The sequence below is a fragment of the Megasphaera stantonii genome (assembly GCF_025567065.1).
GTDB classification, from domain to species: Bacteria; Bacillota; Negativicutes; order Veillonellales; family Megasphaeraceae; genus Megasphaera; species Megasphaera stantonii.
The window spans coordinates 57,672-115,342 of the sequence record NZ_JAOQKD010000004.1 but is presented as its reverse complement, the minus strand read 5'-3'; the positions used below and the strand labels follow the sequence as shown (position 1 = coordinate 115,342).

The 57,671-nt window shown below is 52.4% G+C and carries 53 protein-coding genes and 2 riboswitches (1 of these 55 only partly in view); of the genes, 31 read left to right on the top strand and 22 right to left on the bottom strand.

Features of this window, described 5'->3' with window-relative positions; translation table 11 throughout:
* Positions 1-17 precede the first annotated feature (17 nt).
* The 11 genes from OCV58_RS04130 (at position 18) to thiC (ending at position 11,182) form a co-directional block, all read left to right on the top strand.
* Positions 18-1,706: a glutamine--tRNA ligase/YqeY domain fusion protein gene (locus tag OCV58_RS04130; protein WP_095628887.1), complete on the top strand. Its 1,689-nt coding sequence runs from the start codon at positions 18-20 to the stop codon at positions 1,704-1,706.
* Positions 1,707-1,880: 174 nt separating this feature from the next.
* Positions 1,881-2,153 carry a DUF4321 domain-containing protein gene (locus OCV58_RS04125; RefSeq protein ID WP_095628886.1) on the top strand — a complete coding sequence of 91 codons (273 nt, stop codon included), beginning with the start codon at positions 1,881-1,883 and terminating at the stop codon, positions 2,151-2,153.
* 14 nt (positions 2,154-2,167) lie between these two features.
* On the top strand, positions 2,168-2,728 hold the full coding sequence (locus OCV58_RS04120; RefSeq protein ID WP_087478829.1) for a Maf family protein: 561 nt from the start codon (positions 2,168-2,170) through the stop codon (positions 2,726-2,728).
* Entirely contained in the window at positions 2,728-3,414 is a 687-nt protein-coding gene (gene radC, locus OCV58_RS04115) for a RadC family protein (RefSeq protein ID WP_394802397.1), read from the top strand. Before OCV58_RS04120 ends, radC begins: the two co-directional genes overlap by 1 nt.
* A 108-nt stretch (positions 3,415-3,522) precedes the next feature.
* Entirely contained in the window at positions 3,523-4,536 is a 1,014-nt protein-coding gene (locus OCV58_RS04110; protein WP_267312783.1) for an alpha/beta hydrolase, read from the top strand.
* A 29-nt stretch (positions 4,537-4,565) separates the two neighbouring features.
* Positions 4,566-5,390: an oxidoreductase gene (locus OCV58_RS04105; protein WP_154877033.1), complete on the top strand. Its 825-nt coding sequence runs from the start codon at positions 4,566-4,568 to the stop codon at positions 5,388-5,390.
* Positions 5,391-5,416: 26 nt separating this feature from the next.
* Positions 5,417-6,415, top strand: coding sequence for an aldo/keto reductase (locus tag OCV58_RS04100; protein ID WP_154877032.1), 999 nt, complete (start codon positions 5,417-5,419; stop codon positions 6,413-6,415).
* Positions 6,416-6,527: 112 nt separating this feature from the next.
* The gene (locus OCV58_RS04095) at positions 6,528-7,250 is read left to right on the top strand and encodes a RibD family protein (protein ID WP_154877031.1); all 723 of its coding nucleotides are present in this window, start codon (positions 6,528-6,530) and stop codon (positions 7,248-7,250) included.
* Positions 7,251-7,579: 329 nt separating this feature from the next.
* Complete coding sequence (locus OCV58_RS04090) at positions 7,580-8,470, top strand: LysR family transcriptional regulator (RefSeq protein WP_107195485.1); 891 nt, start codon at positions 7,580-7,582, stop codon at positions 8,468-8,470.
* Between the two features lie 184 nt (positions 8,471-8,654).
* Positions 8,655-9,485 carry an SDR family oxidoreductase gene (locus tag OCV58_RS04085; RefSeq protein ID WP_107195486.1) on the top strand — a complete coding sequence of 277 codons (831 nt, stop codon included), beginning with the start codon at positions 8,655-8,657 and terminating at the stop codon, positions 9,483-9,485.
* A 202-nt stretch (positions 9,486-9,687) separates the two neighbouring features.
* A riboswitch (TPP riboswitch) is annotated at positions 9,688-9,795 on the top strand.
* An 85-nt stretch (positions 9,796-9,880) separates the two neighbouring features.
* Positions 9,881-11,182, top strand: coding sequence for a phosphomethylpyrimidine synthase ThiC (gene thiC, locus OCV58_RS04080; protein WP_154877030.1), 1,302 nt, complete (start codon positions 9,881-9,883; stop codon positions 11,180-11,182).
* 98 nt (positions 11,183-11,280) lie between these two features.
* On the opposite strand, the gene OCV58_RS04075 is transcribed toward thiC, so the two are convergent.
* Positions 11,281-12,813, bottom strand: a complete 1,533-nt coding sequence (locus OCV58_RS04075; protein ID WP_087477441.1) for a Ppx/GppA phosphatase family protein — start codon at positions 12,811-12,813, stop codon at positions 11,281-11,283.
* 301 nt (positions 12,814-13,114) lie between these two features.
* Between OCV58_RS04075 and OCV58_RS04070 the strand changes: the two genes are divergently transcribed.
* From OCV58_RS04070 to OCV58_RS03995, 16 genes are all read left to right on the top strand, one after another.
* Complete coding sequence (locus OCV58_RS04070) at positions 13,115-14,659, top strand: Ppx/GppA phosphatase family protein (RefSeq protein WP_087477440.1); 1,545 nt, start codon at positions 13,115-13,117, stop codon at positions 14,657-14,659.
* A gap of 9 nt (positions 14,660-14,668) precedes the next feature.
* Entirely contained in the window at positions 14,669-16,765 is a 2,097-nt protein-coding gene (gene ppk1 / locus OCV58_RS04065; protein WP_394802396.1) for a polyphosphate kinase 1, read from the top strand.
* A 372-nt stretch (positions 16,766-17,137) separates the two neighbouring features.
* Positions 17,138-18,115, top strand: a complete 978-nt coding sequence (locus tag OCV58_RS04060) for a resuscitation-promoting factor (protein WP_087477439.1) — start codon at positions 17,138-17,140, stop codon at positions 18,113-18,115.
* Positions 18,116-18,319: 204 nt separating this feature from the next.
* Positions 18,320-19,069: a 30S ribosomal protein S2 gene (gene rpsB, locus OCV58_RS04055; RefSeq protein WP_087477438.1), complete on the top strand. Its 750-nt coding sequence runs from the start codon at positions 18,320-18,322 to the stop codon at positions 19,067-19,069.
* Between the two features lie 106 nt (positions 19,070-19,175).
* Positions 19,176-19,823 (top strand): translation elongation factor Ts, encoded by a 648-nt coding sequence (tsf, locus tag OCV58_RS04050; RefSeq protein WP_087477437.1) that lies wholly within the window; start codon positions 19,176-19,178, stop codon positions 19,821-19,823.
* A 92-nt stretch (positions 19,824-19,915) separates the two neighbouring features.
* Positions 19,916-20,641: a UMP kinase gene (pyrH, locus tag OCV58_RS04045; RefSeq protein ID WP_087477436.1), complete on the top strand. Its 726-nt coding sequence runs from the start codon at positions 19,916-19,918 to the stop codon at positions 20,639-20,641.
* Between the two features lie 52 nt (positions 20,642-20,693).
* Positions 20,694-21,254 carry a ribosome recycling factor gene (gene frr / locus OCV58_RS04040; RefSeq protein WP_087477435.1) on the top strand — a complete coding sequence of 187 codons (561 nt, stop codon included), beginning with the start codon at positions 20,694-20,696 and terminating at the stop codon, positions 21,252-21,254.
* A gap of 65 nt (positions 21,255-21,319) precedes the next feature.
* Positions 21,320-21,499 (top strand): hypothetical protein, encoded by a 180-nt coding sequence (locus OCV58_RS04035; RefSeq protein WP_232818738.1) that lies wholly within the window; start codon positions 21,320-21,322, stop codon positions 21,497-21,499.
* Entirely contained in the window at positions 21,496-22,263 is a 768-nt protein-coding gene (locus OCV58_RS04030) for an undecaprenyl pyrophosphate synthase (protein WP_087477433.1), read from the top strand. The genes OCV58_RS04035 and OCV58_RS04030 overlap by 4 nt, the downstream gene beginning before the upstream one ends.
* A gap of 18 nt (positions 22,264-22,281) precedes the next feature.
* Positions 22,282-23,109, top strand: coding sequence for a phosphatidate cytidylyltransferase (locus OCV58_RS04025; protein ID WP_154877029.1), 828 nt, complete (start codon positions 22,282-22,284; stop codon positions 23,107-23,109).
* A gap of 14 nt (positions 23,110-23,123) precedes the next feature.
* A complete protein-coding gene (locus tag OCV58_RS04020) occupies positions 23,124-24,269 on the top strand; it encodes a 1-deoxy-D-xylulose-5-phosphate reductoisomerase (RefSeq protein ID WP_095628875.1) in 1,146 nt (381 codons plus the stop codon).
* Positions 24,270-24,284: 15 nt separating this feature from the next.
* Entirely contained in the window at positions 24,285-25,307 is a 1,023-nt protein-coding gene (rseP, locus tag OCV58_RS04015; protein ID WP_095628874.1) for an RIP metalloprotease RseP, read from the top strand.
* Between the two features lie 15 nt (positions 25,308-25,322).
* The gene (gene ispG, locus OCV58_RS04010; RefSeq protein ID WP_095628873.1) at positions 25,323-26,390 is read left to right on the top strand and encodes a flavodoxin-dependent (E)-4-hydroxy-3-methylbut-2-enyl-diphosphate synthase; all 1,068 of its coding nucleotides are present in this window, start codon (positions 25,323-25,325) and stop codon (positions 26,388-26,390) included.
* Positions 26,391-26,394: 4 nt separating this feature from the next.
* Positions 26,395-28,125, top strand: coding sequence for a proline--tRNA ligase (locus OCV58_RS04005; protein ID WP_087477428.1), 1,731 nt, complete (start codon positions 26,395-26,397; stop codon positions 28,123-28,125).
* Between the two features lie 192 nt (positions 28,126-28,317).
* A complete protein-coding gene (locus OCV58_RS04000) occupies positions 28,318-29,589 on the top strand; it encodes a hypothetical protein (RefSeq protein ID WP_087477427.1) in 1,272 nt (423 codons plus the stop codon).
* A 113-nt stretch (positions 29,590-29,702) separates the two neighbouring features.
* Positions 29,703-31,013 carry an MFS transporter gene (locus OCV58_RS03995; RefSeq protein WP_239386295.1) on the top strand — a complete coding sequence of 437 codons (1,311 nt, stop codon included), beginning with the start codon at positions 29,703-29,705 and terminating at the stop codon, positions 31,011-31,013.
* Between the two features lie 116 nt (positions 31,014-31,129).
* On the opposite strand, the gene lexA is transcribed toward OCV58_RS03995, so the two are convergent.
* Positions 31,130-31,750 (bottom strand): transcriptional repressor LexA, encoded by a 621-nt coding sequence (gene lexA, locus OCV58_RS03990; RefSeq protein ID WP_087477425.1) that lies wholly within the window; start codon positions 31,748-31,750, stop codon positions 31,130-31,132.
* A 198-nt stretch (positions 31,751-31,948) separates the two neighbouring features.
* On the opposite strand from lexA, the gene OCV58_RS03985 reads away from it, so the two are divergent.
* Positions 31,949-32,242 (top strand): LysM peptidoglycan-binding domain-containing protein, encoded by a 294-nt coding sequence (locus OCV58_RS03985; protein WP_095628872.1) that lies wholly within the window; start codon positions 31,949-31,951, stop codon positions 32,240-32,242.
* Between the two features lie 56 nt (positions 32,243-32,298).
* Here OCV58_RS03985 and OCV58_RS03980 read toward each other — a convergent pair whose 3' ends face one another.
* A complete protein-coding gene (locus tag OCV58_RS03980; protein ID WP_232818740.1) occupies positions 32,299-33,285 on the bottom strand; it encodes a site-specific integrase in 987 nt (328 codons plus the stop codon).
* A gap of 301 nt (positions 33,286-33,586) precedes the next feature.
* On the opposite strand from OCV58_RS03980, the gene OCV58_RS03975 reads away from it, so the two are divergent.
* Both OCV58_RS03975 and OCV58_RS03970 read left to right on the top strand, forming a co-directional pair.
* Positions 33,587-34,825 carry a [Fe-Fe] hydrogenase large subunit C-terminal domain-containing protein gene (locus OCV58_RS03975; RefSeq protein WP_095628870.1) on the top strand — a complete coding sequence of 413 codons (1,239 nt, stop codon included), beginning with the start codon at positions 33,587-33,589 and terminating at the stop codon, positions 34,823-34,825.
* A gap of 570 nt (positions 34,826-35,395) precedes the next feature.
* Complete coding sequence (locus OCV58_RS03970; RefSeq protein ID WP_095628947.1) at positions 35,396-36,730, top strand: S-layer homology domain-containing protein; 1,335 nt, start codon at positions 35,396-35,398, stop codon at positions 36,728-36,730.
* An 889-nt stretch (positions 36,731-37,619) separates the two neighbouring features.
* Here the strand turns inward: OCV58_RS03970 and OCV58_RS03965 are convergent.
* The 8 genes from OCV58_RS03965 to hslO form a co-directional block, all read right to left on the bottom strand.
* Positions 37,620-37,871 (bottom strand): hypothetical protein, encoded by a 252-nt coding sequence (locus OCV58_RS03965; protein ID WP_154877028.1) that lies wholly within the window; start codon positions 37,869-37,871, stop codon positions 37,620-37,622.
* 401 nt (positions 37,872-38,272) lie between these two features.
* Entirely contained in the window at positions 38,273-39,415 is a 1,143-nt protein-coding gene (locus tag OCV58_RS03960) for a YibE/F family protein (RefSeq protein ID WP_154877027.1), read from the bottom strand.
* Positions 39,416-39,421: 6 nt separating this feature from the next.
* A complete protein-coding gene (locus OCV58_RS03955) occupies positions 39,422-40,921 on the bottom strand; it encodes a purple acid phosphatase family protein (protein WP_267312782.1) in 1,500 nt (499 codons plus the stop codon).
* Positions 40,922-41,183: 262 nt separating this feature from the next.
* Positions 41,184-42,464, bottom strand: a complete 1,281-nt coding sequence (locus tag OCV58_RS03950; RefSeq protein WP_107195496.1) for an amidohydrolase — start codon at positions 42,462-42,464, stop codon at positions 41,184-41,186.
* Between the two features lie 20 nt (positions 42,465-42,484).
* Positions 42,485-43,726: an adenosylhomocysteinase gene (locus tag OCV58_RS03945; RefSeq protein WP_087477417.1), complete on the bottom strand. Its 1,242-nt coding sequence runs from the start codon at positions 43,724-43,726 to the stop codon at positions 42,485-42,487.
* A 17-nt stretch (positions 43,727-43,743) separates the two neighbouring features.
* Complete coding sequence (gene mtnA, locus OCV58_RS03940) at positions 43,744-44,799, bottom strand: S-methyl-5-thioribose-1-phosphate isomerase (RefSeq protein WP_154877025.1); 1,056 nt, start codon at positions 44,797-44,799, stop codon at positions 43,744-43,746.
* A gap of 1 nt (position 44,800) precedes the next feature.
* A complete protein-coding gene (gene mtnP, locus OCV58_RS03935; RefSeq protein WP_095628864.1) occupies positions 44,801-45,595 on the bottom strand; it encodes an S-methyl-5'-thioadenosine phosphorylase in 795 nt (264 codons plus the stop codon).
* Positions 45,596-45,599: 4 nt separating this feature from the next.
* On the bottom strand, positions 45,600-46,484 hold the full coding sequence (gene hslO / locus OCV58_RS03930; protein WP_154877024.1) for an Hsp33 family molecular chaperone HslO: 885 nt from the start codon (positions 46,482-46,484) through the stop codon (positions 45,600-45,602).
* A 189-nt stretch (positions 46,485-46,673) separates the two neighbouring features.
* On the opposite strand from hslO, the gene OCV58_RS03925 reads away from it, so the two are divergent.
* The gene (locus tag OCV58_RS03925) at positions 46,674-47,108 is read left to right on the top strand and encodes a DUF6173 family protein (protein ID WP_087477413.1); all 435 of its coding nucleotides are present in this window, start codon (positions 46,674-46,676) and stop codon (positions 47,106-47,108) included.
* Positions 47,109-47,175: 67 nt separating this feature from the next.
* Here the strand turns inward: OCV58_RS03925 and ribH are convergent, their stop codons facing one another.
* The 11 genes from ribH to fmt all read right to left on the bottom strand — a co-directional run.
* Positions 47,176-47,640 carry a 6,7-dimethyl-8-ribityllumazine synthase gene (gene ribH, locus OCV58_RS03920; RefSeq protein ID WP_087477412.1) on the bottom strand — a complete coding sequence of 155 codons (465 nt, stop codon included), beginning with the start codon at positions 47,638-47,640 and terminating at the stop codon, positions 47,176-47,178.
* Between the two features lie 32 nt (positions 47,641-47,672).
* On the bottom strand, positions 47,673-48,314 hold the full coding sequence (locus OCV58_RS03915) for a riboflavin synthase (RefSeq protein ID WP_154877023.1): 642 nt from the start codon (positions 48,312-48,314) through the stop codon (positions 47,673-47,675).
* The gene (gene ribD, locus OCV58_RS03910) at positions 48,295-49,431 is read right to left on the bottom strand and encodes a bifunctional diaminohydroxyphosphoribosylaminopyrimidine deaminase/5-amino-6-(5-phosphoribosylamino)uracil reductase RibD (protein WP_095628946.1); all 1,137 of its coding nucleotides are present in this window, start codon (positions 49,429-49,431) and stop codon (positions 48,295-48,297) included. The genes OCV58_RS03915 and ribD overlap by 20 nt, the downstream gene beginning before the upstream one ends.
* A 99-nt stretch (positions 49,432-49,530) precedes the next feature.
* A riboswitch (FMN riboswitch) is annotated at positions 49,531-49,667 on the bottom strand.
* A gap of 57 nt (positions 49,668-49,724) precedes the next feature.
* Complete coding sequence (gene rpe / locus OCV58_RS03905; protein WP_154877022.1) at positions 49,725-50,369, bottom strand: ribulose-phosphate 3-epimerase; 645 nt, start codon at positions 50,367-50,369, stop codon at positions 49,725-49,727.
* 2 nt (positions 50,370-50,371) lie between these two features.
* Complete coding sequence (gene rsgA, locus OCV58_RS03900; protein WP_154877021.1) at positions 50,372-51,229, bottom strand: ribosome small subunit-dependent GTPase A; 858 nt, start codon at positions 51,227-51,229, stop codon at positions 50,372-50,374.
* Positions 51,230-51,242: 13 nt separating this feature from the next.
* Positions 51,243-53,168 (bottom strand): Stk1 family PASTA domain-containing Ser/Thr kinase, encoded by a 1,926-nt coding sequence (gene pknB, locus OCV58_RS03895; RefSeq protein ID WP_095628860.1) that lies wholly within the window; start codon positions 53,166-53,168, stop codon positions 51,243-51,245.
* Positions 53,169-53,207: 39 nt separating this feature from the next.
* Positions 53,208-53,915, bottom strand: coding sequence for a Stp1/IreP family PP2C-type Ser/Thr phosphatase (locus OCV58_RS03890; RefSeq protein WP_087477407.1), 708 nt, complete (start codon positions 53,913-53,915; stop codon positions 53,208-53,210).
* Between the two features lie 69 nt (positions 53,916-53,984).
* Positions 53,985-55,013: a dual-specificity RNA methyltransferase RlmN gene (gene rlmN / locus OCV58_RS03885; RefSeq protein WP_154877020.1), complete on the bottom strand. Its 1,029-nt coding sequence runs from the start codon at positions 55,011-55,013 to the stop codon at positions 53,985-53,987.
* A gap of 1 nt (position 55,014) precedes the next feature.
* A complete protein-coding gene (rsmB, locus tag OCV58_RS03880; RefSeq protein ID WP_154877019.1) occupies positions 55,015-56,346 on the bottom strand; it encodes a 16S rRNA (cytosine(967)-C(5))-methyltransferase RsmB in 1,332 nt (443 codons plus the stop codon).
* Complete coding sequence (locus OCV58_RS03875) at positions 56,343-57,107, bottom strand: DUF116 domain-containing protein (RefSeq protein WP_154877018.1); 765 nt, start codon at positions 57,105-57,107, stop codon at positions 56,343-56,345. Before OCV58_RS03875 ends, rsmB begins: the two co-directional genes overlap by 4 nt.
* A gap of 4 nt (positions 57,108-57,111) precedes the next feature.
* Positions 57,112-57,671: the 3' portion of a methionyl-tRNA formyltransferase gene (fmt, locus tag OCV58_RS03870; protein ID WP_095628856.1), read on the bottom strand. 382 nt of this gene lie beyond the right edge of the window; 560 of the gene's 942 nt are visible here — the last part of the coding sequence; the start codon falls outside the window, past its right edge; the stop codon is at positions 57,112-57,114.

The following is a 57,671-nucleotide window of genomic DNA, read 5'->3' as shown; positions in this document are numbered from 1 at the left end:
AAAGGGGAGACTCGTTCATGGATAACGAAATCACAAAGAATTTTATTGAAAATATTATCGATGAAGATAACGAAAAAAATACATATGGAAAGCGCATCCATACTCGTTTTCCGCCGGAACCGAACGGCTATCTCCACATCGGTCACGCGAAATCGATTTGCTTGAACTTCGGCATCGCCAAAAAGTACGGCGGTATTACGAACCTGCGCTTCGACGATACAAACCCGTCCAAGGAAGACGTAGAATACGTCAATTCCATCAAGGAAGACGTCCAGTGGCTGGGCTTTACCTGGGACGACCGCATGTTCTACGCTTCCGATTATTTCGATACCCTGTACAACTACGCCGTCAAATTGATCAAATTGGGCAAGGCCTACGTCGACGATTTGTCAGGCGATGAAATCCGCGAATACCGCGGTACCTTCAGCACGCCGGGCAAGGAAAGCCCGTACCGCAGCCGCAGCGTCGAAGAAAACCTGAAGCTCTTTGCCGAAATGAAGGAAGGCAAATACGGCGACGGCGAAAAAGTACTGCGTGCTAAGATCGACATGGCCAGCCCGAACCTCAATATGCGCGATCCCGTCCTGTACCGCATCGTCCATGCCCATCATCACCGCACAGGTGACAAATGGTGCATTTATCCGATGTACGACTTCGCCCATCCCGTATCGGACGCCATCGAACGGATTACCCACTCGATCTGCACCCTTGAATTTGAAGACCACCGCCCCCTGTACAACTGGGTCCTCGAAGACTGGGACGACCCGGAAGGCCAGAAGCCGCGCCAGATTGAATTCGCCCGTCTGAACGTCACCAATATGATTACAAGCAAGCGCAAGCTGCGCACCCTCGTGGAAAAGGGCATCGTCAGCGGCTGGGATGACCCGCGCATGCCGACCATTTCCGGTATTCGCCGCCGCGGCTACACGCCCGAAGCCATCCGCGACTTCTGCGAACGTATCGGCGTAGCCAAAGCCGACAGCATGGTCGACATATCCCTTCTCGAATACTGCATCCGTGAAGACCTGAAGCTCAAAGCGCCGCGTCTCATGACGGTCATCGATCCCCTGAAGGTCGTCATTACCAACTATCCCGACGGCCAGACGGAAACGATAACGGCGGAAAACAATCAGGAAAACGAAGCCATGGGCACCCGTCAGATTACCTTCAGCAAGACCATCTACATCGAAAAGAACGACTTCATGGAAGAACCGGTCAAGAAGTTCTTCCGCCTGGCTCCGGGCAAGGAAGTCCGCCTGAAATACAGCTACATCATCAAGTGCGAAGACGTCGTTAAGGACGAAGCCGGCAACATCGTCGAGCTGCACTGCACGTACGACCCGGAAAGCAAGAGCGGCAGCGGCGCCAACGCAGGCCGCAAGGTGAAGGGCACCCTCCACTGGGTCAACGCCGAAGACGCTGTCGACGTTGAAACGCGGGTCTACGACTACCTGTTTAAGACCGATGAATCGGACGACGCCGAAGGCGACAAGAAGGATTTCCTGTCCCAGATCAACCCCAACAGCCTGGAAACCTTTGCCAGCAAGGGCGAAGCCGCTCTGGCTTCCTACCATGCCGGCGACAAATTCCAGTTCCTCCGTCAGGGCTACTTCGTCATCGACAAGGACTCGACGCCGGAACGCCTCGTCGTAAACCGCATCGTCGGGCTGCGCGATACGTGGGCCAAGATGCAGAAAAAGCAGTAAGATGAGAGAAATCTTAAAAGAAGATTAAAATAGCATGAGAAAACGAACCGGTCTTTCCATCGGTCTTAAATTTCGATGAGAATACCGGTTCGTTTTTGTATTTCAGTTGCAGTGCCGCAGGGAACACTGTATAATGAAATCACACCATTACCGGTAGAGGGGGAACTATAAGTTATGAAATCCTTTGGGTCTCATGGCGTGCTGCTTCTCATATTGTTTCTGTTGGCAGGCGGCCTGTTGGGCGGCATTCTTGGAGAAGTTTTATCGGGAATCCAGCTGGGCGACCTCATGCCCATGCTGTCGCAGCATTATGAAATCTTTAATATTCAGAACGTCGATTTGAACTTATATATCATGCAGATTAATTTTGGCATTCGCTTTGCTCCCAACTTGCTGAGCATCCTTGGGATCTTCGTAGCGTTGTTTATCTATCGTCACGTCAGTTAGAGGAGGTCATTCCCGTGTTGATTTTAGCTTCAGGGTCGCCGCGGCGGCGCGAATTACTTACTCAGGCCGGTATTACCTATATGGTGAATCCCAGTACGTATCAGGAAGATTCGCCGAAAAAGAAAGACCCGGAAAAATACGTACAGGCCCAGGCCGTCGGCAAAGCCTGCGACGTCGCTGAAAAATATCCTGGCCAATGGGTGTTGGGAGCCGATACGATCGTCGTCGCAGACGGCGAAATCTTAGGGAAGCCCCGCAATGCCAAGGAAGCGTCGGCCATGCTCCACCGCCTCTCCAACGGGAAGCACTCCGTACTGACCGGCGTGGCTCTGGTGCGCGATAAGGACGTATATACGAAGGTCGTCGAAACGAAGGTGTGGTTCCGCCGGCTGACCGATGAGGAAATTGAAACCTACGTATCCAGCGGCGATCCCTTGGATAAGGCCGGAGCCTACGGCATTCAGGGACGGGCCGCAGCTTTTGTAGACAAGATCAACGGCTCCTATACGAACGTCGTCGGCCTGCCTTTGTCCCAGGTCTGCCGGATGCTCCACAAGGCCAAGGTAAATGCCTGATGAGCCCGGTCCAGCCTATGGCCTGCTGCGAAAAGCCGCGGGAAAAATTTCTCCAGCAAGGCGCGCAAGCCGTGACGGATCAGGATTTACTGGCTATTTTGCTGCGCACGGGCGTGAAGGGCCATTCCGTCTTGGACGTGTCGCGGTCCCTGCTGCGTTCTCTGCCGGGAGAAAACCTCTATTACCTCAGCGAGGCCAGCGTAGCCGACTTGTGCGCCATCCGCGGCGTAGGAGCCGACAAGGCCGTGACGATCTGCGCGGCCGTCGAGCTGGGACGGCGCATTGCCCGCCAGCGGGTCAAGCAGAACGCTCCCGATTTCAGCACGCCTCAGGCCATTGCCGAATACGTCATGGAAGATATGCGCTTCCTGCCGCAGGAGCAACTCCGCGCCGTATACTTATCGACGAAAAATCAGCTCATCGCCGTGCGGACGCTGACCATCGGCACGATTAATTCCAGCCTGGCAAAGTCCCGCGAGGTCTTTCGCTTTGCTATTCAGTACAACGCTGCCGCCGTCGTACTGGTACATAACCATCCCAGCGGCGACCCGTCTCCCAGCAGCGACGACATCGCCGTGACGAGACAAATCGCCCAGGCCGGCCACGTCATGGAAATTCCCGTCCTGGATCACATCATCATCGGTGACGGCACCTTTTCGAGCCTTTGTGAGCTGGGATATATGTAAATTAAATATGGTGACTCCTAACTTATAGATTATATGTGTTAACGAATCGAGACTTCTGCCGAAGTCTCGATTTTTTTATAATCTGTAATGGAAAGAGAGGTGAAAGCTGTGTCAAAGACGATGTGGTTCGGGTTGTTCGGATGTCTGACGGCGTGTATTGCCTCTGGCTGCAGTGCCGAAACGAGTCAGACACAAGAGGTGACGCTGCCGTATCGGGGAGAAATGAAGACGGCGCCTCATTCTCAAACTGACGGTGCCTATACTGCATATACTCCGATTTCAGACGTTGCAGGCGATCCCGTTTTTGCTGACTATGGGCGGCTTCTGTTTCCGCAGCAGCCCTGGTATTACAACGGTCGTACCTTGGGCAGCTTGCAGCTGACGTGGTACAGCTGCATAGATCCGAAGAAAACTGTAGAAATAGCCAACTATTTAAAAAAGCGCGCCGAAGCGGGAGAAACCATTTTTTATGATATATATACAGAAGAAGAAAAGGCAGCGGATTCAGAAAAAAACAATACGGGATTGTTCTTTTTTAAAGGAAGAGCCGGTGCGCCTTTTGCCGTCTGCAGCGCCGGCGGCGGATTTGCCTATGTAGCAGCTATGCATGACAGCTTTCCGCAGGCGCTGGAATTATCCAAAAGAGGGTATAATGCTTTTGCGCTGATTTACCGTCCCGATGCGCAAAAGGCTTGTGAAGATTTGTCTCGGGCCATTGCCTTCATTTTTGCCCATGCTGATGAGCTGGGAGTTAGGACCTATGGATATTCTTTGTGGGGAGGATCTGCTGGTGCCCGCATGGCTGCCTGGGTCGGATCGTATGGAACGGCTGCTTTTAGCGGAGGAAATTTGCCAAAACCGGCTGCGGTCATCATGCAGTATACGGGGTACAGTGAGTACAGCGCTGCCGATCCGCCGACGTATGCCTGTGTGGGAGAAGAAGACGGCATTGCTGATTGGCTGACCATGAAAAGGCGTCTTCAAAAATTAAAAGCCTTGGGTATTGACACGGAATTTCACCATTATCCAGGACTGCGTCATGGCTTTGGTCTCGGTACGGGTACGCCGGCTGAGGGGTGGCTTGACGAGGCCGTCTGTTTTTGGGAAAGGCAGCTTCAATAGTATAAATGATTGTGAAAAGGAGAAAACATATGAAAACATGGCTTATTACAGGCTGTTCCAGCGGAATTGGCCGAGGCATTGCCAAGGCAGCTCTGCAGAAGGGATATCAGGTTGTGGCAACAGCCCGCAGACTGGAAACGGTGCAGGACCTTACAGCGGCTTATCCGCAAAGGGCTCTGGCAGCCGCATTGGATGTGACGAAACCTGACAGCATTAGGAAGGCTCTTCAAGCAGCCGAAGAGCGATTCGGACCTGTCGACGTTCTGGTCAATAATGCGGGACACGGTTATAGAGCTGCTCTGGAGGAGGGAGAAGATAATAATGTGTCTGAACTTTTTCAGACGAATCTCTTCGGCCCGGTAGCGCTCATGAAAGCGGTACTGCCTCAGATGAGACGGCAAAAGGCAGGGGCCATTATCAACGTGTCCTCTATAGCTGCCGTCTGCGCCGTCGTCGGTTCAGGCTATTACGCAGCGACAAAAGGTGCGCTGGAACTTCTTTCCGATGCCTTGCGGCAGGAAGTAGCACCCCTTGGCATCACCGTAATGACTGTAGAACCAGGAGCATTCCGCACGCGCTTTTTTGACGACTCCCTGAAAGGAACGGCCGTGAAAATCAAGGATTATGCAGAAACAGCCAGTAAAAACCGAAAGGAACACATTATAAACCATCATGACCAGCCAGGAGACCCGGAAAAAGCCGGACGCGTTATCGTAGATGCGGTTGAGCAGCCAAATCCTCCGCAGCGCCTTTTGTTGGGCAGCGACGCCTCAGCCATTGTCTGCGCTGAACTAGAACGACGGCTGGCTGAAGCGCAGGCTCAGAAAGATTTAAGTGTCAGTTCAGATTTTTGACATTGATAAAGGAGAGATCAGTACAGATGAAACAGCGATTGCTGGGACATACATTGTCCGTTTCTGCTATAGGGCTCGGCTGCATGGGATTTTCTCATGCCTACGGCGCGCCGACAGCGCCTTCTGAGGCAATAGGGCGTATTCGACGAGCTGTCGGAATGGGATATACGTTTTTTGATACGGCTGAAGTATATGGAACGCCGTCAGATCCCCATGACAATGAACGCATTGTCGGGAAAGCGCTGGCGACATGCAGGCACGAGGTGCAGATTGCTACCAAATTCGGCATTGTCTTTGATACGTCGTCTGGCACGACGCCGTATCCGCTTATAACCGATTCCCGTCCTGAACAAATACGCCGGTCTGTCGAAGGCTCACTGCGGCGGCTGCAGACGGACTACATCGACCTGTATTTTCAGCACCGCGTCGACCCCAGGATTCCGGCTGAAGACGTTGCCGGTGTTATGGCCGAGCTCATCAAGGAGGGAAAAATTCTTCATTGGGGCATTTCTGAAGTGAACGAAGCGTATTTGCGCCGTGCCCATGCTGTCTGCCCTGTTGCGGCTGTGCAGAATCGGTACTCCATGATGGCCCGCCATTACGAAGCGCTCTTTCCCGTATTAGAAGAACTGGGTATCGGACTGGTTGCTTTTTCGCCTTTGGCCAATGGATTTTTGACGGGATGCTACGGCAGAGATTCATCGTTTAATTCCAAAGACGATTACCGCAGCGCTATGCCGCAGTTCCAGCCAGAGAACCTTGCCGTCAATCAGGAATTGCTGCATCTCCTGCAGACATATGCAGAAGCCAAAGGAGCGACGTGCAGTCAAATTTCATTGGCCTGGATGTTGTGCAAGAAGCCGTGGATCGTTCCGATTCCCGGCACGCGTCAGGAAGGAAGAATGGCAGAAAATGCCGGAGCTGCAGATATCATGCTGACGGCAGATGAAGTATCAGCCCTGGATCAGGCCCTCCAGTCCGTTCCCATGTCTGCCGTCTTCGGCGGCACGGCGACGAAGGCGTAAGGACCGGCGCAGCAGGAAAGAGGAAACACTGCGGAATAGAATGTGCAGAACTGTATATTTAAATTTAGTTAAATGATAATGATATATATTTAATCGAAAGGAGAATAGTATAATGAAACGACCTTTTGTCGTATGCCATATGCTCACGTCTGTAGACGGCAAAATCGACGGTCCCTTTTTCGGAGCTGCTGAGACGGCTCCGGTACTGCAGCTGTACGGCGAGCTGAGAAATGTTTACCAGTGCCAGGCAACCATATATGGCATGGCCACTATTTTGGGCAGCTATTCTGACGGCTTGCTGCCGGAACTGCCGCCTGCAGAAGAGATCTTGCCGAAAGAAGATTATATTAGTCCATACGGAAGGAATGCAGAACAATTTATCGTCGCCGTTGATCCTCAGGGCACTGTGGCCTTTTCATCACCTGTGATGGAAAAGAAGGGCCGCCCGGCAGCTCATATTATCGAGGTACTGACTGAATCTGCATCGCCGGCCTATCTGTCCTATTTGCGAAGCATCGGCATTTCTTATGTATTTGCCGGCGAAAAGCAGATACATTGTGCTGTTTTGCTGGAAAAACTGGTTCAGTATTTTTCTGTTGATAAAGTTATGGTTGCCGGCGGCGGCATCATGAATGAATCCTTTTTGCAGGAAGGACTTATCGACGAGCTGAGCTGGGTTATTGCACCTGTAGTAGATGGAAATACGGAGTCTGCGTCGTTATTTGACAAGGCGGCTTTTCTTCCGGAAGGCCGGCCTGTGGCGTTTCATCTGAAAGAAGCAAACGTCAGGGAAGGCCATGTCTTATGGCTGCGGTATAGTCGGGTGTCTGCATGATTTTGCCATATATCCTGTCATTCGAGTATAATCGGGACTTCATAAGGAGTCTCGATTTTTTTTTGTTGGTCTGTCGCAATATATCCTTTATGTCTCCGTTTAGGGCAGATTTACGCCGGATATACAGGGATATCCTAAGGCTGCCTTGATGGGGAATACGGCGCACAGCAGGCGAGGGAGCGGAGCAGCATGTACCATTTTTTTGCTTGATGCATTTTCCGATGTCTTTTATAAAGTACAGAGATAGGTATGTTTTTTGCATTGCCGCAATCTAGGCATTAAAATATGTATATAATAAAAACAGTAACTAAGGAAAGAAGGCAATACGGATGTTGCTCAGGCAAATACAGTATTTTATGGCTGTCGTAGACTGCGGCAGCTTTACGGATGCGGCAGAGCGATGTTATATTTCACAATCTGCCGTATCTCAGCAGGTACAGGCCTTGGAAAAGGAATTAGGCGCTTCCCTTTTGATACGAGAGAAACGCCGGTTTTCCCTGACGCCGGCCGGTGAATATTTTTATATGCGCTGCAAGGGGCTGCTGAAAGAAGTCGATGACATATGTTATGAAACATCCCGCATCGGACGCGATGCGGAATCGGTGCTGCGCATCGGGTATCTGCGCTGCTACAGCGGCCAGGAATTATATCAGGCTGTAGCCGATTTTTCTCAAGTATATCCTGAAGTGTTCATTGATATTGCAACGGGTACGCATGAAGAATTATATAATTTGCTTCGTCATGGCGGCGTCGATATTATTCTAAGTGATCAGCGGAGAGCCTTTTCTGACGATTATGTGAATTATCAGCTTTTATCGTGCAGCTGCTATGCTGAATTGTCTGCCCGGCATCCTCTTAGCCGACAGGAGTCGGTACAGCTTCAGGATTTAAAATCTGTCCCATGCATCTTGATTTCTACGAAAGAGCAGCGCCGTGCAGAGCAGGAATATTATGAGAAGACGCTGAACTTCGGCGGAAGCTTCTTATTTGCCCCTACGCTGGAAGAAGGCCGGCTGATGGTTTTGGGAAACAGGGGATTTTTGCCTGTTGAACGTATGGGCACGCTGCCGCCGGCTCACGCGTCTATACGGCGGCTGCCCATCTGCCAGGGGAAGCGTCAGTTATGTCGCACGTACTGCCTGTTTTGGCGCAGGGAGCATACCCAGTATTATATAGAAGAATTTGCTGAAACGCTGCGAAAACTAGTTCGTCATGAATGAGTCATCATCTGTATCTCTTAATGAAGATGCAGTTTTTACATAAGCAGTACTTATGAATTGCTGCTGAAATCGAGATTGCTGTTTTTGGACCCTGTCTCTACAATAATAGGTGCATGAGGCTGCTGTGATGCTTACGGATTAAGACGGCTGCCTGTTATGAAAAACAGCAAAGGAGAGAATTTTTATGACAAAATGCGTAATGCTGTGGGTTGGTGCAGGAGACATCGGTATGGCTATTGCCCGCCGTACAGGAACGGGGATGAAGATTATCATAGGAGATAAAATACTGGAAAAAGCAAAGCGCACTGCCGGATTGATGCAAGGAGCCGGATTTGATGCCGTTCCTATGGAAATGGATTTGGCAAGCCGTGCGTCTATTCAGGAATATATAAGCGTTGGAAGAGCGTATGGTAATATTTCTGTATTAATAAATGCCGCCGGCGTATCGCCAAGCCAGGCTCCGATTAAAACGATTTTAAATGTTGACTTGTATGGTACGGCCGTTTTGCTGGAAGAAGTCGGCAAGGTCATCGCCGACGGAGGTGTCGGCGTAACTATTTCCAGTCAGTCAGGGCATCGTCTGTCGGCTCTTAGTCCGGAAGAAGACGAACTGCTGGCCTGTACGCCTGCCGAAGACCTGCTGACATTGGATATGCTGCATCCCTCGCGTATCCGTGATACCCTTCATGCCTATCAGCTGGCTAAACGCTGCAACGTCAAGAGAGTGATGGCTGAATCAGTTCGCTGGGGAATGCGTGGCGCCCGCATCAATTCTATTTCGCCGGGGATTATTGTAACGCCTCTGGCCCAGGACGAATTTAACGGTCCGCGCGGCGATTTTTACAAAAATATGTTTGCAAAATGTCCGGCAGGCAGGCCAGGAACGGCTGACGAAATAGCCCACGTGGCGGAGCTGCTGCTGAGCGAAAAAGGCGCGTTTATTACAGGTGCCGATTTCCTCATTGACGGCGGCGCGACGGCCTCGTACTTTTACGGTCCGCTGAAACCCAGATAAGAAACGGGGAGGAGGATTCCTGTAATTTGTAAAGGGCAACAAAAACTATCTAATCCGAGTTATTGTACCTCCAATCGGCCGCAGCCTTTTTCTGCATAAAAATATCTTCCGGAAACATAGGAGCGATGCTGCCGTCAATTTGCCGGACGATAATTTATATTTGCATTATCTACGCAAGTATATTATAATAAAGCGAGATAACTAAAAAAGCTAGGGGCGCCGCAAGGCTGAGAAAGCGTTTGGATTCGCGCTTGTCCCTTATGGACCTGATTCGGATAATGCCGACGTAGGGAAGCTTTACGGGATTATAAAGCTCACCTGCGGAGGTGAGCTTTTTTATTTACCTGTTTCTATTTTCTATATTTAGGTTAAACTCATTAGCAGGAGGTACGTTTATGACTTACACAACTCAGATGGACGCAGCCCGCAAAGGTATCGTCACGCCGCAGATGCAAATCGTTGCGGAAAAAGAAAAAATGCCCATGGAAAAACTCATGAAGCTCGTAGCCGAAGGCAAAGTTGCCATTCCGGCCAATAAACTTCATACCAGCCTTTCTCCGGAAGCTGTCGGTCAGGACTGCCGTACGAAGATCAACGTCAACCTCGGCGTATCGCCGGAACATAACGACCATGAATTGGAACTGCAGAAGGTGCAGAACGCCATCAACATGAAGGCTGAAGCCATCATGGACTTGAGCAACTTCGGCAAGACCCGCGAATTCCGCCGCAAGCTCGTCGATATGTCTACGGCTATGATCGGTACCGTTCCCATGTATGACGCCGTCGGCATGCTGGAAAAAGACTTGAAGGATATTACTGTAGATGAATTCTTCTCCGTCGTCGAACAGCACGCAGAAGACGGCGTAGACTTCATGACCATCCACTGCGGCATGAACCGCAAGACGGCTGAACGTATCAAGAAGAACCCCCGCCTGACCAATATCGTATCCCGCGGCGGCTCGCTGCTGTTTGCCTGGATGGAAATGAACAATCAGGAAAACCCCTTCTATGAATACTATGACCGTCTCCTCGACATCTGTGAAAAATACGACGTTACCCTGAGCTTGGGCGACGCCTGCCGTCCCGGCTGCACCCACGACGCGACGGACGCAGCTCAGATCGAAGAACTGATCACCCTCGGCGAATTGACGAAACGGGCTTGGGAACACAACGTCCAGGTCATGATCGAAGGCCCGGGCCATATGGTCCTGACGGAAATTGCTGCCAACATGAAAATTGAAAAACGCCTGTGCCACGGCGCGCCCTTCTACGTATTAGGTCCTATCGTCACCGATATCGCTCCGGGCTACGACCACATTACAAGCGCTATCGGCGGGGCCATTGCCGGCGCATCCGGAGCCGACTTCCTGTGCTATGTTACGCCGGCCGAACACCTTCGCCTGCCCGACGTAAACGACGTTAAGGAAGGCATCATCGCCGCCCGCATCGCTGCGCACGCCGCCGACCTGGCCAAGGGCATCCCCGGCGCGCAGGAATGGGACGACGCTATGAGCAAGGCCCGCGTGGAAGTAGATTTTGAAACGATGATTTCCTTGTCCATCGACCCGGAAAAGGCTCGCCGCTACTATGAATCGAGCAAGCCCGAATGCGAAGGCACCTGCACGATGTGCGGCAAAATGTGCCCGGCCCGGACGATGAAGAAAATCCTCGCCGGAGAAGACGTATCGATCCGCTAACCTGAAACTATCTGATATACAGACATAAAAAAAGACACTTTCTGACATGTCGTTGGAAAGTGTCTTTCTTTATACTATTACATGGCCTCCTTACAGGCTCACTTCCAGACGAGGAGCAGGGAGATGCCGAATTCCTTTTTGAATTGCTTGGTCAGCTGGTTCATTTCGTAGTCCGCCGCGTTGTAGGCTACGCCGGGAGCCGTCGTAATGACGGCGACGGCGACGTTTTCCGCAGTGGTGACGTGAATATCCTGGACGACTTGCTCGTACGTAATGTCCGATGCTTCGGCCAAGGCCAGGAAGGTGGAGAGCTTGCGGACCATCGCCCAGTCTTCTGCCGTGACCATGTTGGCGTAGCGGTAGGCCCGCAGGGTCTTGCGGCTGATGCCGTGGTGGAAGCCGGCGATGAAGCTGACGATGAGCTGCTCGCGCTGCGTCAGGCCGTACAGGGGCGCGTGGCCGATCATGAAGGCCGAATGGCGGGCGTGATCGTAGAAATTGATGATTTTGCCTACGTCGTGAAGCTGGGCCGCCGTCGTGAGGTACAGCCGTTCCCGCTCGCCGTAGCCGTGCAGGTCTTTCAGCTGGTCGAAGAGAAGGCCTGCCGTATGGGTGACCTGCTGGCAGTGGGATTCGTTGACGATGCCGCCCAGGGTGCCGACGAAGTTGCGGATGCTGAATTTCAGGATATCGTCGAAGCGAGGCGCAGGCAGGTGGAAGTAAGAGGTATAGTATTCAAAGAACAGCCCTTCACGCAGGCCGCAGCCACTGACGACCAGTTCCGGGCTGCCTGCCGTATCGAACAGGGTCTTAATGACGGCGGCGCCGGCGACGATGAGGTCGGCCCGTTCGCTCGACAGGCCGGGGATCTTCTTGCGGTTGGCGCTGGTCCGCGTCGTAATTTCCGTATACAGGGCGTCGAAGTGGTCTGCCGGTAAGATATAATTATGCACCTTCGTCAGCTCGTAATTCGTTGTCCGCTGATCCATCTTGGCAAAAGTACGGGCCGTGCCGCCGATGCCGACGAGGGGGAGACGCAGATTTTTAATCCAGTCGGCAGCAAGGAGCTTTTTCCGTACGAATTTCAGGCAGTCCTGCAGGGCGATTGCATCTACGTTGCCCTGGAGATTGAATTTTTCCGTAACCGTTACGGCGCCGATGGGGATGGAAACGGAATGAACTGGTTCGCCTTCTTGTACCAGAGTCAGCTCGACGCTGGCGCCGCCCAGGTCGAACAGGAGAAAGTCCTTCATGGCGATGGTGTTGATGACGCCCAAATAGCCGAGATAGGCTTCCCGTTCGCCTGTAATGACGGTCATGGCTACGCCCGTTTCCGCGTAAATCCGCTTCAGGAACTCGTCGCCGTTCGAGGCGTTGCGCACGGCGGCGGTGGCGACGGCGATGCAGTTTTGGATTTCCATAACCTCCATGATGTGCTTATATACCTTTAAGCATTTCATGGCCCGTTCCATGCCGGCGTCGCTCAGTTCGCCCGTCTGGGTAAGGCCTTGTCCGAGGCGTATGGATTCTTTTTCCTGATACAGGAAGGAATACGATTTGTTGTCGTTTATCTGGAGGACGACAAACCGGATGGAGTTGGAGCCCATATCGATGATGGCTAATTTTTCCATTGTATACCTCTTTTCTTTGTAATCCATAATCTTCTGTTATTATACTACATCTTGCCGAGACGATGAAACGATTTTGCAAAATTTGCCGTTAAAACGAAATGGAAATAATTCGTATGACTAAAGAAAATGGGGAGGATTCTTCCGTATTTTTTGCAGAGCCGCCTATTATACAAGCTTTTTTCATTTTTTACACAAATTATACAAAAAGATCGCCACCATCGCCGGTATTTCATGTATAATATATGAAGAGACGGCGGGGAGAGAGTCTCCGCGTCATCAGCAAGGAAGGCGAGGAAATACTATGGAATATCAGGCCAAGCGGCAATTTGGCATCATACATATCGGCACGGTCAATATGACCTTGAAAATCATCGCGTATTCGTCGCTGGACGATATGGAGGTCATTGAAAATGTATCGCGGGAAGTCCAGTACGGCGGGGAAGTCTTTACGCGCCATCACGTCAGCTTCCAGTCTCTCAACGAAATCTGCACGATTTTAAATAAATTCAAGCAGCTCCTGCGGGACTACGACGTCACGGACGTGCGCGTCTTGTCGACGACGGCTATCCGCGAAGCCGACAACCTGCTCAACGTCATCGATCAAATCTATTTCCGCACGGGCTTCCGCGTCACTGTCGTGCGCATGGCCAAGGAAATTTACTATAAATTCTTCGGCTTGTATTATCACGTGCTGAAGGGGAAATTCAACTTTGCCGACAAGGCCGTCCTCCTGCTGGATATTACGTCCGGCGGCGTAGGGCTGACCTGCTGGAAATCGGACGAGCTCCTGTTTCAGCAAAACGTCCACATCGGCTCGCTGCGCATTTTGGAAAACTTCACGCCTAAGCAGCGGGAAGAGCTGACCTTTCCGACGGCAGCCCGCGAATACATCTACGGCGCCTTGTCCCCCCTGTGGGCCAGCGTGCGCCATCACGATATCAAATACATCGTCCTGTCGGGCCGGGCGGCAACGCTCATCGGCAAGCTCATGCATAAGGAAGAAACAAACGGCGTCCGCCTCATCAAGGCCGACGAGCTGCGCCAGTTCGTCAATTCCTTCCACGGCATCACGCCCTTTAAGCTCATGCAGCGCTGCAAGCTTTCGGAAAATCTGGCCAACGTCATCATGCCGACGCTGCTCCTGTATTACGAGCTCCTGCGCATCATCGACGTCGACCTGCTGGTCATGATGAGCACGACCTTTACGGAGGGCTATTCCATGCATTACGTAGCCGAGCAGACCGATAATTCTTACGTAGCCCATCAGCGGGGGCTGCTGCTCAACTTGACGCGCCGCATTGCCGGCAAGTATTGGTACGCGCCGGAACATGCCGCCTGCGTAGGCGAGTTCTGCGGTATTTTGTTCAACGCCGTGTATAAGGAAATCGGCTTGAAATTCTCGTGCGGCTACTTGCTGCAGCTGGCGTCGATCCTTCATGAAACGGGCAAATACGTCAACATCCGCAAGCACAATCTCTGCACGTATCACCTTATCATGGAAACGGACTTATTCGGCATTACAGACGAAGAAAAGGAAGTGCTGGCCAACATTGCCTATTACGCCGACGGTGGCGTGATACAGGATTCGTCGGACATGTACGACGTCCTGTCGCCGGAGCAGAAGATTACGGCGGCCAAGCTCGCGGCGATTTTCAGCCTGGCCGACTCCCTCGACAAGAGCCATTTAGGAAAGATAAAGCGCATACAGGCCGAATTGGTCGGCAACGAACTCATCGTCCGCTACCATTCCGATTTGGATATTTCCCTGGAACGGTGGACGTTCATGAAGACGGCCGTCAATTTCGCCGAAGTCTTCGGCATTTCGCCTAAATTACTGAAAGGATAAGTGACTATTTTGAAGTATACAGAACCAGAAAATTATTTAAACCGGGAATGTACGTGGATCAAGTTTAACGAACGGGTTCTGCGGGAAGCCATCGTGCCGTCCAATCCCTTGCTGGAACAGCTGAATTTCGTAGCTATTGCTGCGTCAAATCTGGACGAATTCTTTATGATCCGCGTGGCCGGCGTCAAACACCTCATCGAAAGCGGCGTTAAGCATATCGACATTGCCGGCATGACGCCGCAAGAGCAGTTTGAAGCCATCCAGTCTATGGTACACACGCTGGTGGACCAGCAGTACGAATATTATTCGGTCATTCAGGACAAGCTGCAGCAGGAAGGCCTTCATTTTGTCAGCGTCGACGAGCTGAATGAAGAGCAGCGCATCTGGCTGGACAGCTATTTCGAGCGGGAAATTTACCCCGTCGTCACGCCTATGGCCGTCGACTCGAGCCATCCCTTTCCCTTCCTCGCCAGCCTGAATCTGAATCTGGCCGTCCTGCTGCGCAAGAAACAGGGCGATACGTCGGTAAAGACGGCCATTTTGCCCGTGCCGTCGCCGATCATTCCCCGCATCATCAAGGTGCCCGTAGCTGCCAGCGACGCGAAGCAGTTCCTCTTTCTGGAGGACATCCTCGGCGCCTATGCCAACCGTTTCTTCCTGGGCTGCGATATCCTCGAAGCCGTGCCGTTCCGCATAACCCGCGACGCCGACCTAGATATTGACGACGAAGCGGAAGATTTGCTCGTAGAAGTGGAAAAATCCCTGAAAAAACGCCGCAAGGGCGCAGCCGTCCGCTTGGAACTGGCCCAGTCGGCGAGCCGTATGGTCCGGGAATTCCTGCGCGGCGAGCTGCAGCTGGAAGACAAGGACTTGTATATGATACCCGGCCCCTTGGACTGCAAGGTATTTTTCTCCTTTACGGGAATCGAGGGGTATGATCATCTCCGTTATCCTGCCGCGTCGCCTCAGCCGTCGTATGAATTGGAAGAACTTGGCGCACCTGATATGTGGACGGCCATTGCTAAGCAGGATATTATGGTACATCATCCGTACGAAACCTTTGATACTGTAGAGAACTTTATCAAATTAGCTGCTACAGACCCGGATGTGCTGGCTATCAAGCAGACCCTGTACCGCGTCAGCAGCCGGTCTCCCATCATCGCCGCATTGGCGGAAGCTGCAGAAAACGGCAAACAGGTCACGGTCCTCATGGAAGTTAAGGCCCGGTTTGACGAAGAAAACAACATCTTCATGGCCCGCAAGCTGGAAAAGGCCGGCTGCCACGTTATTTACGGCATCATGGGATTAAAGACCCATTCGAAAATCACCCTGGTAGTCCGCCGAGAAGAAGAAGGCATCCGCCGTTACGTCCATTTGGCGACGGGCAACTACAACGGCAAGACGGCCCGCATTTACACGGACGTAGGCATCCTGACGGCCAATACGCTCATCGGCGTCGACGCCTCAGCCTTTTTCAATCTCCTGTCGGGATATTCTGACCCGCCGCAGTGGAACAAGCTGGCCGTCGCGCCGCTGAATCTGCGCGAACGGATTTATGAAAAGATAGAACAGGAAACGGCCTGGGCTAAAAAGGGCAAGAAAGCCTTCATCGTCGCCAAGATGAATTCCCTCCTTGACAAGGAGGTCATCGCTAAATTGTACGAAGCGTCGGCTGCCGGCGTTAAAATCCATCTCATCGTCCGCGGGATCTGCGTCCTGCGGCCGGGACTGCCGGGAATCAGCGAAAACATCGAAGTGCACAGCGTCGTCGGCCGGTTCCTCGAACACAGCCGTTTATTCTACTTCTACAATAACGGGGAAGAAGACGTATTCATCTCGTCGGCCGACTGGATGCCCCGCAACCTGAACGAACGGGTGGAACTGATGATTCCCGTCGAATACGGTCCCCATAAGGAACGCATCAAGGGAATCCTGTCGCTGTATTTCAACGACAATGTAAAAGCCTACGCCATGAATTCCGACGGCACGTATCGCTACATTGCCGACGAACGGCCGACCGATGCAGCGCCGATTCACGCCCAGATGATGCTCCAGCATGAAGCAGAAGAAAAACACAAAAAGCATAAGAAAAGCAAGCGCCGTTAAGCGCCGTGCCTTCGACGTCCCCTCCCTGCGGAGGGGACGTTTTTTGCGCTTTCATGGAGCAGAAAACCAATATAAAAGGGACGGCATATGAGGAAAGTGGGGGACAGGATATATTTTGCAAGAAAAACAGGATTTTTTCACCACAAAAATATACTTTTTTGAAAAAATTTTACTTTAATGTGGGAAACCATGTAAAGCTCTCTCAAAATCGCCCTTATCACGCAGTATAAACAGCCTTTTCGCAGGCCCTTTAATGTTGACAATCGTGCTGAAGATATGATATTTACCTCATTTTTGCTGTTATTGTTAACCGATAAAAATTGACAGGGTAACAGGCCTTTGATAGAATGATTTCCAGTTAGGAGGGATTTGATGAACAAACGATATCAAGGGCCCATTACTCGCATGTATGCAACCTTAGTCGCTTTATTAATCATAGTTTCCTTAGCTGGATTTATTGACAAAGGAAAATCCGTCACAATCCAGACCGACGGCGCGACTCGTTCTGTCTATACGCACGCCGTCAATGCTGACGCGCTGATGCGCGAAAATAATATTGCGCTCGGGTCATATGATGAAATTGAAATGTCCACATCCGAATTATTAGAAGGAACTGCCGTTACGGTTCGCCGGGCCGTTCCCGTCATATTGGAACATAAGGGTAAACAACAAACTGTTATGTCCGCCAAAAAGACCGTACAGGAAGTAGCCGAACAATATGGATACGACGCGGAGAATTATCGTCCCTACGGCGATACGTCCGCGCCGGTCGTTCCTGATATGACGATACGCATTGGGAATATTTCCCGCAAGGCCATCACGGAAGACGAAGTCGTTCCCTTTGCCATTGAAAGCATCCCTGATGAAAATCTGAGCCAGGGTCAGGAAGAAATCGTCCAGGAAGGGATGAACGGCCGCAAGAAGGTCACTGTTCATATCATCAGCCTCGACGGCCAGGTCGTCGGGAAGGAAGTCGTCTCTACGACGCTGGTGACGGAAATGCAGCCCCTGATCCGCCGCGTAGGCACGCAGGAGACCGTAACGCTCAATACGGGCGACGTGTCCAAGTATAAGGAAGTCTTTACGATGGAAGCGACAGCGTACCTGCCGTCGGACGGCAACGGCGCGGGCATTACCAAGATGGGTACCGTCGCCCGTTACGGCGTCGTCGCCGTAGACCCCAACGTCATTCCGCTGGGAACGCGGGTGTATATCCCGGGATACGGCGTAGCCATTGCCGAAGATACGGGCGGAGATATTTTAGGAAACCGCATCGACTTGTGCATGGAAGATTACAATTCCTGCATGGTCTTCGGACGGCGCACCGTGCCGGTATATATTTTGGAATAGAGGCGGAGCCGCTCCGGGCAGTACATGCAGGAGCGGCTTTTTTTGCGTAAAAACGGCTTGTGCAGTCGAAGACAATGTGATATAATAGCAAAGGTTTAAGTACTATGCTTAAAAATACGCACGCTTGGTGAGCCTGCAGCTGTGCTGCTCGGCAGTGACGGCAGGCGATGACCGGGCGGAGGAACAACAGGAGGAGTAACAATTATGGCAGTAGTATCTATGAAACAATTATTGGAAGCAGGCGTTCACTTCGGTCACCAGACTCGCCGCTGGAACCCTAAAATGGCTCGTTTCATCTTCACGGAACGCAACGGCATCTACATCATCGACTTGCAGAAAACCGTAAAGAAAATGGACGAAGCTTACAATTTCGTACGCGACCTGGCTGCTGAAGGCGGCAAGATCCTTTTCGTCGGCACGAAAAAACAGGCTCAGGAATCCATTAAAAACGAAGCCGAACGCTGCAATCAGTTCTATGTAAACGAACGCTGGCTCGGCGGCATGCTGACCAACTTCCAGACGATTGAAAAACGCGTAAAACGCTTGAAGACGCTGGAAAAACAGGCTGAAGACGGCACGTTCGACGTATTGCCGAAGAAGGAAGTTACCATTTTGAAACACGAAATGGAAAAACTCCAGAAATACCTCGGCGGCATCAAAGACATGAAGAAACTTCCGGACGCTCTCTTCGTTATCGACCCGAAAAAAGAAGAAATCGCCGTATCGGAAGCCCGCAAATTGAACATCCCCATCATCGCTACGGTTGACACGAACTGCGATCCCGACCTCATCGACTACCCGATTCCGGCAAACGACGACGCTATCCGCGCCGTAAAACTGCTGACCGGCAAAATCGCCGACGCCGTTTTGGAAGGCAACCAGGGCGAACAGGTTGAAGAAGGCGCCGCTGAAGAAGCAGCCGTTGAAACGGAAGCTGTCGCTGAAGAAAACTAAGACATCGGCCCTTTGAGAACTACATGGCTCATTATATAAAGGTAAGGAGTGCTTCATTCCTTACCTTTATTCAAACTGTATATTATGTTTAGGAGGAATATCTAAGATGGCTATTACAGCAAGCATGGTAAAAGATTTAAGAACAAAAACTGGCGCTGGCATGATGGACTGCAAAAAAGCGCTCGCAGCTACGGATGGAGATATGGAAAAAGCAATCGACTTCCTTCGCGAAAAAGGCTTGGCAGCCGCTGCTAAAAAAGCAGACCGCATCGCAGCTGAAGGCTTGGTTTACTCCTATATCCACGGCAACGGCCGCATCGGCGTTCTCGTAGAAATCAACTGCGAAACGGACTTCGTAGCCCAGACGGACAACTTCAAAGACCTCTGCAAAGACATTGCAATGCAGATTGCCGCAGCTAACCCGGCATACCTCAAGAGAGAAGACGTTCCGGAAGACGTTCTCGAACATGAAAAAGAAGTTCTCCGCCAGCAGGCTCTGAACGAAGGCAAACCGGAAAAAATCGTCGAAAAGATGATCGTCGGCCGTATCGAAAAATTCTACAAAGAAAACTGCTTGCTCGACCAGGAATTCATCAAAGATTCCGACAAGACGATTCAGCAGGTTATTACTGAAAATATCGCTAAAATCGGTGAAAAAATCGACATCCGCCGTTACACCCGCTACGAATTGGGCGAAGGCCTCCAGAAGCGCAACGACGATTTCGTTTCCGAAGTTATGGCACAAGCTAAATAAGATTGCATATAAGAGAACACCATTTTCGTGTTCTCTTATTTTCTAATGTGACTTTATACGGCGCGGCAGCGCCGGGAGCAGGAGGCCTTGGTATGGAAACGAAAAAATATAATCGCATTGTATTGAAATTGAGCGGCGAAGCGTTGGCGGGAGCCCAGGGATACGGCATCGACCCGGAAACGGTCGAAACGATTGCCAAGCAAGTCGTAGAAGTAAATAAGCTGGGCATTCAGGTAGCTATCGTCGTAGGTGGCGGTAATATCTGGCGCGGCCTGTCGGGCAGCGCAAAAGGCATGGACCGCGTATCAGCTGACTACATGGGCATGCTGGCAACGGTCATGAACGCCCTGGCGCTGCAGGACGCTATGGAAAAGAACGGCGTTGCGACGCGCGTACAGACGGCTATCAACATGCAGCAGGTTGCAGAACCGTACATCCGCCGCCGGGCGATCCGCCACATGGAAAAGGGCCGCGTCGTCATCTTCGGCGCTGGTACGGGCAATCCCTATTTCTCTACGGATACGACGGCGGCACTGCGGGCTGCAGAAATCGAAGCCGACGCAATCCTCATGGCAAAGAACGGCGTAGACGGCGTATACGACAGCGACCCGAAGCTCAATCCCGACGCGAAGATGTTCCGCCGCTTGTCCTACATGGATGTCATCAATAAAGAGCTCAAAGTCATGGACGCGACGGCTACGACGCTGTGCATGAACAATAACATTCCCATCGTCGTATTCAACATCGACGTCGAAGGCAATATCATCGCCGCCGCCAGCGGAAAAGATTTGGGGACATTAGTCGACAAAGAAGGCTAAAAGCTGTATTATATACATATATACCATTATTACGATTAAGGAAGTGAATAGTATGGACGTAAAGACCTTATTAACGCAGAACGAAGAAAAGATGGATAAGACCATAGAAGCATTGAAGCGCGATTTGGCTTCGATTCGCACTGGCCGGGCCAGTACGACGCTCCTGGACCGTATCAGCGTTGATTACTATGGTACGCCTACGCCGGTCAAGCAGGTTGCAAACGTATCCGCCCCGGAACCGCGCCTCATTACGATTGTTCCCTGGGAACGGAAAATGCTCGGCGACATCGAACGGGCTATTTTGAAATCCGATCTGGGCTTAAACCCGAACAACGACGGCACGATGATCCGCCTGGAAATCCCCCAGCTGACGGAAGAACGCCGTAAAGAATTAAGCAAGAAGGTCAGCAAGGACGCCGAAGACTCTAAGGTCGTCATCCGCAATATCCGCCGTGACGCGAACGACGCCATCAAGAAGATGGAAAAGAAGAAGGAAATCACGGAAGACGACAGCAAGGAAGCCCAGGAAAATATCCAGAAGCTGACGGACAAGAAGATCAAGCTGATCGACGAAATCAAAGCGAAAAAAGAAAAAGAAGTCATGGAAGTATAATGGATATACGAAATTTTATTGGCATGCCGTTACGGTATGCCATATCTGTATTACAGGAAAAAAACGTGCCGTATGAAGTAGAGCGCACGACGGCGCGAAGCCGCTTTTTTCCCCGCGATGAAGAAGATCCCTACGTCGTCCGGGCCCGCGAGCGGGACGGCGTCGTATATCTTCTGGTAAACGCGAATTTGAAGAAAAGCGAAAGCGTAACTCGCATGCTGCAAGGTGGAGAAGTGCAAGAATGATTAACTTTTTAGGAAAAAAGAAGAAGGAAGAACGGCATACAGGAATAGAACTGCTCGATACGAACAACATTCCCCGCCACGTCGCCATCATCATGGACGGCAACGGCCGCTGGGCTAAACGGCGGAGCATGCCGCGCAGCTACGGCCACAGGGCCGGCGCGGACACGCTGAAGAAAATTGTCGCCGCCGCCGGGGAATTAGGAATCAAGGTGCTGACGGTATACGCCTTTTCGACGGAAAACTGGAAACGGCCTGACGAGGAAGTTTCCTATATTATGAAGCTCATGAAGGAGTACCTGAGCAAAAACCTTCTGGAACTGAACGAGCATAATGTGCGCCTGCACTTTATCGGCGATTTGAGCCGCCTTTCCCCGTCGCTCCGCCAGGCCTTTGACGAAGCGGAACGGAACATGGCCGGAAACACGGGATTGATTTTAAACGTCGCCGTCAATTACGGCGGCCGCCTGGAACTGACCCAGGCCATGCAGAAGCTGGCGTCCGACGTCAAGGCCGGCCGTCTGGAGCCGGAGGATATTACGGAAGACTCCCTGGCTTCGTATTTGTATACGGCGCCGGAAAACGACGTGGACCTGCTCATCCGGCCCGGCGCGGACAAACGGGTCAGCAATTTCCTGTTGTGGCAGATGGCTTACGCCGAATTCTGGTATACCGATTTGTGCTGGCCTGATTTTACAAAAGAGACGCTCATAGAGGCGATTCTCGCCTTTCAGGGCAGAGAACGCCGCTTTGGCGGTTTGAAATAAGGTAGGTAAACGAAACATATGTTGGCAAAACGAATTATAACCGGCGTCATAGGCGGCGCCCTGACGATAGGGATTATCTATGAAGGGGACTGGCTGTTTTTTTTCATGATAATCCTGCTGGCTATTTTGGGATGGCATGAGTATTGTAATTTAGTCCGTAAACTGGGCGCGAATCTGTCGGAACGGATGGGAGCGGGATGGATCGTCTGCTTTTTTGCCGCCTATTGGTTCGGCAGCGTAAAGGTGATGATGCTGCTGGCCGTAGCCGCCATGCTGTGGCTGCTGCTGCAGACCGTCCTGTTTCATGGGAAGATAAAGCCTGTAGACAGCGCCTATACGCTGTACGGCCTGCTGTACGTAAGCGGAGGCTTTTTAGCTATGCTGGCGCTGCGAAACGGGCAGATTGCATCGTATATGACCGACGCTTTTTCGTCCGTCATGCTGGAGCCGGCGCGCTTTTTCATGTTTCTCCTGATTTTTTCCACGTGGGCCAGCGATACCTTTGCCTTTGCCGTAGGAAAAGTTAAGGGGAAAAATAAATTGTGCCCGTCCATCAGCCCCGGCAAAACGCAGGAAGGGGCTTTGGGAGGCTTTATCGGCACCGTCGTCACGGCTCTCGTCTTTTCGCTTATTTTCCAGTTTTCCCTCATCCACGCCTTAGCTATCGGCATCGTCGTCGCCGTGGCGGCTCCTCTCGGCGACTTGGTAGAATCGATACTGAAACGAGTCTGCCAGGTAAAGGATTCGGGGACGCTGATTCCGGGGCACGGCGGCGTGCTGGATCGCTTTGACAGCCTGCTGTTCGCCGCTCCGGCCGTATATGTATATCTCACGCTCATCGCCTGAGAGGAGGCCCTGCATTGAAGAAAATTATCATCCTCGGCAGTACGGGGTCGATCGGCACCCAGGCCGTCGACGTCATTGAAGCTCATCCGCAGCTGTTTACCCTCGCCGCCGTTGCCGCTCATTCGAACTGGGAGCTGGCAGCTCGCCAGATTCAGGCCCACGGCGCAGCCTTTGCCTGCATGACCGACGAGCCGGCAGCCGAAAAGCTGCGGCAGGAAGTAGGCGAAAGGTGCACGGTTTTTTCCGGGCCTGAAGGTCTGCTCAAACTCATTGACGAATGCGAAGCCGATATGGTGCTGACGTCCTTAGTCGGGGCTGCCGGCATTGAGCCGACGCTCCATGCCATCGAGAAGGGGCTGGATATTGCCCTGGCCAACAAGGAAACCCTCGTGGCGGCAGGCGAGCTGGTCATGGCCGAGGCTGCGCGCCGCGGCGTCCGCATCCTGCCTGTCGACAGCGAGCATGGAGCGATTTTCCAATGTCTGGAAGGACGCAGCGGCAGTGAAGTCGACAAGCTGCTGATTACGGCCTCAGGCGGCCCCCATTTTCACCGGCCATTGGAAGAATTCCCGTCCATTACGGTAGAGCAGTGCCTCAAGCATCCGACGTGGAATATGGGCGGCAAGATTACGATTGACTCGGCGACGATGTTCAATAAGGGCCTGGAAGTCATCGAAGCGCACTGGCTGTTCGATATGCCCTACGACCGCATCGAAGTCGTCGTCCAGCCCCAAAGCATCATCCACTCGATGATACAATTTACGGACGGCTCCGTCCTGGCCCAGCTGGGAATGCCCGATATGAGGCTGCCGATTCAATATGCCTTTACCTATCCGCAGCGCTATCCCGTGCGCGGAGCTAAGGATATTGACTGGAAAACGTTGGGCAGCCTGGAATTCTTCGCGCCGGATCCTGAAAAATTTCCATCCCTGCCCCTGGCCTATGAAGCAGGGAAGGCGGGAGGCACGATGCCCTGCGTGCTGAACGGGGCGAACGAAGTCGCCGTATACGCCTTTTTGCGGCGGGAAATTTCTTTTACACGCATATTTGACGTCGTACGCACCGTCATGGAACGCCATACGGTATGCCGCGACGTTTCCTTAGACGCGATTCGCAGCGCCGACGCCTGGGCCCGTCGCTGCGCGGCGTCTTTACTGTAGAAAGGTGTTGGGACATTGGGTATTACCATTGCAGCGACTGTATTTGTATTCAGTCTCATCGTATTTGTCCATGAATTTGGACATTTCATTACAGCAAAATTAACGGGCATGCAGGTCGACGAATTTGCCATCGGCTTTGGCCCCAAGATTTACAGCTGCACCTATGGTTCGACGCTGTATTCCCTGCGGGCCGTGCCCTTGGGCGGCTTTAACCGCATCGCCGGCATGACCGAAGACGAGCCGCTGAACGAACGGTCGTTTTTGAATAAGCCCGTTCCGTCCCGGCTGCTGGTCATTGCCGCCGGCGGCATCATGAACTTTCTGCTGGCGATTCTCATCTTGTGGGGCGTTACCTTTGCCGTAGGCACGATGACCGTATCGCCTCAGGCCGTCGTCGGCTCGGTCATTGAAAACTCCGCAGCCAGCCAGGCCGACATGCAGGAGGGCGACCGCATCGTATCTATCGGCGGCACGGCTATTACGCAGTGGAGCGATATTTCTCAGGCCGTAGCCGAACACAGCCGATCTGTCGTCACCGTCGTCGTTGAACGGGACGGCAAGGAGCTGAGCCTGGACATGATCCCTCAGGTAGACAGCCAGTCGCAGCGCGCTACCCTCGGCATCATGCCGGTCATAACGAAACAGTCCCATGGATTTTTTGAATCGGCCGGCATGGCCGTTCAGCGTACGGGGCAGCTTTGCCAGCTCATGCTCGTCGGCATTTATGAAATGATTACCGGCGAAACGAAGGCTGACCTGGCCGGACCCATCGGCGTAGCCCAGCTGGCCGGGCAGGTAGCGTCCGTAGGCTTTGTAAACCTTCTCGTCTTTACGGCCTTCCTGAGCATCAACCTGGGTATCTTAAATCTGCTGCCCATCCCGCTGTTAGACGGCGGATATATTATCCTGCTGATTTTAGAAGGAATTTCTGGCCGGCGCATGCCTAAAAAGGCGTTGCAGTACATCCAGGCGACAGGCATGGTAATTCTGGGAGCGCTGTTCTTATTCGCCATGTTCCAGGACATCAGCCGTTTTTAGAAAGGCCGGATTACTATGAAACGAAGACATTCACTTCCCGTAACTGTCGGGAATCTTACGATAGGGGGCGACGCTCCCATTTCGGTACAGACGATGTCGACGATTACTCCTGCCGATGAGGAGCGGGCCGTCGCCGACGTGCGCCGTCTGGCCTCTTACGGCGCGGAAATCGTGCGGTTTGCTGTTCCTGATATGGCTGCCGCTAAGGGCTTGAAGGCCGTAACCGCCGCGTCTCCCGTACCGATCGTCGCCGATATCCACTTTGACTATCGGCTGGCTTTGGAGGCCGTAGACAGCGGCGTCCATGCCCTGCGCATCAATCCCGGCAATATCGGCGCCGATGAAAACGTCGTAAAGGTGGTGGAAAAGGTGCGTTCGCGCCAGATTCCCATCCGTATCGGCATCAACGCCGGATCGCTGCCGGAAGACCTGCTGGAAGCCAACGGCGGCCATCCTACGGCCGAAGCCATGGTGGAAGGGGCCTTGCGCCATATCCGTATTCTGGAACGGCTGGATTACCGCAATATGGTCATTTCCCTGAAGGCGTCCGACGTACCGCTGATGATCGAAGCCTACACGGCCCTGGCCGAAAAGGTTCCTTACGCCCTGCATTTAGGCGTGACGGAAGCCGGTCTGGTCCGTGAGGGCAGCATTAAGTCGGCCATCGGCATCGGCCATCTCTTGTACAACGGCATCGGCGATACGATCCGCGTGTCCCTGACGGGCGATCCGGCGGAAGAAATCGCGGCCGGGCAGACGATTCTCACAGCCCTGGGCCTCAGGACCTTCGGACCGACGCTGATTTCTTGCCCGACCTGCGGCCGTACGCAAGTCGATTTAATCGGCCTGGCTCAGGAAGTACAGGAAGCCTTATCCGGCATCACTGCGCCGATTAAGGTCGCCGTCATGGGCTGCGTCGTCAACGGTCCCGGCGAAGCGCGGGAAGCCGATTTCGGCATCGCCGGCGGCAAGGGAATGGGCATCGTCTTTTCCCACGGCAAGGTGTTGAAGAGCGTGCCTGAAAATCAGCTCGTACCGGCTTTGCTGGAAGAAATACATAAATCTATTACAAAGGAGTCTTAAGTCTATGTTAGCATCAAAATTATATAGTCCGACGCTGCGGGAGATTCCGGCAGACGCTGAGATTGCCAGCCATCAATATATGCTGAAAGCGGGCATGCTGCGGAAAAACGGCAGCGGCTTGTACAGCTTCCTGCCCTTGGGCCGCCGCGTGACGCTGAAGGTAGAACAGATCGTCCGCGAAGAAATGGACGCTACAGGCGCCCAAGAAATCATGATGCCCATCATGCAGCCTGCCGAAATCTGGCATGAATCGGGCCGGTGGAGCGCTTACGGGCCGGAAATGTTCAAGCTGCAGGACCGCCACGACAACGGCTACTGCCTCGGGCCGACTCATGAAGAATTGATTACGACGCTTCTCCGCAACGAACTGCGTTCGTATAAGCAGATGCCCCTGATCCTTTGGCAGATGCAGAATAAATACCGCGACGAAATCCGTCCCCGCTTCGGCCTCATGCGCAGCCGCGAATTCGTCATGAAGGATGCCTATTCTTTCGATGTTGACGAAGAAGGCCTCCATAAGACCTATCAGATTATGTATGACGCTTACGACCGTGTATTTACGCGCTGCGGCTTGAATTTCAAGCCTGTAGAAGCAGACAGCGGCCAGATTGGCGGCAGCCACACCCATGAATTCATGGCCCTGGCCGCAGCCGGCGAAGCCGAAGTCGTCTCCTGCTCGAAGTGCCAGTATGCCGCCGATATTGAAAAGGCCGTCCCCAATACGCTGGACATGGCAGCTGAAGACGCAGCCGACGTAGAGCTCATCGAAACGCCGAACTGCTCGACCATCGAAGATCTGGCCAACTTCCTGCAAATTCCCGTAGAAAAGACGATTAAAGCCGTAGCCTTCGACGTAGACGGAAAAACGGTCCTCTGCATGGTTCGCGGCGACCATGAAGTAAACGACGTAGCCGTACAGAATCTTGTCGGCGGCAATACGATTGAACCGGCGACAGACGAAGAACTGAAGGCTCACGGCCTCCAGCCCGGCTATATGAGCCCCATGGGCGCAGATACGCCGGATAATGAAAGCTTTTATGTCATCGTAGACCCGACGGCAATGAATGTACCGAACGGCGTGACCGGCGCTAATAAGCACGGCTATCATTATAAGAACGTCAATCCCAAACGGGATTTCCAAAACGTCACGGTTGCTACGATCCGCCTCATGACTAAAGACGACGTCTGCCCGCACTGCGGCGCGCCTATCGACATCGTCCGGGGCATTGAAGTCGGCCAGGTATTTGAACTGGGCACGAAATACTCCGAAGCCCTGAATGCGACTTTCCTCGACCAGAACGGCAAGGCCAAGCCCTATGTCATGGGCTGCTACGGCATCGGCGTAACCCGGACGATTGCCGCGGCTATCGAACAGTTCCACGACGACAAGGGCATCATGTGGCCCGTAGCCATCGCGCCGTACGAAGTCGTCGTCGTACCCGTCAGCAGCAAGGACGAAGAACAGATGAAGATTGCCGAAGGGCTGTATACGCAGCTGAAAGGCATGGGCGTCGACGTCCTCTTTGACGACAGGAACGAACGGGCCGGCGTAAAATTCAACGACGCCGACCTCATTGGATATCCCGTCCGCATCACCGTAGGCAAGAAGAGCGCCGCCGATCAGACCGTAGAAATTAAGGTGCGCCGTACGGGCCATGAAGAAGTCGCCGCCATCGCCGACAGCGCCGCCCGCGTGCAAGCTATTTTAAACGAACTCCGCGCTAACAATATGTAATACCTGTACATACTAAGAGACGATAAACGGATACTACCGCATATCGTCTCTTTTCTGTTGCCTCTTGACAAATGCAAAATGATAAGGCCAATCCAATTTAATATAACTTTAATGCCTTTCTTGTCAAAGTTTAATCATTATTCGTCATACTATAGATAAGAATAACCTTTCATCGACAAGGAGGCGACAAGCATGAACAAGATAGAACGGCAGGAACAACAGCTGATGCAGCACATCCGGCAGAAGCGCTGGAATGAGTGCTTGCAGCTGGCGGAGCAGCTGCGTAAAGAAAGCGGAGAGAAACGTCTGCTTCAGCTGGCAGAACAGGCCTACTGCGCCGTATTGGCAGATCCGGCCCGTCGGGACGACAGATGCGCGCTCCAAGGATTGGCCTCGTTATACTATCGGGATTATATGGTACGATTTACGAGCCGGCCTTTCGGCGCCTTGCCCTATGACAAACAAGAGTGCTTTCAGAAGGCTAGGGATACGTTGGAACTCTTGCTGGAAAAGGGGCGGCAGCCGGAGCAGCTGTACCGCTATGCGCAGATATTATACAGAAACGCCAAAGATGGACAAGGACAAGGCGATTTTGCCGCTCTCTGCCGGCAAAAGGAGCAAGCCTATAGGGTGTATGACGAAACGGTATCCTTGCTGGAAAAATGGGGCCCAGCCGATAAAGGGCTGTACTGCCGCGCCTGCTACGGCTTGTCCCGCTGCGGCCTGGAATCGTTTTCCCTTAACTCCTTCGTACTGGAAGAGCTGATGCTCGTATTTTCCGTACCGAGCAGCGTATACGGCAGCCGCGGCGGCCATCTGGCCCGGCTTCGCCGCATCTATGACTGCTTGGAACGGGTGCTGGAAATAGAAGGCTTGCCGCGCCATATCGAAGACATGGCCGCCGTCATACAGGCCAAGCAGGCCTACGAGAAATCGTGGGATATATACTACCTCTTAGGTAAGCTGTTCGACTGCGCCGGCCAATTTTCCCTCTGCCATAACAAAGAAAGCGCCCGTCGCCTGGCAGAACGTTATTACAGCTATGCCTGTGAAATAGACGCAGCCCGACGCCGGGCTCAGCAACGGGTCCCCGGCTTTCAGCACATGTATACGGCATTGCTGACCTTTTATCAGCGTCATCGCCGGGAAGACCAGTTTTACGCCGCATGGGAGCAATACCATCCGCTCGTCGGTTTTTCCGCCGAGTTTCACTTTTTATCGCAGGCTCGCTGGCTCATCATCCGCAAGGAATACGAGGCAGCCCGGCATTACCTGGCGGCGCAGCTGCAGGAGAGGCAGTGGAGTCATAGCGTTGTACGGCGAGCTGTCGTCCTGCAGGACATGGTTCAGGTAGCCATCAGCGGCAGTACAACCGGATTACAGGGGATATATAAGCCGTTTCAGATGCAGCAGCTAGATAAAATCAGCCGGCAGGAACCGTATATGTCTCTGTGCAGGGGATAAAAACTTACGCGTTGCGGCAAACCTATGCTATAATAAAAAAAACGACAGCAAAGGATCGATGATAGCATATGGTTCCTCATCTTTCATATGAAAACCGCATTTTAGCAATTGTCATGATTGTTTCTTTTATCAATCCCTTTACGAGCAGCGCCTTGAATTTAGCCCTGCCGGATATCGGCCTGACGTATAAGGTAACAGAATCCCACTTGGGATGGGTTATCGAAGTATTTCTCATCGCCTCGACGATATGCATCATGCCGATCGGCAAGCTAGCCGATAAGTTCGGCAAGCGGCGCGTATTTCTCTGGGGCGCATCTATCTTCATGATATCATCCTTAGGCGTTTCCCTTATTTCGTCCATTTACGGCCTCATCGCCCTGCGCGTGCTGCAGGGCATAGGCAGCGCTTGTATCTTCGCTACGAGCTTCGCTATCATCACGCTGGTCTATCCGCCGGAGCGTCGTGGAAAAGCCATGGGCTTTACGGTCAGCGCCGTATACTGCGGCTTGTCCCTGGGGCCAGTCATCGGCGGCTTCCTGAATTACTACTGCGGCTGGAAGAGCATTTTCTACTTTATCGCCTTTTTCTGCGCCGTCGCCGTCCTTTCGACGATAGCCTTCATGAAAGAGGAGTGGATTGCCGACGCCAAGGGAAAATTCGATACGGCAGGAGCGATTGCCTATTCCATCGCCTTGGTTCTTATGATGTTCGGCCTGTCGGAAATCCTGAATTTAGGATATGCCAAATACGTCCTGTTAGGCGGCATGGCGCTGTTCGCCCTGTTTCTCTGCTGGGAAAAAAGGCAGACCAATCCCATCATACCCATACAGCTGTTTCTCCGCAACAGGACCTTTTCCTGTTCATCCTTTGCGGCGATGCTGAACTACAGTGCGACCTTTGCTATCAGCTTTCTGCTGTCCATGTATCTGCAGCGTATTTTGGGCTTTACGTCCCGCGACGCCGGATTGGTACTGCTACTTCAGCCCATACTGATGGCCGTCCTGTCGCCGGTCACGGGTTCGCTGTCCGACCATGTATCGGCCGCCTTGTTGTCTTCGGCCGGCATGGGCTGCATTGCCGTCGGGCTGGCATTCTTGGCTTATGACGTGCCCTTGCAGTCCGTGTGGGTTCTGCTGGCCTGCCTGATTATCATCGGCATCGGTTTTTCCCTGTTCACCGCGCCCAACAACAACGCTATCATGGAATCGGTTCCGAAAGAATACGTCGGTATGGCCTCTTCTATGATCGGCACGGTACGGCTCGTCGGCCAGGTCCTCAGCGTGGCCATCGTTACGCTGGTCATGTCGCGGACCGGGGAGGGCGGAGAAGCTATGCTGACCGATAATATTCAACTCGCCTTTATCATTTTTACGATTCTCTGCATCGTCGGAATACTTCCGTCGATGGTCCGCAGCAAAAAATAAGAATATCAGGACAAAATACATCCCCGCTTTACGACAGAAGATTTCTGCTGTAAAGCGGGGATGTAATTTTTTAGGATATTAAAAGTGAGTATGTAATCAGGAAAAAAACGCCTTCCCTAGTATTTACGGAATAAGCCCGTTACTTTTCCCAAAATCGTGCAGTTCTGCGTATAAATTGGCGCATAGTCGTCGTTTTCCGGCTGCAGGCGAATGGCGTCGGCTTCGCGGAAATACCGCTTGACCGTAGCTTCATCGTCCAAAAGGGCTACGACGATTTCGCCGTTTTCTGCCGTGTGCTGCTGGCGTACGACAAGAATATCGCCTTCAAAAATGCCGGCGTTTTTCATGCTGTCGCCCTTTACCGTCAATAAGAAGCAATCTTCGTCGCTGCCGATAAATTCTGCGGAAAAGGGGTATACGTCTTCTACGCATTCTTCTGCCAAAACCGGCGCGCCGGCCCGAACCTGGCCTACGAGCGGCAGGGGGATGATCTTTTTAGAACGCCAGGAGCCTTCGTCGAGAAGCTCGATCGTCCGGTTCTTGGAAGGGTCGCGGCGAATAAAGCCCTGTTCTTCCAAGCGGTTTAAATACCCGTGGACCGTAGACGTAGAACTCAATCCGACTTCCTTGCAGATTTCCCGTACCGACGGGGGATAGCCAAATTTATGCACGCATTCCCGAATATATTCCAAAATTTGTTTTTGACGCGTCGTCAGCATTTTATCATTCATCAGCATGGTTTCATCACTCCAGAGTAGTTTGTCTATATTATACCGTAATTCAAACGTTTGTTCAAGCCCGTTTCAACAGAATGATTTAGAACGATTGTTCCATAATTATCTTGACAAGAACAACTGTTTGGCGATATAATATAACCATCGACGAACGAACGTTTGTAAAAACATTTGTTTTTGCATGCATAGGAGTGACGCCATATGAAAAAGAAAAAGAATATTAGACAGCGCCTGTTTGGCTATATATTGCTTCTCGGACTGCTGGCCATCGCCAGCACTCAGCTGGGCTGGGTATATCGCGGAGAAACAGAATATACGCCGGTTCGCGTGGAGAAAGGCGATACCGTGTGGGAAATCGCTTCTCGCAGTACGAACGCCGAAACGGATATTCGCTACGTCGTCAGCGATATTATGGAAACGAACCATTTATCAGATACGCAGGATATCTATCCCGGACAAATTCTCAACGTCCCCGTTCCGTCTGGAGACGACTGAGGCCAAGGAATACATACAAAAGAGCGGCTTTATTCGCCGCTCTTTTGTATGTATGGTCACTTAGTTTCCGTTATCTTGAAAATGGGATTGTCGATGAGCCGGTCTGCTTCGTCAATATACCGCCGCACGATAGCCTGCGATTTATGACGGGTTTGTCTCATGATTTGCCGTTCATCGACCTGGTGCTGGGCTGCCGACGTGGCAAAACCGTGCCGCAGGCTGTGAGCTCCGTAATCCTTCGGGTCCATGCCCATGAGTCCGACATAATGCTTGACGATGAGAGCGATGGTTTTATCGGAGATCTTCGTCTTGCGGATTGTATGATTGCGCGTAAAGCCCCGGAATACGGGACCCGACGAGATGCCGCTGAGCTTCAGCCAATGCTTTAAAGCACGTACGGCGCAGATTTCTTCATCCTGTACCAGGGGAATGGCGATCATCTGGCCGCGGTCAAACTGGTCGGTCTTGGATTTGCGCAGTGTAAGCAGGAGCCCAAGGCGGGTAAACTGCAAGTCGTCTACTTCCAGATTGGCGATTTCTGAGCGGCGCATAGCTCCGTAAAATCCGATAAGCAAGATGGCCTTATCGCGGGCCTGCTGCAATTCATCTCCTTCGAGATAGGTCAGCATTTCCTTGATATCGTCAAATAAAATCGGCAGCTTGCCGCGCTGTATCGTACCTTTCATGCGCTTGATACCGCGCAGGGCGTTTCGGACGATAGGGAATCGGCAGGGATTATCCTTTATGCCGGCGGCATCGAAATTTTCCGTCAGGGCGCTGATACGCCGGGCGACTGTATTGGCCTTGGCATTGTCGGCTAAATCGTTGATATAGTTGACGATCGTCTCCGGCTGGGCAGGGAAGGACGACAGCTGATGATATTCGCACCAATCGCAGAAATCATTCCAGTCCGACTCATAGGCGTCGATCGTATTGTCGGCCCGCGCCGTGTAAATGCTTTGCCGCGCTTTATCGGTCAGCTTATCATTATTGGCGATGATGTCGGCCCGGCCAATGTAGAAATGCTTCAATTCTTTTTTCAAAGCCGCAGTCCTCCTTTGCATGAAATATACAGGTTCATGATAACCTTATCATGAAATAATAGAAAAGTCAAACATATGAACGGCGGCCCGAAGGGCTTCTTCCGTAAACATTTGTTTGGACGATGTATTTCTTTCTAGCCGAACAAACATTTTGTATCATGTTCATACGAATAGAGCTATCATGGCGACGCCGGAATATATACGAAGAAAATATAAAAAACAGATGCCAATATCAATAAAATTTGCTATGATATACATAAAAATAGATTATGCTTGACTGTGAGCTATAAGGAGGTTGACTATGCAGACGTTAGAAGAACTATACTGGCACTTGCTGAAACAAGGGGCCGACGGCAAACCCTTAGCAGTCGGCGGCGATGCAGACCCGAAACTGATCGGTTGCCTGATCCATCCTGAGGACAAGCCGCTGATTTGGCGCGTGAAGCCTTGTCTCTGTCCGCCAGACAGCCCAAGGGATTGTCAGACCGCCTGCGAGTGGGACGCTGTAGCGCTCGGAGACGAGGGCGTTGTGATTGACGATGAAAAATGTGTAGGCTGTCAGGCTTGCGTCGACGCCTGCAAATTAGATGCGCTGAAAACAAGTAAAGAAATCATCCCTGTCGTTCAAGAACTGCGCGAATATGACGGACCGGTCTATGCGCTGGTTGCGCCGGCCATATCGGGCCAATTCGGAAAGGATGTAACGATGGGCAAGCTGCGCACCGCTTTAAAATGCCTTGGGTTCACGGGAATGCTGGAAGTGGCCGTGTTTGCCGATATCCTGACGTTAAAAGAAGCGCTGGAATTTGACAAAAATATCCGCGACGAAACCCAATTCCAGCTGACGAGCTGCTGCTGTCCTATGTGGATTGCCATGATAAAAAAATTATATCATCAGCTGCTTCCTAACGTTCCCGGCTCAGTGTCGCCTATGATTGCCGGCGGCCGCACGGTTAAAAGGCTGCATCCGACGGCGAAAACCGTCTTTATCGGCCCCTGCCTAGCTAAAAAGGCAGAAAAGAAAGAGTCAGATTTAGTTGGCGCTATTGATTACGTACTGACCTATCAGGAATTGTCCGATTTATTTTCCGTTTCCAACATAGATCTGGCGTCTCTGCCGGAGGACAAGGTTCCTCATGCATCTGAAGCGGGAATCGGATACGCCTATGCCGGCGGCGTATCGGAAGCCGTTTCCCGAATGGTAGGGCAACTAAATCCGCACCGCAGCGTGACCATTCAGACCCGTCGCGCCGATGGCGTGCCGGAATGTAAAGCCATGATCAACGATATTCTGGCAGGAAACCACGGCGGCAATTTCTTCGAAGGAATGGGCTGTAAGGGCGGCTGTGTCGGCGGCCCGCGAGCTATTATTTCTAAAGAAGAAGGCAAAAAGCAGGTCCAGGCTTATGGAAAGGAAGCTCTGTATAAAACGCCGGCAGAGAATCCTTATGTCATCGAGCTGCTGAAGGAATTGGGCTTTTCAACAGTCGAAGAATTTTTAGAGAACAGTCGCCTGTATGATCGGGATATGGATACGTAATGACACATAGCGGTTATTGAATAGGGCTGACTAAAAAAACATACGCATAAACGACCCTTTTTCGCTGGAATCAGCAGAAAAGGGTCGTTTATGCCATCACCTAATAATATATAATTATATATTATTAAATAATTGAGTAAGTACAAGGATGAATTGTCAGATATCGACGCAGGAAATAGAATTGGGTTTCTCGCTATTCTTAAATACTTTATAAATATCTCGAAAATACATCATAATTATTTTGAAATATCTTTATTTTTACTAGAAAATAATTAACAAATAACACATAATATAATTATTTGTTATAACTATATAAGTTTAATAAATTACAAAGCAAGCCTTTATTGACATTAGAATATATTATACTGTACAATGAACATCAAGTTGAGGTGCGGCATCGAAACCAGTGCCGCAGGCACAACGAAATTAAGATAGACTATGTGAATTTCTCAACGCAGCAAAAGAGAGGAAACTAGGGAGACTCGCCAAATGCTCTTTGAGAAAATAGACTATCTGCCTGTAACAAAGCAAGATGTTTTCTATTTTATTCAAGAAGAGAGGTAGTTAATGATGAAAGCAAAAGTATTAGCAGCATTAGCAGCAACGATGGCTGTAGGCGCAACGTGCGCGTTTGCAGCCAACCCGTTTGTAGACGTACCGACCGACAGCTGGGCCTACAAATCCGTTGTAGAACTGGCCGACTCGGGCATTGTTCAGGGCGTAGACGGCAAATATTTCGAAGGTAACCGCAACATTACTCGTTACGAAGCTGCTGAAATGGTAGCTAAAGCCATGGCTCACATGGATCGCGCTACGGTAGAACAGCGCGCCCTGATCAACAAATTAGCTGACGAATATGCTGATGAATTGAACAATCTCGGTGTCCGCGTATCGAACTTGGAAAATAAAGTCGGCAATATTAAGTTTACTGGCGACGCTCGTCTTCGTTACCGTTATCAGAACGACAATAAATCTAAAGAAGACGACAACTCCTGGGATTACCGTATTCGCCTCCGCGGCACGGCCCAGGTTAACGACCGCGTAACGGCTACGGTCGGTCTCAGCACAGACAATCAGAACTTTGGCGCTAACGGTCAGGCTCATGACGGAAGCAACGATGTGTTTGCCGACATCATCAATGTAGACTACGCCTTCGGTTCCAACTGGAAAGTCAGCGCCGGCCGTACTTCTGCATACATTCTCGGCGGCCCCCGTTCTTATGGCTACCAGTACGGCGATGTATTCGACCGCGCTCAGCTGCAGTTTAACAACGGCAAATTTGCTGTAACAGGCGGCTATGGTAAATTTAAAGAAGGCGATATCGCCGGCGGCTTGGAAAAATGGGACGGCGAAGAAGTTGAAATGGAAGGCGTAAAAACGGCATATGGCGAAGTCGAAGGATTCTTCGGCAACAATACGGCTGTAGGCGTCTATTACAATAACTTCGTCGGCGGCGGCAATTCGGCTGTCGAAGGCGGCGACTTCTTTGCCGATGACCTTTGGGGCGCATATGCCAGCGTAAACTTCGGCTCCAAATGGAATGTCCTCGCTAACTATGAAAACGTAAACTTCGTCAACGGCGAAGAAAATATTAATGGCGATGACAATGCCAACGTATGGATTGGCCGCGTTACATACGGCAAAACCAGCATGGCTACTCCGAAGTCCTGGGATCTCTGGGTTGAATACCTCGACGCTGAAGACGGCGCGTTCTTAGGCGGCTCCACGAACAGCTGGCGCTTTGGCCAGATGGATAATATCAAATCCTGGGGTGCCGGCATCGACTACGTATTCGCTAAAAATGCTATGTTCAGCGTTATGCAGTCCTTTGGCAGCCAGACGAAAGATGGTCCTGATGCCGATCCGGAAGAACAGACACGGGCACAGTTCGTATTTACTTTCTAATTGCTGAACAACAAAAAAATCACCTGATTACAAAAGACCGAAGCCTTTCTCTCATAAGAAGGCTTCGGTCTTTGCTTATGAAATTATCAGCAGCACCTGACAGTTTTGCCTTTATAAAAGCGTTTTTACATGCAAAAACGACAAAGTCATATATAAACTTATAAAACTTATATAGAAGGGGCAAAACGGGGCTTAAAAGCCAAAATATGAAGATTGTCTGCAGAAAACTGCAAAGAGAATTTTACAGAAGTATAAATTAGCACCGGTATGATAGAAATATCATGTCAAGTTGAAAGTTTGAATCTGATGTGCAGCGACATCTGTATGTATATCATGTAATCCAGCTTGTTTGTATATCAATCAGTAACGAATTTACTAAACGACAATAGAATGCCGAAAAGCACTGCATTTGAAGAGAGGTACAGACTTGGCAGACAGATACTAAGCAATTAAAAGAGCTATAACTTGCCGGATTTTTCTCTTTTTAATTAGTTCCGATAATTTAACGTTATCGGAACTAAATAAATCCCCCGATACGGCCGTCGATGTCCTGATTGCTATAATGTGTACCAGCAATAAATTTATGCAGCAATACATGAAGCAATATCCCGGGATGATTACCCTTCTAAATTTTTTTCTAATACATCCATACCATATATTTTGGCTGCCGTGATTAGTCCTCAGTCCTGGCATACAGCATGTGCGCGGCAATTATATCCTATATAAACATGTAATTCCATACGGATTTACATGCATATCTGTAAATTTTACTAAAACTTATTTCAGTTGTTTCGTGAAACGGCAATATATCTATAAGCCCGACAAACTATATCAGAATTGGTTTTACAGCTGGCTGCTGGTGTGAATTTTATAAATTGAGAATAACAATCTATTTATTGACCTTGCCGATTGTTTCGCGAATGGCCATCCTGACGGCTTCGGCCGGAGACAGATCTTGGTCTTCGCAGTACGCCATAAATTGCTTATATTGCTTATCTGTCAAATAGGTAGAAATTCGATGGCGTTTCTTTTTCTCATCGTCTTTTTTAGCGGCACCTCTCTTCTTTTTTTGAGGCACTTCCTTTTCTTCGGGAAAAAAGTCAATGATCCTTTTTCTTTTTGGAACCTTTTCAAATTGCATATTTCATTTCTCCTTCTCTATTTTTTAGCCTAAATAAACGTAAATAAACATAAATTAATATAGATTAGATTAAATAAACCGCTAAAATAAGCGATTTCTCCCCTCTTTATATATACTGCATCCCTAGGTAAAAGTCAACGGATTTTACGAGGCCCAGCTTGCCCTTGAGTCGGAAAGACATTTATTTTTTCGGCGTTGACTACTATCTTCCTGACCAGTCGGTTTTGTCCGTATTTTGAAAAACTCTGCCATAGGTTCATGCCCTGTTTTTCATAAGGAGATATCTTCATTTTAGAATGATGATACTTGCAAATTATTTGCAGTATATATGCAGAAAGGCCTCATTTCACAGGCTTGTAATCCTATTGAAATGAGGCCTTTAATACATATGATGCTGGTTGTTATAGCTTTACAACTGTTTTTTTGCCGTTGTCCTTACGCCAGGTAAAGGCGCTCAGAGCCGCTGCGATAGGCACGGTGAATATGACGCCGAAGCTGGCTGAGAAGCCCTTCATAATTTCGATGCCAATTGAGTTGGAGTTGATGAGCTGCAAGTACGGCAAATCATACACGTAATCTAATACCCATGTTCCCAAGGAACCGCCGAAAAACGCCAGGATGAGCGTCGTCGACATGGTTCCCATGACGTCGCGGCCTACGTTCATTCCCGCCTGAAACAGGGCCTTGCGGCTGATTTGAGGATTATGCTTTTCGATTTCCGCACAGGCCGACGTCACGTCCATGGCAATATCCATGACGGCTCCTAAGCTGGCGAATAAGATGCCGGCAAAGAGAATCTGGCCTATGTCGATCATCGTATTCTGAGCGACAAACATGAGGCTTTCAATATTCGATACGTTGTAGCCGGACAGATTGACGGCCTGGCCAAAGATAATAGCTGAAATGCCGGCAGTCAGAATGCCTCCCAGCGTCGCCAAAAAGGCCGTGACGCTCTTTTTCGACCACCCGTTGATGAGGTACATCGTCGCCGCCAGGACAATGCCCGACGTGAGGATCGAAGCAGCAACGGGCCCTGTGCCCCGCAAGATCATGGGGAAAAAGAGAAATACAAAACAGATAAAGGTAAATAGTAAGGCGACGGCTGATTTGACGCCCTTTTTGCCGCCGACGACGCTCAGTAAAATCAGGAAGGCTGCAATGTACAGGTAAATCGGCAGGGACCGGTCGATGTTATATACCGTGTGCAGATCGAGCTGGCCGATCGTGCTGGATATGACGACGACTTCCATCCCCGGTTCGCAGACCGTGCCAAAGAGAAGACCGTTCGGGCAATTTGCCTGAACGGTTTTCCCGGCATGGATGCCGCTTTCAATGCGCAGTGACACGATTTGGTCGCCGACGCGGCTTCCGTTTTCCTGCACGTTATCCTGAATGATTTCTATGACCTGAGCCTTTTCAAAGGTACGGCCGTCTGTGTTGACCATCTGCGGTTTATCGACCTGATTGTACGATTGAAGGAAGTACCCTCCGGCGACGATACAGACGATGACGAGGAGCAAGCGAAACCATTTAGAATGTATCATCTGTCCTTAGTCCTTTATGATGCTGTACGAGCTGTCGATGGGCGTTCCTGTTTCAGCGTCATAGGTGTTGATGGTGAAGCTGTTATTCGTAATGCGGATAACCGAATAGGTCGGACGCCATGTCTGGCTGCGGGCGGCGATGTAATCCTGCTGCTGCGGAATGAGTTCGTAGAACTTGGAGCCTGTCGCAGAGTTGGACGACATGTAGAATACGCCCTTCGGGTTGCGGAGCACGCCCTGGCTCATGTCGGCAATGGTATAGCACATGTTCTGGGATACGTAATTGTTTTTAAATTCCTGATTTTTCAGGGCTGCATCCAGCAGGTTATGCTTCTGGCCGCACTGGCCGGCTACTTTGAACTGGTCAAAGGTTGCATGATCTTTGCCGTCGCTGCTCAGCTGGTATGTGCGGGCGTAAGTATGGTCATGGCCCTGAAGGACGACGTCGATCTTGTTGGCGTCGAAAATCGGCGTGAGCTGCGTGCGGAGCAGGATGCCGTCCGAATCGGAGTGGTCTTTGCCGCTGCCGTAAATATCCTGGTGCATGACGACGATGCGCCATTTCGTATCCGGATGGGCTTTGATGGCCTTTTCAATCAAGGCCTGATGGTCGGCGGCGTTGTAGTTATTGGCGTTGATGACGATGAACAGCGCGCTGCCGTAGGTATAGTAGTAACCGTAGCCGGCTTTAGTCGAATTCGTTTCTTCCGTAAAGGGATTCGGGACGTTGAAGTGATTCTGATAGCCCGACGTCATGCAGTCGTGGTTGCCGATGCTCGTAGCGGCAGGCAGGCTGCGCAGCGCGGCAGGAGACAGGTAGCCGGCATATTGATATTCCTGCATCTGAATCTTAGCGGCGCTCTGGTCTTCTGCCGGTTCGTTAATCTGGTCGCCAGGCGATACGAGGAAGTTGATTTCCGGATGCTGAGCCAAGGCGTAATTCAAGGTTTTTGCCCAGTTATACGAGTCGTTCCGGGCTGCGATGTCGCCGTTCTGTTTTGCCGTTCCTTCTGATGGAATCTGGCCGGACGACGCGCCGATCTGCGGGTCTCCGACGTACATGATTGTGAAATCGTCGGGGTTGCCCGTCTTAATCTGGTGGGCTTCCTGCCATTTGCCATTGAGTTTTACCTGGTACCAGTATGTCGTTTCCGGCTTCAGATCTTTTACCGTAACCTTGTTGGTGTAATAGGGTACGCCGCTGATTACCGTACCATTCTGGCAGGAGCCGTCGAAGGTTACGGCGTGTTTCATTGCCTGATTGTCGGCGATGCGGACCTGCGCGCGGTCGGCTTTTTCCTTGGAGTACCAGCCGAAATTCAGCTGAGAGGCGTCGGCGCCGGGAGCAATGGATACTTGTTCGTAATTGGTCTTAATGGCATCCCAATTGTCTTTCCACTGCTGCCAATCCGTATTTTCTGAAACGGTCGTTCTCGTCGTCACTTGCGGCGTAAGGGACGCATCGTTCCAATGCTCGGTCGCAGCAAATACGCCGAAAGAAGCCATACATAATACTGCTGCCACATACGCAGCAGCAACTTTCTTACTCTTTTTGACGTGAAATGGACACATAATTGCAACATCTCCTATTGAGCTATAAACTAGCAAAGGTATACTAACTGCTTTTACTTTAGGCCTTTTGTGTAAAGAAATGCAGGCGATTATGTGAAATATATGTAAAAAACTACTGCGCCCTATCCCCTCTGTCACCGGAGGCATGCAAAGACGGCCGCTCCCCCTTTCAGGGAACGGCCGTCTTGAGGTGGGATTATAAGGCAGAAAAGAGCTTTTCTTTGGTCCGCTCTGCTTCCGCTTTGATTTTTTCAATGTCCAGTGTCGTAAATTCCTTGCCTTTCAGCAACACCTTACCGTTTACCATGACCGTATCGACGTCGAAGCTGTTGGCTGAGTATGCCAGCAAGGACATGGAATCGTTTTTCGGATACCAATGGAGCCCTTCTCTGTCGACGAGGGTAATATCGGCTTTATACCCTGTTTCTAACTTGCCGATATCCGTATATCCGAGGCATGCTGCGCCGGCTTCGGTCATCATGTTGACAGCTGATTCAGCCGGGACGACTAAGGGGTCCAGCGTATGGGCCTTATGGATAAATGCGGCCAAATGCATTTCTTCCATAATGTCCAGGTTGTTGTTGCTCGATGCTCCGTCCGTGCCGAGGCCTACGACGATGCCTTTTTTCAGCATGTCCTGTACGGGAGCGATGCCGCTGGCCAGCTTTAAGTTGCTGCCCGGATTGTGAGCGACGCGGACGCCCTTCTTGACCATAATATCCATGTCAGCGTCGTCGACCCACACGCAGTGAGCCGCCAAACAGCCGCAGTCAAACAGTCCAAGTTCGTCCATCAAGGCGATAGGCGATTTGCCGTACTGTTTGACAATACTGTCTACTTCGCCCTTCGTTTCGCACAAATGCGTGTGCACTTCCGCCCCCAATTCGCCGGCGGCTTCGACGACCTGGCGGATGTAGTCGGGCGGGCACGTATAAGGGGCGTGGGGACCGAACATGACCGTAATGCGTCCGTCCGCCTTTCCATGCCACGTCTTGTAAAATTCCTTATTTTCCTGCAGCGCCTGCTGGGCATTGGGCGTCACGCCCGTCAAGCCGCGGCTTAGGGCGGCCCGGATGCCAGAGGCTTCTACGGCTCTGGCTACGTCGTCCATGAAGAAATACATGTCGGCGAAGCTCGTCGTGCCGCAGCGGATCATTTCGGCGATGCCTAGCATCGTCTGGGCGTATACGACGTCGCTGTCCAGCTTGTCCTCTGCCGGCCAAATCTTCTTTTCCAACCAGTCCATAAGCTGCATGTCGTCGGCGTAGCTGCGGAACACCGTCATGGCGATGTGCGTATGCGTATTGACGAAACCAGGCAGGGCCAGCATGGAACGGCCTTCGAGGACTTCATCGTAATCCCCTGCCTGGGGCGACGTCGGAAATCCCGTAATGACGCTGTCTGTCACTTCAATGTTCTGATGCTCTGTAATGACGTGGTCTTTGTATAAGGCTACGTCTTTGATCAACGTTTTCATCGGCTGTCCTCCCTGCCCAATCAGTCCAGATTTAAGTATTTGCGCTGTTCTTCCGTCAGGGTGTCAATGCTGTAGCCCATGGAGCGCAGCTTGATCTTAGCGATTTCCATGTCGATATCGCGGGGCAGGACGTATACGTGATTTCCCAGTTCGGCGTGATGTTCCAGAATATATTTGGCTGCCAGGGCCTGTACGGCGAAGGACAAATCCATGATTTCCGCCGGATGGCCGTCGCCGGCAGCGAGGTTTACCAATCGGCCTTCGGCCAGCAGGTTGATAATGCGGCCGTCGGGCAGTTCGTAGCCTTCGATATTATGACGGGCTTCAAAATGGCGTACGGCCAATGCTTCCAGTTCGGGACGGTTGATTTCTACGTCGAAATGACCGGCGTTGGCCAAGATGACGCCGTCCTTCATGTTCTTCATGTGTTCGCCGCGGATGACGTCCTTGTCCCCTGTCAGGGTGACGAAGATATCGCCTACCTTGGCGGCTTCGGCCATCGGCAGCACTTCAAAGCCGTCGAATACGGCTTCGATAGCCTTGATGGGGTCTACTTCCGTGACGATGACGTGAGCGCCCAGGCCCTTGGCCCGCATAGCGCAGCCGCGGCCGCACCAGCCGTAGCCGGCGATGACGACCTTCTTGCCGACAACGGTGAGGTTCGTCGTGCGCATGATGCCGTCCCACGTGGACTGGCCTGTGCCGTAGCGGTTGTCGAAGAGGTATTTGCAGTACGAATCGTTTGCCGCGATCATGGGGAATTTCAGCTGGCCCGCTTTATCGAGGCCATGGAGGCGGTTGACGCCTGTCGTCGTTTCTTCCGTGCCGCCGAGAAGGTTTTCCAGGGCGTCGGTCCGCGTCGTATGGAGCAGATGAACCTGGTCGCCGCCGTCGTCGATGATGATATCCGGATGATGGTCCAGAGATTTGTTGAGGAAATTGAAATATTCTTCCTCTGTCGCGCCATACCAGGCATAGACTGTCAGGCCGTCTTCTACGAGAGCTGCGGCGACGTCGTCCTGCGTCGACAAGGGATTGCTTCCCGTGACGATGACGTTGGCGCCGGCCCGGTGCAGGACTTCGGCCAAGTACGCCGTTTTAGCTTCCAAATGGACGCTGACGCAGACCGTCTTGCCTTTAAAGGTCTGTTCTTTAGCTAATTCGTCGCCGATAGCGTTCAGCGCCGGCATGTAGTGGTCAACCCAGCTGATTTTTTCATGACCGCTCTTAGCTAATTTGATGTCGCGAATAATAGATTCCATACGATAAGACTTCCTTTCTATATATTGAAAAATGCATGAACCTGCGCAGTGTCAGGCTTGCGGATAACCCCTTTTTCCGTAAAAATAGCCGCGATATTCTCGTGAGGCGTTACGTCGAAGGCCGGATTAAAGACGGCGGCTTCCGGCAGCGCCGTCGGTACTCCCTGAATGGAACGCACTTCGTCATGATTTCGCTCCTCAATGGGAATTTGTTCCCCCTTGTCCAGGGACAGGTCGAAGGTCGAAATCGGGGCGGCGACGTAAAAGGGAACGCCGTGTTCCTTCGCCAAAATCGACACGCCGTAGGTGCCGATTTTGTTGGCTGTGTCGCCGTTGGCTGTAATGCGGTCGGCCCCGACGATGACGGCGTCGACGCCCTTCGTCTTCATGACCCAAGCGGCCATGTTGTCCGTAATGAGCGTCACGGGAATGTCGTCGGCCATGAGCTCCGATACGGTGAGGCGCGCTCCCTGCAGGAGGGGCCGCGTTTCATCGGCATAAACCATGCGGATCAGCCCACGTTTGTGAAGAGAGCGGATGACGCCCAGAGCCGTGCCGACGCCGGCCGTAGCCAGCGCCCCGGCGTTGCAGTGCGTCAATATCGTCAGAGGCTTACCTGCCGCGGCTAATTCTTCGGCGCCGTATTCCGACATGGCCGTGTTGATTGCCACATCTTCGGCCTGCATGGATTTCGCTTTGTCTTCCAGCAGCTGGAGAATAGACGAGACCGGTTGTTCCTCTGCTCCATACGCCGCGGCTTTCATCGTTTCCAGGGCCCAGTGCAGGTTGACAGCCGTAGGCCGGGCTTCGTCGAGGCAGCGGCAGCATTCGGAGAAATCGGCAAGGAACTCCGAAGTCGACTCATAGTCGCGGGTTTCTGCCAGCATGCGGGCAGCCAGGACCGAGCCGTAGGCCGCGGCGACGCCGATAGCCGGTGCACCCCGCACGGCGAGGATGGAAATGGCGTCGTATACGTCTTGCCATTTTGTGCACGTAATATAGGCTTCTTCCAGGGGAAGCTTCGTTTGGTCCAGCAGGACCAGCTGGCCGTTCTGCCAGCGCAGCGTATCCATATTACACCGTAAAGCCGCCGTATTCCTGCAGGGCGTGGCGGCACAGGCAATCGTCGTCGCCGTACAGTTCGACGGCTTTCATGATCAGGGTACGCAGGCGGAGAGAGTTTTCCGCCATGCAGTCTACGACTTCCGAATGAGTCAGGGCGGACGGAGAAATGCCGGCGGCAAAGTTCGTAACCATGGAAACCGTAGCGTAGCAGATTTCAGCTTCCCGGGCCAGGCAGACTTCCGGCACGTTGGTCATGCCGACGAGGTCGCCGCCCAGCTTTTCGTACATCTTGATTTCCGCCGGCGTTTCAAACCGCGGTCCTTCCGTGCACACGTAGGTGCCGCCGTTATGCAGGGCGTATCCTCCCAGTTCGTCAGCCGCTGCCATGAGAGTACGGCGCAGGGTCGGGCAGTACGGCTCGGTCATATCGACGTGGACGACGCCGTTTTCCCCGCCGTCAAAGAAAGACGTATGGCGCGACTTCGTAAAATCGAGGAACTGGTCGGGCAGGACAAATTCGTTCGGCTTAAAGTCGCGGTTCAGGGACCCGACGGCCGTCGTCGAAATAACGGCTGTAACGCCTAACCGCTTTAAGCCCAGCATGTTGCCCCGGTAGTTGATCAGATGAGGCGGTATGGAATGGGTTTTACCATGACGGGGAAGGAAAATCAGTTCTTTTCCCTCATACGTGCCGCGGACATAATGGATCGTACCGTAAAAGGTGTCCATGTGATGCTCTTTGGCGTTTTTCAGCATCTTGATATCGCAGACGCCCGTACCGCCGATGATGGCAATTAAGCCCATACTATCACTCCTTATGTGCGTTTTCGAATAAAGTAACTAATTCGTCGTGGCTGATGACGTATTTTTCACCGCAGTAATGGCAGGTCATCTCTACCTGCGGGTCCTGCAGCAGTTCCTCCTTATCCTGGGCTCTCAGGGACAGGAGGACGTTTTCAATGCGCTGGCACGAGCACGTGCACTGCCACCAGGCAGGCTTGCGGAATAATTCTTTAAAATGCATGCCGCTTAAAATAATGTCGATCAGCCCTTCTCCATCGGGATGATTCTTCAAATACGTCGTAATCGGCCCGATCTGCGTAATGTTGGCCTCGACCCGCGCTAAGTCTTCTTCTTTCGCTCCCGGCAGCGCCTGGACGAGAAAGCCGCCTGACGCGGCAATCGTATAGTCCCGGTCGACGAGGACGCCTAAGCTGATCGTCGAGGGAATCTGCTCCGACGTGTATAAGTAATAAGCCAAATCTTCGGCAATTTCGCCGGATACGAGGTCGGCTTGGCTCGTATAGGTCATCTGCTCCGGCGTAAAGCGCGTTACCGTCAGCTGGCCGTGCTGGCCTACAGCGGCTCCTACATCTAATTTTCCGTTTGCTTTGAGGGGCAAATCAACTGTGGGATTGTCGATATAGCCCCGTACTTTATTGGAATCGAAGGCGTCGACGTGAACGGCTCCTAATGGGCCGTCGCCGGCAAATTTAAGGGAAACGCCTTCATGATTTTTATAGTCTCCGGCCAGGAGGAGCGCTCCCGTCATGGCCCGGCCCAAGGCGGCGCAGGCCACAGGCGACAAATGATGCCGCTGCCGCGCCGTTTCTGTTATGCGGCGCGTCTGGGCGATAGAAACGCGAATTAACTCGTCTGATGTATAATGGACGATCTGGTCTTCAATATGCATCCTGTTCTGATATCCTTTCTACATAAAATCTGAATCTAATTATACTACACCTGCGAGTATTTTTCACTACTAATTTGGCAGGTCGGAAAAACTGTGCTGCCCGCTGCCGGACTCTTTCGCCGTGCCGGCAGGATTTCTCCCTTCCGCATGGAATTATGTATATAAGAAACGGAAAAAGGGGGCATTACTATGGCAGACGAAAAGAAGGAATATACGGCGGCAGACGGCCGGGATATCTTGATCATTCCGCCGTCGGCGCCGCTGGATACGGCAGAAGATGAAGATCCGGAAACGCCCTACCTGGCTTCGGATATGTACCGGCGCATCGTCGCGCTCATCAACAATTTTGAATCGGACATGCCCGACGATATGCAGGCCGGCGGCCGCCTCGTATCGGCCGGCAACATTACCTTCAGCATTCAGGACGTAGGCTTTTGGGACCCGAACATGATCGTCTTCTACGGCGAACTATCTGACGGCTCTCATGTCGAATTGGTTCAGCACTTGTCTCAGCTGAACCTGCTTCTCGTCGCCGTCAAGCGGACCGACGATACGGATAAGCCGCGGCGGATTATCGGCTTTACGACGAAAGACGAGCCTGATACGGAGCCTGCGGCAGAATAACTGCATACGGCGTATAAAAGAGGCTGGTGCGCGAAGAAATTCTTCGGCATCAGCCTCTTGCGTTTTCTTACAGTTCTTTTATGAGGTTGACCATTTCGATAGCCGCTGTCGCTACGTCGAAGCCCTTGTTGCCCGCTTTCGTGCCGGCCCGTTCGATAGCCTGTTCGATATTTTCCGTCGTAATGACGCCGAACATGATAGGCACGCCTGTCTTCAGGGACGCCTGAGCAATGCCCTTGGCTGCTTCATTGCAGACCAGGTCGTAGTGGCTCGTCGCGCCGCGGATGACTGCGCCGAGGCAGATGACGGCGTCGTATTTGCCCGATTCGGCCATTTTCTGGGCGATGAGGGGAATTTCAAAGGAGCCGGGAACCCAGGCCGTCGTGATATCGTCGTCGCTTACGCCGTGACGATGGAGGGCGTCGTATGCGCCGCCAAGGAGCTTGCTGCAGATAAATTCGTTGAAACGCGCTACGACGATACCAAACTTAGAACCAGAACCAATTAATTGACCTTCTTTAATGTGTGCCATAGTAGAACACTCTCCTATTCTGAAATAGTATTTTAAAATCCATTTTCCAACAGCGTTTCCAGCGTGATACCGGAACGTTTGCCCGTATGGGCTGTGGTAAAGCTATGGACATATTTCCCAATTACGTCGGTTTCCAAATTGACGACGGCGCCGGGATGCTTGTCGATGAGCGTCGTGTTGGCCATCGTATGGGGAATGATGGAAACGGAAAATTGGCTGTTGCCTACGGAAACGACGGTCAGGCTGATGCCGTCGATAGCGATAGAGCCCTTTTCGACGATGAACGGCTCCATATCCTTGGGAATGGAAATCGTAATGACCCGGGCGATGCCGTCGGCGGCGATGCGAGCGATATGGCCGACGCCGTCGATATGGCCGCTGACGATGTGGCCGCCCAGCCTGCCGCCGACTTGCATGGCCCGTTCCAGGTTGACCTTCGAGCCGCTCTTGATGTCGCTCAGGGACGAACGGCGCATCGTTTCGTGCATGACGTCGGCCGTAAAGGACGAATCCGTCATGGAGGTCACCGTCAGGCAGACGCCGTTGACGGCGATGCTGTCGCCGAGCTGGGTCCCTTCCAGTACCTTACGGGCCAGAATCGTCAGCTTTATCGAATCGGGACGGCGGTCCAGCTGGCCGACGGTGCCCAATTCCTCAATGATGCCAGTGAACATAAGCTCCCTCCCTATTCGCATTATACGCTGTAATCAAAATATTGCCGTCGTGCAGCTCGACCGAATCGTACGCCAGGGGCAGGCATTCGTCGAGGGAATCGACGCCGTGGCCGCCGACAGACGACAGGGCCTGTTCGCCGCCGATGACTTTGTCGCCGATAAAGGCGTATATCTTGTCGACGAGTTTGTGGTCGAAGAAGGTTCCCTGAATCTTGCTGCCCCCTTCGACGAGGATGCTCTGCAACCCCTGCTTGTACAGCAAGTCCAGGGCGGCAGGCAAATCGATGTGGCGATCCTTGTTCAGCGGAGCCAGCAGGACGGTGACGCCCATGTTTTTCAATTCTCTCATCTTTTCTACCGGGCAGAGAGACGTCGTCACGACGATGGTCGGCGACGTCTTATCCGTCAGGACGAGGGAATTGAGGGGAATATGCCCCTGCGAATCCATGATGATGCGTACCGGCTGGTGCGGTTCGTCGTGGGCTTCGCGGCGGATGCGGCAGGTCAGCAGCGGATTGTCGAGCTTGACCGTATTGATGCCGACGAGGATGCCGTCGTAGATAGAGCGCAGGTAGTGGCCGTAATTGCGGGCCCATTGATTCGTAATCCACTGGGATTTTCCCGTCCGCGAGGCGATGCAGCCGTCGAGGCTCTGCGCTATTTTGACGGCGATAAACGGCTTCTGCACCATCATGTTTTTAATGAATACTTCGTTCAGTTGAGCTGCTTCCTTGGAAAGCAGCCCGATTTCGACAGGTATGCCGGCCTGCCGGAGAATGGCCGCTCCCTTTCCCGCTACGAGGGGGTTGGGGTCCAGCATGGCGATGACGACCTTGCCGACTCCCTTTTCTACGAGCGTGCGGGCGCAGGGCGGCGTCCGCCCGTAATGCGCGCAGGGTTCCAGCGTAACGTATACCGTCGCGCCCTTCGCCTTGTCGCCGGCTTCGCGCAGGGCCCATACTTCCGCATGAGGCGTGCCGGCCTGGCGATGGTAGCCCGTGCCGACGATTTCGCCGTCTTTTACGATGACGCAGCCTACGGCCGGGTTCGGCGTTGTATACCCTAAAGCCAGCTTTGCCAGCTCCAGGGCTTTTCTCATATAATCTACCGGTTCCAAATCTGTCATTCCTTTCCTGATAGATTTTGTTATAAAAAATAAAAAGGCTACGGGTATGGAAACCCAATAGCCTTTTGCGCACAACAAAAATAAACGAAACGTCGTCTTTTCCCATCCAGACTATACTGTCGGTACCGAAATCGCATCGGTTCAGCCCCGCTTACGCCAGGCTAGCGGACTATACCGCCGGTCAGGAATTGAAAGCTGCCCTTTCTCACCTTGCCCCAAAGACTATTATTCATATCCACCTATGATTTTAGCACATAAGGGATAGAAATACAAGTACAGACTTCTTACCGCAGCGCGGCGATGGCTGCAGCCCGGTCTGCCGCTCCAAATACGGCGCTTCCCGCAACGAGGAAGGTAGCGCCGGCTTCCTTGACCGCCTGTACTGTATCGGCGTTGACGCCGCCGTCTACTTCTACGACGGCTTCCGTGTTGCCGACGGAATCGAGCAGCGCCCTGGCTTCACGGATTTTATCCAGCGAATAAGGAATGAATTTCTGGCCGCCGAAACCGGGATTGACGCTCATGATGAGGATCATATCGAGCTGCGCCGCCACGCAGGATAAAGACGATACGGGCGTAGCCGGATTCAAGGCGACGCCGCACTTCATGCTGGCGCTGCGGATATGCTGCAGCGTGCTGTCCAGGTGAGGACACGCTTCCTGATGGACTGTAACGTACTGCACGCCGGCTTTTGCCAGGCCGTCTACGTATACGTCGGGATGTTCGACCATCAAATGGGCGTCGAAGGGAATGGAAACGTGCTTCCGCAAGGCGGCGATGATCGGCACGCCGAACGTCAGGTTCGGCACGAAATGGCCGTCCATCATATCGAGATGGATGCAGTCTGCTCCCTTTGATTCTACGTCTTTAATTTCTTCAGCCAGCCGGGAAAAATCGGCGGACAAAATAGAAGGACAAATGTGTATCATACCTATCGGTTCCTTTCGAGAATAGAATTGACGATTTTGCAGTACGTTTCATACCGTTCTTTCTGTATCTTGCCTTCGGCAACGGCATCCTTTACGGGGCAGTCCGGCTCCGACAAGTGGAGGCATGACGAAAAGCGGCAGCGTCCGCCGTAAGGCGTCATGTCGGGAAATAAGGCGAAGACCTCCCCTTTGTCGAGATGTTCGAATTCCAGCGAACTGAATCCCGGCGTATCGATGACATACGTATCGCCTTCCAGCTGCATGATTTCCGAGTGCCTCGTCGTATGGCGGCCCCGCTTTATTTTTTCGCTGACTGAGCCGACAGACAGGTCCCGCCCTAAAATCTGAGACAACAGGCTCGACTTCCCGACGCCGGACGGCCCGGCAAATACGGTCATCTTATGAGGAAGCAAAGCCTTGATGGCGTCCAGCCCTTCGCCGGTAACGGCAGACACAAGATAGACATCATAGCCGCAGGTTTCATAAAAGGCTTTATAAGCTTCCGCTGTTTCACGGTCTAAATCGCACTTGTTAAAGCACAGCTTCGGATGAACGCCGCCGTATTCGCAGGTCATGAGCAGCTTGTCGACGAGAAACTGATTGGGATCCGGCGATTGCGCCGCCATGATGACAAACATCTGATCGATGTTGGCCACAGCCGGGCGGCGGAGGCTGTTCCGCCGCGGCAGCTGCTTTTCGACAACGCCCTTTCCGCCGCCTAATTCCGTAATTTCCAGCTCATCTCCGACGAGTATCTTCGCCTTGACCTTTCCCCGGCGACGGCATTCGACGAGCTGTCCGGCGCCGATATCTACGTAGAAATATCCGTTGTAATTTTTTATAACGCGGCCTGTAGTCATGATCCTCCTTCAATTAAATGTACTGATCCTGTACTAATGAATTGTTGATATATACCTTGACGCGGGTCTTGCCTACGCCGCTGATATTTTTAGTAATGCTGTCGCCGCCGGACTGGTTCTTGTCATAGACGACACGGGTACCGTTGTCGTCCGTCACGACGATCTGCACGTGCTGACTCGACGCGCCGGAAGGAACGCTGATATTCACCGTGCCGTAATGAGGCGTGCCGGCCGGTTCCTGATTATTGGCGCTGCCGTCGGGAACAGCCGCCGCTGCGCCGTATTCGACAGTCAAATCGACGACGTTGCCGCTGCGCGGACTTTGTTTGACAACCTTAGCCAGGGCGTTGTCCTTGGACGCATCCAGATTTGTCACGTTGCCGACGATATATCCGGCGTTTTCCAAGGTCTTCATGGCCGTATCCAAGGTCATGCCGCTGACGGTCGGCGCATCCTGTCCGTTTTTAGCGTCATTCTTCTTTTCGGCCTTGCGGCAGATAATGACGTCGACCGACGAGCCCTTCGCTACCTTGCGCGGCGAGGCCGGGCTTTGGCTGATGATCTTGCCGTTTTCATATTTTTCGCTTTCGGCGTAATGGACGGAGCCGATGGTCAGGCCGATTTCAGACAGCTTTTTCTTCGCTTCATCCAGCGTCAGGTCCCGCAGGTCGGGCATGAGGACTTCCGAGCCTTGATTGCCCTTGCTGACGGTCAGGTAAATAGTCCGGTTTTCCTTGACGACGGCCCCTCCCGACGGCGTCTGGGTAATGACCTCGCCGACTGGTACTTCGTCGCTTTCTATTTCGTTGACCGAAACGTTGAGGTGTTCCTTGGACAGTATTTCCTTGGCGATTTCCACCTGCTTGCCCGTTACGTCGGGAACGGTAATATCCTGGGTGCTCCAGAAATTGCCGAAGGAAAAGAAAGCCCACATAAACGCGACGACAAAGACGCCAAGCATGCCGATGATAATGGATTTTTTCGAATGGCTGCTGATGGAATCGAGCATGCGGGAAAAGATATTTTTCTTCTGCTCCTCTTCCGGCGATTTCAGCGGCGGAATCTTCTGAGTCGCAAAATTATTTTTGATAATCGGCATAGCCCCTTTATTGGTATTGACGAATCCCTGGGACAAGCGAAGCTCCGACATCATTTCGGCAATCGACTGGAACCGGTCGTCGGGATTCTTGGCCATGGCCTTTAAAATACACTGTTCCACCAGTCGGGGAATGCGGCGGTTATACTTCGTCGGCAAGGGAATATCATCCTGTACGTGCTGCAAAGCGACGCTGATCGCCGTCTCGCCTTCGAAGGGCACGACGCCGGTCATCATCTCGTACATGACGACGCCCAGGGAATAGATATCCGTCCGTTCGTCTACGGGGCCGCCGCTGGCCTGTTCCGGCGAAAAATAATGGACGGAGCCCAGCACGGCGTGGTCATCCTTGTTGGTCGCGCTGGAATTTATAGCTCTGGCGATGCCAAAGTCGGCGACTTTGATGCGTCCCGTTTCAGTCACCAGGATGTTATGTGGCTTGATGTCGCAGTGGACGATGCCGTTTTTATGGGCATTTTCCAAAGCCTCGCCGATATCGAAGGTAATCTGTATGGACGTATTGATCGGCAGATGGCCGTGCTTTTCAATATATTCCTTCAGCGTTTCGCCGCGGACGTATTCCATGACGATGTAATGCACATTTTCGTCATAACCAACATCATATATATTTACGATATTGGGATGGGACAGCTTGGCCGCCGCCTGCGCTTCCTGACGGAACCGGACGACGAAATCGTGGTCGTCTCCGTATTTTGCGAGAAGGATCTTGACGGCGACGATACGGTCCAGCAAAATATCCTGGGCCTTGTAGACGACGGCCATGCCGCCGGTGCCTACTTCCTCCAATATCTTGTATCTGTTGTCTAATATATGACCAATCATTTTTAGATTCTCCACCACTTTCATAGTAGTCAATCCCGATTATATGGTTGTTAAAATTGCAGTAACATTGTCTTTTGCGCCGTTATCGTATACCTGGGCAAAAAGATCGTTGATAATATCGCGTTCACTGCGGCTGTAATCGCCGACGGCGTCGCGCAGGACCTGCTCGTCCAAAAACGACGTCAGGCCGTCGGAGCAAATGAGTATCCGGTCTCCCCGCTCTACGGCAAAGGCGCCGCTGTCTACAAGCAGCGTCTTATCGACGCCGACGGCGCGGGTCAGGACGTGGCGCTGCGGGTGGTTCTGCAGCTCTTCCGACGTGATTTTATGCCGTTCCAGCAGCTCCTGGACGATCGTATGGTCTACGGATATTTGCTGCAGCCGGCCGCCGCGGTACAAGTAAATGCGGCTGTCGCCGACGTGACCCCAAAAGGCGTGCTGCTTGGCCAGGGTTACGAGAGATATAGTCGTTCCCATGCCTTCCAGCGACGGGTCGATCATCGTCTTGCTGATAATGCAGGAATTTGCGTATTGAATAGCTTTTTCCAGTTGTACCGGCGCGGCAAAGGTAAAGTTCTTAAAATAATAGGCGATGGCTTCTACGGCCGTCTTGCTGGCTATTTCGCCGCCGACGTACCCGCCCATGCCGTCGGCGACGGCCAAGACGTTTCGTTCGCGGCTTATATAAAAAGAATCTTCATTTACCTTGCGCACCAGACCGATTCGTGATTCGCCGTATGTGCCCAAAGTCTCACGTCCTCTCGCGGTGCGTTGTTATTACATACACATAATTCATATCATATTCCCTAGGACATGTCAAATGTTTTCACGCTTGATACGCAGCTGCCCGCAGGCGGCCTGGATCTGGCTTCCCATTTCGCGGCGCAGCGTGACGTTTATGCCGCGTTTCTGCAAATACGCAATAAAGGAATTGATTTCTCCTGCTGACGGACGATACAGGCCGACGTCGTAATTATCATTTATGGGAATGGCGTTAATCAGGATATTTTTTCCGCCAAACAGCTCTGCGAGCTCGTGGGCGCAGGCCGTGCTGCAGTTTACGCCCTGTATCAGGATGTATTCAAAAGTCACCTTGCGGCCTGTTTTCTGAAAATAATGGTCTGCCGCCTTCAGCACGTCGGCGACGGGATAGGTGTCCGTAATCGGCATGATGCGGCGGCGCAGCTCGTCGTTCGGCGCGTGGAGCGACACGGCCAGCGTAATAGGGATGCCTTCGTCGGCCAGGTCATACATGCGCGGCACGATGCCCGACGTCGACAGGGCCATGTTGCGGTATCCCAGATACAGCGTGTCCTTTTCATGGATCATCTTCATAAAACGGACGACGTTGTCATAGTTCAGCAGGGGCTCGCCTGTCCCCATGATGACGATAGAGTGAAGCTCCGGCGTTACGTATTTGCGGAACGCCATGAGCTGGGCTACCATTTCACCGGCTGTCAAATTACGGACGAAGCCGTTTTTAGCCGAAGCGCAGAAGGCGCAGTTTACGGCGCAGCCCACTTGCGACGACAAGCAGATAGAATTGCCGTAGTCGTGCATCATGAGGACTGTTTCGACGGTGTTGCCGTCGTGCAGGCTCAAAAGCAGCTTGACCGTCTGACCGTCCGGCGATTCCAGCTTAGACAGGATTTCGGGAAAATAGATGGGCAGCTCGGCCTTTAGCTTCTCCCTGTCGCCCTTGGGCAGCAGGACCATGTCGTCCCAGGAAAAAATATGCTGCTTATAGATGTAGTGAAAGATTTGGTCTGCCCGGAATTTTTTCATGCCCCGGGCTACGAGGAACTCCTGCAGCTCTGTTTTGGTCATATCGAATATATCGGCCATATTACTCTCCTCTTCTCATGCGGGCGATGAAAAAGCCGTCCAGGTGGTCGCGCTGCGGCAGCAGCTGGATGCACGGCCCGTCGTGATTCGGCAGGCGGCAGAAATCTGCGGCGTTTTCCAAGTGGAAGTCGCCGTGATCCTGCAAAAATTGCCGTACGATCTGGATATTTTCTTCATCGTGCATCGTGCAGGTGCTGTACACGAGGACGCCGCCGGGCTTGACACATTGGGATGCGCTGTCCAGGATGCGCTTCTGCAGTACCGGCAGGGTCCGTAAGTCGCTGGGCTTCTTGCGCCAACGCAAGTCGATTTTATGGCGCAGCACTCCCAGGCCGGAGCACGGCGCGTCGACAAGCACCCGGTCGGCACGGCCGGCGTAGGACTGGCCGATCGTGCAGGCATTTTGCAAAATCGTGCGCACGTTGGCCAAGCCCAGATGCTTGGCGTTGCTTTCGATGAGGCGCAGCTTATGCTCGTAAATATCTCCTCCGTAAACCGTACAGGTCGGTCCGCCCAGGGCGGCGATATGCGTCGTCTTTCCTCCCGGCGCGGCGCAGACATCGAAGATGAGCTCGTGAGGCTGCGGGTCCAGCACATGGGCGACGAGCTGAGACGGCTCGTCCTGAATGATAGCCAGCCCTTTTTTCAGGGCTTTGACGCTGCCGATGTTAGGGATTTCCGGCAAATATACGCCTTCAGGCGCATAGGCGGCTTTTTCAGCCTGAATTCCTTCTTCCGCCAGTTGGGCAATGAGCTCGTCGCGGCTGACGCGGGCCGTATTTGTCCGCAGGCAAAGTACTGGTATACTGTCGAAATACCGGCACAGCGCTTCTGTCTCAGCCAGGCCGTACTCTTTAATCCACGCTTTTACCAGCCAATCCTGCTGATGATACGTCATCGTCAGATGTAGCAGCGGATTTTCTTCCATCGTCGGAATAGAAAATTCCTGCCGGCGGCGAAGGCTGCTGCGTAGCATAGCATTGACGAAGCCGGCCATGCCTTTATTGCCAAGGCGCGTCGCCAGCTTGACCGATTCGTTGCATGCCGCCGACTCGGGCACCTTGGTCATACCGAATATCTGGTACAAGCCTAAGCGGACGATGGCCAGACACAGGGGATCGAGCTTATTGAGCTTGCGCGTGCTGATTTTTGATACGATCCAGTCTAAGTAATTGATATACCGCAGCGTGCCGTATACTAATTCCGTGTAAAACCGGCGGTCCCGGTCTTCCATTTTATATTTTTGGATAGCCTGCGACACAACGATATTGCTGTATCCTTCGTCTTTGCAGATAGCCAGCAGGCTGCGCAGGGCTATTTCACGTACGTTCATGCATCTTCTCCTATCATTGCAGATAAAATTTCTGTTAAGGCTCGTATATCGACGTCAGTATTGAAGCAAGGGCCGTTCGGCCGCTTGTTCAGCAAGCCGACAGCCGGCAAAGGCGCTACGTCCTGCATGCCGCTGATCAAGTCGCGCTCGCAGGCGACGGCTACTACCGCTTTCGGACGACAGGCCGCGACGACTTGCCGGGCCAGCGTTCCGCCGGGAACGACAGCGAAAGAAATGCCCAAGCGTTCCGACAGAGCTGTCATCTCGCCGATGGGACAGCGGCCGCACCGCCGGCAGTTCTGCACGTTCCGCGTGATTTTATGAGGGCATTGGTCCCACTGCAGACAGTGCGGCGCCAGCAGCAGGACTTGCCGCGGCGGCAGGCAGAGCGGACGGCGCAGGATCAAGTGATTCAGGACCTGGATATAGGCCCGGCTTATAGCGCTTTCCGCATACAGCAGCTTGCCGATACAGCGCACGAGGGAAAAGAGGACGCGAAGGCAGACAAATAACAACTGGCGAAGCCGCTTGTTTGAAGGCGTTCCGGCCAGTACACAGACCCACGTAAACCCATAAGCTGCAGCGGCCACCGCCAAGCACAGCCGGACGGCCCAGTCCCACCAAGCCGCTGCGGACGGCACATACAGGGACAGTCCCGGTTTGACCAGCGCGCAGACGGCGGCAAATCCAGCTAAAAAGACGGCGGCAGCGATACCGCCGCCGCTTAAAAATAAAATCGTCTGCCTGTACGCTGCCTTCACGAGTTTACTCCCTCGTTAAGACGTCGCCAGGCTGCAAGGAAATGCCTTGGAGAAACTGGGCCGTCTGCATGCGCTTCCGGCTTTCCGGCTGTACTTCACGCACGCACAGCGCGCCGCTGCCGGTTTGTACCGTAAAGGTCTTCTTAGTAACGGCGATGATCGTCCCCGGTTCAGCGTCGGCTCCGTCAACGACGTCGGCGCTCCACACCTTGAGGCGTTTGCCGTCGAGCCATGTATAAGCGCCGGGATGAGGATCGAGGGTGCGGATAAGCCGCTCGATGACAATAGCGTCCTGCGTCCAGTCGATTTGCGCCGTTTCCTTGTCGATTTTTGCCGTATACGTAGCCTGAGATTCGTCTTGGGGGCAGGCATTTCGTTCATACTCTTCAATATGGGCCAATACGTCCGTCAGCGCCTGTGCGCCCAATACGGACAGCTTATCGAAGAGCGATCCCGTCGTTTCCTTCGGGTCCAGCTTTATTTCCGCTTTCTTCAGGATAGCCCCCGTATCCATGCCTTCGTCGAGGAGCATGATCGTCACGCCGCTTACGGCCTCGCCGTCCT

Excerpts from the sequence above, each read along its gene's own strand:
- OCV58_RS03925 (WP_087477413.1), top strand. The coding sequence starts at position 46,674 with ATGGCAGACGAAAAGAAGGAATATACGGCGGCAGACGGCCGGGATATC.
- OCV58_RS04130 (WP_095628887.1), top strand. The coding sequence starts at position 18 with ATGGATAACGAAATCACAAAGAATTTTATTGAAAATATTATCGATGAA.
- OCV58_RS04000 (WP_087477427.1), top strand. The coding sequence starts at position 28,318 with ATGAACAAGATAGAACGGCAGGAACAACAGCTGATGCAGCACATCCGG.
- OCV58_RS04125 (WP_095628886.1), top strand. The coding sequence starts at position 1,881 with ATGAAATCCTTTGGGTCTCATGGCGTGCTGCTTCTCATATTGTTTCTG.
- frr (WP_087477435.1), top strand. The coding sequence starts at position 20,694 with ATGGACGTAAAGACCTTATTAACGCAGAACGAAGAAAAGATGGATAAG.
- OCV58_RS04105 (WP_154877033.1), top strand. The coding sequence starts at position 4,566 with ATGAAAACATGGCTTATTACAGGCTGTTCCAGCGGAATTGGCCGAGGC.
- OCV58_RS03960 (WP_154877027.1), bottom strand. The coding sequence starts at position 39,415 with ATGATACATTCTAAATGGTTTCGCTTGCTCCTCGTCATCGTCTGTATC.
- OCV58_RS04030 (WP_087477433.1), top strand. The coding sequence starts at position 21,496 with ATGATTAACTTTTTAGGAAAAAAGAAGAAGGAAGAACGGCATACAGGA.
- lexA (WP_087477425.1), bottom strand. The coding sequence starts at position 31,750 with ATGCTGATGAATGATAAAATGCTGACGACGCGTCAAAAACAAATTTTG.
- OCV58_RS03945 (WP_087477417.1), bottom strand. The coding sequence starts at position 43,726 with ATGGAATCTATTATTCGCGACATCAAATTAGCTAAGAGCGGTCATGAA.
- OCV58_RS04100 (WP_154877032.1), top strand. The coding sequence starts at position 5,417 with ATGAAACAGCGATTGCTGGGACATACATTGTCCGTTTCTGCTATAGGG.
- ispG (WP_095628873.1), top strand. The coding sequence starts at position 25,323 with ATGAAACGAAGACATTCACTTCCCGTAACTGTCGGGAATCTTACGATA.
- OCV58_RS03950 (WP_107195496.1), bottom strand. The coding sequence starts at position 42,464 with ATGAAAACGTTGATCAAAGACGTAGCCTTATACAAAGACCACGTCATT.
- OCV58_RS04070 (WP_087477440.1), top strand. The coding sequence starts at position 13,115 with ATGGAATATCAGGCCAAGCGGCAATTTGGCATCATACATATCGGCACG.
- OCV58_RS04095 (WP_154877031.1), top strand. The coding sequence starts at position 6,528 with ATGAAACGACCTTTTGTCGTATGCCATATGCTCACGTCTGTAGACGGC.
- OCV58_RS03970 (WP_095628947.1), top strand. The coding sequence starts at position 35,396 with ATGAAAGCAAAAGTATTAGCAGCATTAGCAGCAACGATGGCTGTAGGC.
- mtnA (WP_154877025.1), bottom strand. The coding sequence starts at position 44,799 with ATGGATACGCTGCGCTGGCAGAACGGCCAGCTGGTCCTGCTGGACCAA.
- OCV58_RS03995 (WP_239386295.1), top strand. The coding sequence starts at position 29,703 with ATGATTGTTTCTTTTATCAATCCCTTTACGAGCAGCGCCTTGAATTTA.
- ribH (WP_087477412.1), bottom strand. The coding sequence starts at position 47,640 with ATGGCACACATTAAAGAAGGTCAATTAATTGGTTCTGGTTCTAAGTTT.
- pyrH (WP_087477436.1), top strand. The coding sequence starts at position 19,916 with ATGGAAACGAAAAAATATAATCGCATTGTATTGAAATTGAGCGGCGAA.
- thiC (WP_154877030.1), top strand. The coding sequence starts at position 9,881 with ATGACTTACACAACTCAGATGGACGCAGCCCGCAAAGGTATCGTCACG.
- OCV58_RS04075 (WP_087477441.1), bottom strand. The coding sequence starts at position 12,813 with ATGGAAAAATTAGCCATCATCGATATGGGCTCCAACTCCATCCGGTTT.
- pknB (WP_095628860.1), bottom strand. The coding sequence starts at position 53,168 with ATGATTGGTCATATATTAGACAACAGATACAAGATATTGGAGGAAGTA.
- OCV58_RS04090 (WP_107195485.1), top strand. The coding sequence starts at position 7,580 with ATGTTGCTCAGGCAAATACAGTATTTTATGGCTGTCGTAGACTGCGGC.
- OCV58_RS04005 (WP_087477428.1), top strand. The coding sequence starts at position 26,395 with ATGTTAGCATCAAAATTATATAGTCCGACGCTGCGGGAGATTCCGGCA.
- OCV58_RS03975 (WP_095628870.1), top strand. The coding sequence starts at position 33,587 with ATGCAGACGTTAGAAGAACTATACTGGCACTTGCTGAAACAAGGGGCC.
- OCV58_RS03965 (WP_154877028.1), bottom strand. The coding sequence starts at position 37,871 with ATGCAATTTGAAAAGGTTCCAAAAAGAAAAAGGATCATTGACTTTTTT.
- mtnP (WP_095628864.1), bottom strand. The coding sequence starts at position 45,595 with ATGGGCTTAATTGCCATCATCGGCGGTACGGGCGTCTGCGATATCAAG.
- OCV58_RS03915 (WP_154877023.1), bottom strand. The coding sequence starts at position 48,314 with ATGTTCACTGGCATCATTGAGGAATTGGGCACCGTCGGCCAGCTGGAC.
- OCV58_RS04025 (WP_154877029.1), top strand. The coding sequence starts at position 22,282 with ATGTTGGCAAAACGAATTATAACCGGCGTCATAGGCGGCGCCCTGACG.
- rlmN (WP_154877020.1), bottom strand. The coding sequence starts at position 55,013 with ATGGCCGATATATTCGATATGACCAAAACAGAGCTGCAGGAGTTCCTC.
- OCV58_RS04085 (WP_107195486.1), top strand. The coding sequence starts at position 8,655 with ATGACAAAATGCGTAATGCTGTGGGTTGGTGCAGGAGACATCGGTATG.
- rpsB (WP_087477438.1), top strand. The coding sequence starts at position 18,320 with ATGGCAGTAGTATCTATGAAACAATTATTGGAAGCAGGCGTTCACTTC.
- OCV58_RS03985 (WP_095628872.1), top strand. The coding sequence starts at position 31,949 with ATGAAAAAGAAAAAGAATATTAGACAGCGCCTGTTTGGCTATATATTG.
- OCV58_RS03955 (WP_267312782.1), bottom strand. The coding sequence starts at position 40,921 with ATGGCTTCTTTCGGCGTATTTGCTGCGACCGAGCATTGGAACGATGCG.
- OCV58_RS04060 (WP_087477439.1), top strand. The coding sequence starts at position 17,138 with ATGAACAAACGATATCAAGGGCCCATTACTCGCATGTATGCAACCTTA.
- rsmB (WP_154877019.1), bottom strand. The coding sequence starts at position 56,346 with ATGAACGTACGTGAAATAGCCCTGCGCAGCCTGCTGGCTATCTGCAAA.
- radC (WP_394802397.1), top strand. The coding sequence starts at position 2,728 with ATGAGCCCGGTCCAGCCTATGGCCTGCTGCGAAAAGCCGCGGGAAAAA.
- tsf (WP_087477437.1), top strand. The coding sequence starts at position 19,176 with ATGGCTATTACAGCAAGCATGGTAAAAGATTTAAGAACAAAAACTGGC.
- hslO (WP_154877024.1), bottom strand. The coding sequence starts at position 46,484 with ATGCATATTGAAGACCAGATCGTCCATTATACATCAGACGAGTTAATT.
- rsgA (WP_154877021.1), bottom strand. The coding sequence starts at position 51,229 with ATGACTACAGGCCGCGTTATAAAAAATTACAACGGATATTTCTACGTA.
- rpe (WP_154877022.1), bottom strand. The coding sequence starts at position 50,369 with ATGATACACATTTGTCCTTCTATTTTGTCCGCCGATTTTTCCCGGCTG.